This window comes from Mesorhizobium sp. M0060 (assembly GCF_040323155.1).
Lineage (GTDB): Bacteria > Pseudomonadota > Alphaproteobacteria > Rhizobiales > Rhizobiaceae > Mesorhizobium.
The window spans coordinates 1-56,790 of sequence record NZ_JAMYUP010000030.1 but is presented as its reverse complement, the minus strand read 5'-3'; the positions used below and the strand labels follow the sequence as shown (position 1 = coordinate 56,790).

Genomic DNA, 56,790 nt, shown 5'->3' with positions numbered 1-56,790 from the left:
CCGCCGCGCGACCAAAGGTGGCGTCATTGAGTAAGCGTGTCAAGGTGAACGGCGGCCAGCTGGAGTTCATTCCGCCGCAGATCCCGACTCGGGTCACGGAGCCGCCCGAAGATGAGGGATGGGTTCACGAGGTCAACCTTGACGGCTACCGAACGCAGATCATCATCGATAAAGGCGGCGTGCGTCTGTACAGCAAGAACGGCCGTAACTGGACCACGAAATACTGGCCCATCGCGCTGGCTGTCGAGCTGCCATGCCGGGCTGCCATTCTCGACGGCGAGGTCATTGTAACCGACGAGCGGGGCGCTCCCGATTTCTCTGCGCTGGAAGCCGCGATCTGGAACGAGCCGAGCCGGCTAGTATTCGTCGCGTTCGACATCCTCCATCTCGACGGTCGCAATCTTGCCCCCTTGCCCCTGCTGCAGCGCAAACAGGTGCTGTGGCAACTGGTTGAGCCTGGCGTCGGCAAGATCCAGTACAGCGAGCATTTCGAGGGCGATGCGCTAGCGATCTTCCGCGCCATCGAGAAGATAGGGCTGGAGGGCATCATCTCGAAGCGCGCCGATAGCCGCTACGGGAGCGGGCAATCGAAAACATGGCTGAAGGCCAAATATTTCGAGGAAGCCGATTCTGAGCATCGACGACAGCTTCTGTGAAGATCCTATGGGGATGGAAGGCGACCAGCGCTCTGCCAGAGTGAAGTCGCCAAACATCACCTGGAGGTCAGCATGCAAGCCAACACCACCAAAGCCCCGGCCGCTATCCGCGTCGATCTTGCCGCAATATTTGTCTCGTTAGAACTGTCTCGTTCAAAATGGCTCGTGACTTCGCGTTCGCCAGGTGGGGGCGAGAGAATGTCGAGACACCTCGTGTCGGGGCGACATTCCGGGTTTGCTCGATCACTTCGCAGAGCTGCAACGAAAGGCGGAAGTGCGGACAGGGCAGAGCTTCCGGGTCATATCAATCCAGGAAGCTGGTCTGGATGGGATTTTGGATACATCGGGTCCTCGAACGCGAAGGCATCGAGAGTTATGTCGTCGACCCGGCATCCATTGCCACATCGCGTCGCCGCCGGCGGGCCAAGACCGACAGGATTGATGGGGAAGCACTGGTTCGAGCGTTGTTGGCCTACAACCGCGGCGAGCCTCGGGTTTGCGCGATGTTGCGAGTGCCAACGCCGGAGGAGGAAGACCGTCGCCGGTTGGTGCGGGAGCGGAAGGCGCTGACGGACGAGCGGATCAGGCACGTCAACAGGATAAAGGGCCTTTTGTTCAGCCAAGGTGTGTCCGGATACGAACCGTTGAAAGGCGATCGACGCAAATGCCTCGACGCGCTCATTACCGGAGATGGCGTCCACTGCCGCCAGCGCTCATGGCGCAGATCAGCCGCGAGCTTGATCGCATCGAGTTGCTCATGGTCGGCGTCGGGATCACGCTGATTTACCGCTACGGGCCCAGCCGTGAAAGGGCAAAGTGGAAATGGGCGTCATGGGGCGCCTTCCTCGCGGCTGTGGTCTGGATCGCAGTCTCGATAGATTCTCCTATTATCTTGAAAACTTCGCCAACTACAACGCGACGTATGGAGCCCTTGGGGTAGTCATCGGCTTGATGATGTGGACCTGGATCTCCGTGGTTATCCTGGTTGTAGGTGCGGAGCTGAATTCCGAGATGGAGCATCAGACAGCGATGGACACCACCACAGGTGCGCAGCAGCCGATGGGTGCGCGAGGTGCCACGGTCGCCGACACGCTGGGCGGATCGGCCGATGCCGCCGACCAGCAGTCGCGTTTGGACGAGCGCAACGCGTAGCTCGCCGATCACTTTGCCTTTCCGCGCAACTTCGCTTGGCGCCAATGGCGGCGCTAGATGGCCGCCATCTTTCCAATAAATTCTCGAGCGATGCGAGGTCTTGTAGGGCCGCCGCCTCTAATTCGCTGCTGCACTGCCGTGCTGCCCTCGAGGACTCCACATCGACGCGTGGCCCAGCAACGGCTCAAGGCGCTGGTCGCCCGGCTTGCCCAGGTGACTGGCGATTTCACCATCCAGAAGCAATGCAAAACCGCCGTCGCCGATGCCGAAATCCTCGCCAGCCTCGACGAGGTCATGTTCTGCTCAAGCGGTTGCGGCGGATGGAGTCGGCGCGCAACCCTCTACGGCGGCGACCGTTCTCCGGGGCGCGATGCAGCGCTGCTTGACCCGACGAAAGACGCTGCGCGCGTGCGCGCCATGTATACGCATCCCAGCTTCATCCGCCGAGGCGTGGGGCGCCTAATCCTCATGCTGTGCGAGGACGCCGCCCGCCGCGAGGGCTTCACAAGTGTCGAGCTTATGGCAACGAGGGCCGGCGAACCGCTCTATCGGGCCTGCGGCTTTGTGGCGGTTGAAGAAGTCGTCGACAACAGAGGCGGAGCGGGCGTGCCACTGTTGCGGATGAGGAAGGCGTTGTGAATGATCGGCGGGCTCGCACTCATAGCCAGTAGCTGACGGTAGCTGCGAGGCAGACGGCGGCAAGGAAGTTCGTCGCCGACCGATCGTACCGAGTGGCGATGCGGCGGAAATCCTTGAGGCGCCTGAACATGCGCTCGATGGCGTTGCGCTCGCGGTAGAGGAACGGTGAGAAGCAGTTTTTCCAGCGCCGGGTGATGCTCACGCTGCCTTTCTGGCGGCTGCCCTGAACGGACGGTCGATGGTGAAGGCATCTGGACGGATGGCTGCCTCAACCTGGCTCCAGGTCACGGGATGAGCGATTGGGAAGCCAGGTCGCGCTCGTGGGGAGAAGGCGCCGACCGCCGTGTTGCCGCGCCCATTGCGGAGGTAATCAATGAAGATGCGGCCCTTTCGGGCTGCCGGCGCGGCGGACAGCAGATAACGGTCTGGATAAGCGTCAGCGAGGCGCTTGGCGAACGACCGGGCAAGGAGCCGGGCATTGTCGTGCGTGATCTTCGTCTCAAGTGGGGCCATCAGGTGAATTCCCTTGCCGCCCGTCACCTTCGGCCAGCTCTCTAGGCCTTCTGGTTCCATGATGTCGCGGAGCGCTAGCGCGGTCCGGATGACCTCATCCCACTCTACCCCCTCACCCGGGTCGAGGTCCAGAACGATGCGGTCGGCATGCTCGATGTCGTCAACGGTGGCGTTCCAGGGATGCAGCTCTACAGCATCCATCTCGACCAGCCCTAGCAGGCCGGCAAGGTCGTCCACCCACACGCGCACACCTTCGCCACCCTCGCGCTTCTGAAGGCGCAACTGATGCACTGCTGGCGGGATCTTCGGCAGCGCGCCCTTGTGGTAGAAGGTTGCGCCGAGAGCATGGCGGACCAGCTTCAGCGGTCGGTGGCCGAGATGGACGAGTGCCTGATCGGCAACCCTCTGCCAATAGCGCGCAAGCTCTTCTTTGGACGGCGAGACCGCGTCGGGCAGCAGTTGCAGGATGTTCTCGCTGGGAACGCCATGTTCCCGGGCTGGCCCACGTCGCTTTGACGGCGCAGGAGGCTTGGCCGGGATCGCCACGAGGTCTTCTCGCAGACCCTTGAACACGGCTTCACGCAGCACGCCGCGATCTGTTAGGCCGCTGAATTGCACCTCGGCCAGCACGTCTGGTCTGACCCATGTCGCCTTCGGCTTCACGATGGGCTCTGACAGGGGTGACTTGCTGATGATCAGCGGGTCAAGCCGCTCTCGAACCAGTTGCGCAGCGCTCAAGGTGTAGCCGCTGCGAGCCTTCCCGGCATAGAGCAGTCGGTCGCCCTCGCGGCGGCCGATGTAGAGCGATGCGATCCGGCGCGGGTGAGCGCCGAGCTTTTCCACGAAAGCGACAATGGGGAAGGTGTCGCTCTTGATGCACTTCACTTTGAGCCAACTCGTCTGGATACCCGAGCGGTACGTGGCATCGGTGCGCTTGGACACAATCCCCTCCAAGCCCATTCGGCAGGCATGTTCAAACACGTCCGTGCCGCTCACCTCCAGATGCTCGGCATAGGTCAGTGTCGGCGCTGAGTTCTTAAGCAGCTTCTCTAGGGCTGCCTTGCGCCTCACCAGCGGCTGCTGTCGTAGATCGCGCCCGTTGAGGTGCAGCAGGTCGAACGCATAGAAGATGAGCCTCGCCGAGTCTGGATTGCCCAACTCCCGTTCCAAGGCTTGGTAATCCGGCAGGCCGCTATCGCCGAGAACGACAGCCTCCCCGTCGATGATCGCCGCCTTCACCGGCAAGCCCGCCGCCGCTTGAACAATTCGTCGGTATCGATGCGACCAGTCGTAGCCACGACGCGTGAAGGCCCGCGCTTTACCGCCCTCAATGATCAGCTCGGTGCGGTAGCCGTCGTATTTGATCTCGTGAAGCCATTCGCCGCCCTCGGGCGCATTCTCGACCAGCGTGGGCGACTGGAACTCAATGAAAGAGAGCTGGCCATCCCCAGCTTTGGAACTCATGGCACACTCCTGACCTTCCACCCAAACCTTGCGGCCAGTGAATAGGTTCCGCAACAGGGCTGGCCGGAGGAGTAGGGCCCCGAGCCGGTTTACCCGATCCTTGCTCGAAACCGGGCGTGGTTGAGGGAACTCTTAGTTAAGCCGTCGCTTATGTACGAATGTCGCTCCATTGGTTCTCTCCGCCGGTATCCGTAAGGACCACCCGTCCTGGCATTGCTTATCAGTGCAACAATGTCGAGGGAGCCGCCGAGCAACTGTTGCAGTGGACCAAGCGTGGCCCCAAGTGGCACCGCGCAGTGCAGCTCTGCATGGATGCCATGATCGATGAGGTGAAACCCGAAGTGGTCCGCAGGGCGTTTCTCGAAGCGGCCAAGGAAGAGGGAAACCTAGTGCCTCCTTAGCATCTGCGACCGAAAGCCCTACTCTTGGTCGGGCACGAACCTAACAAAGAGCATCGTCGGCTCTGCAGCGAGGCGGCGGTCGTAGAACTGGCAAGCGAGGACCATTGACTTGCCCGACTACCGCTGCGCCTTCAGCGATAGTCAAGCTATCCGGCATTTAAGCTGACTTGCAGGGGATTTTCTCTAGCATTCTCGCTATCGATAATGACCGCTTATCGATAGCGATCAGACCAAGACTTGACCAATCTGCGGAATCGGCGCTATCGTGGCGCAGAATCGCGTTTATCGTGCATGGCTGGGCTCAGGGCGACGCGAGTCGCATAGCGCGCTACAGCACAGCAAGCTCGTACGAGGACAAAACAATGACCATCACGGTGAAAATTGGCGAGGCCAAAACCCACCTTTCGGAACTGCTCGCTAAGGTCGAGGCCGGTGAGGAGGTGATCATTTCGCGCGGCAACGATCCCATTGCCAAGCTGTCCCGCCTTCCCCAAAACCAGGATCTGGGCGCCTTGATCGAAGAGGTCCGCGCCGCGCGGGCCCGCGCGAAACCTGTCACCACCGAGGAAATTCTGGCCTGGAAGCATGAAGGCCACCGTTACTGATGCGTCTCGTCCTGGACGCGTCCATAGCCGCGGCCTGGCTGCTGCCGGAGGAGCACAGCGCGGTCGCCGAGACCCTGGTTGCCGGCCTGACGGGGCGATCGCCGGTGCCGTCGCTGTTCTGGCACGAGGCGCGCAGTGTCGTGCTGATGGCCGAGCGGCGTAGCCGCATCGCCGCAGGCGAAGCGGCCACCGCCATGGCACGGCTGCGCCGATTGCCGCTGGAGGACGCCGGCGGCGGGTCGGACGGCGCGGTGCTGGCGCTAGCGGCCGCGCACGGTCTCAGTGCCTATGACGCCGCCTACCTTGCGCTGGTAATCGAAACCGAGTTGCCGCTGGCGACCCTCGATCGCAAGCTCGCCGTTGCCGCGCGCGGCAAGGGAGTCCGCATTTTCGGACCGCTCGCCAATGGCAACTGACCTCGTCGCTCGGCCACCTGGCAATGGTGTTCGACGCGCCGAGGCGCTCGACGCATTGGATTCGGTGCTGCCCTTCGACCGCCGCGATTTTCTGTCCGATCTCCTGACCGACGACGTCGCAACGCTGCGCCATCTGGCCAAGGAAGACATTGGCGCAAACTCTCTCCGCGCGCTGGCCTCCGACCTTGGCTATCTCGAGGCATGGTCTTTTGCCGCCACTGGTTCTCCGCTGCCCTGGCCGGCGCCGGAAGCGCTTTTGATCAAATTCATCGCCCACCACCTGTGGGATTCTTCCCGGCGCGAGGCCGACCCGGCCCACGGTATGCCCGAGGAGGTGACGGCCGCGCTGAAGGCGCAAGGGCTTTTGCGCAGCGACGGACCGCACGCGGCCGCCACCGTGCGCCGGCGTCTGTCGAGCTGGTCGACGCTGACCAAATGGCGCGGTTTGCGCGGAAATTTTTCAGCCCCGGGCCTGCAGAGCGCGATAAAGCTGGCGGTGCGCGCCAGCGCCCGCCCGCGCGGCCGCAAGAGCAAAAAGGCGGTGACCGCCGATATTTTGGCCGCCCTCCTGAAAGCCTGCGCCGGCGACCGCCTCGTCGACATGCGCGATCGCGCGCTGCTCATCACCGCCTTCGCCTCGGGCGGTCGCCGCCGCAGCGAGGTTTCTGACCTCCGCGTCGAACAGCTCATCGAAGAAGAGCCGGTGCCCGCGAATCCCAAGGATTCAGAGGGGCAAAAAATTCCCTGCTTAAAGATCCGGCTCGGCCGGACCAAGGCGACACAGGCCGATGGCGACGCTTTCGTGCTGCTCGTCGGCCGGCCGGTGACGGTGCTGCGAGCGTGGCTCGAGCGCGCCGGCGTCACTGAAGGCGCCGTGTTTCGCGGCATCGACCGCTGGGGCAATCTCGAAGCGCGCGCCCTGACGCCGCAGGCCGTCAATCTGATCCTGAAGCGCCGCATCGCCGAGGCCGGGTTCGATCCGCAAGCCTTCTCCGCCCACGGCCTGCGCTCCGGCTATCTCACCGAAACTGCACGCCGCGGCATTCCGTTGCCCGAAGCCATGCAGCAGTCGCAGCATCGCTCTGTGCAGCAGGCCTCGAACTACTACAATGACGCGGAATGCACGCTCGGGCGGGCGGCGCGGATAATCGTCTAAGTCGCAGATCGATCCGACCCTTGCGGCGTCAGCTCCAGCACAGTTGGTTCCGAGGCAGCCCGACGTCCGGGATAGATCACCCTGACTTGATGCGGAAGCACCTCGCCCCAGCTCCACAGCACGAGGTTCTGATCGGATGTGTCGGCACCTGGCGCGAAGCTGGGCACGAGAATGCCGAACTTGCCTTCAGCAACGAGGCGGTCATAAATGCTCCATGACGGCGGCCGTTTGCCATCGGCGAGAAAATCCATCCAGCCACAAGCCATATCTTCGAACCGGATCCCGGCGTCGGCCTGGCCTTGCGCCGTCCTCAGATTGATAATGTCATCGCAATCGATCTCGTATGAGCAGAGCACGCACGGATCAATGCGATGTGCAAAACCCTGATTGGCCTCCTTCACGGCCGTCATGACGTCGAGCGCCAGATAAAGCGTAGGCACACCTTTCGGGTTGAATCTGGCACCCCGAATAGCCGCTCCGTCGCCTGAGATCGGCTGGAAGGACCAACGCGGATCATGGGCGCGGTAGCAAATTCCGGCAAATCTCAAGCAAAGCCACCAACGGCGACATGATCCAGGTAGTCGCGAACCGCGCTGGCCTTGCCTTCCTTAACCAGAGCTTCCGCCGTCCGCCCGCCGAATGCCGGTATCGGCTGCGCCGGGTACCAGGCCATCGCCTGCTCCTTGCCTCCAGCCCAGTCGGTCACCCTGCTGATGATCTCAAGCATTTCGCGAAGGCGACCTTGCGTCTTTGCAGCATGGCTACGCTCAACCCTATAGACGGTTTCCCGCGCAAGACCCGCCGTTTCGGCAAGCTGACCTTTGGACATACCGAATCCGTCCGCAACCTGGGCGATAGCGATCTTCCCAGCCCGATCCATATAGGACAGCACCAACGCTTCGTTCTGAACTGGAACTTTCAACGCTTGGGTCATCCTTGTCTCCAATGCCATATTCAGAAACACGTTTCTTGTGCACAAGACATGGCATTGTGCGACGGACTACAAGCCTCGGTTGCCTGACGGGACGTCGTTGAGGCCTCACCAGACGCCTTCATACGTTCGTTTTCTGGCACATTCCTTGTGTGTACAAACGCCCTAAAAACCTTCCCAAGACGACCGAATGCGCGCACAATCGCAAATCCCTGCGGCGCGGCGATCAGGATGAGGTCTCTCCCAGATCGCCGCGCTATAAATCCCCCTGATCCGCCTCATTGGCGGCCGCGTCTCGACCGAGAACCAGGCGACCGCCCAAGTCGACGAACTCAAAGGCGGCCGGCTGCCGCTTGGTCCATCAGGAGCACGGCTCCTGCGCCTCGCGGTCCCGGCCGGTGCTGGCGAAGCTGATGCGCGAGATAGCCGCATATGGGACACACCGCTATGGCGATATGGCGCCCAGAATCTCAAGAGTCGCCGCCGGCGATAGCCTGCCAAGACTGTCACCCACGCTTGCCCTGGGCACCCGTAATGGAAATGATGGCGGGCGCTAGCGTGACGAACAGGATATAAGGCTCTCTGGCAGCAAGCTGGTTGAGGAAGCCCCACCGTCATGAAGCCAATGAACGAAGAGCACCTCGCGGTCCTACGCAGGCACATGGTCGAGATGATTGCAATCCATACCGACCTTGCAAGCGAAGAACTCGGCAAGGCGGCGCTCGATGAGCGGGTGATGGCAGCGATGCGGCGAGTGCCGCGGCATCTCTTTGTGCCAGCCTCGGTTGCACCTTATGCCTACCAGGACATGCCGCTGCCGATCGGCTTCGATAAAACCGTTTCGCAGCCTTTCATCGTCGCTCTCATGACCGATCTCCTCGCGCTGCAACCGCACGAGGCGGTGCTCGAGATCGGGACCGGCCTGGGCTATCAAACCGCAATTCTCGCGGAGCTCGCCGGGCAAGTTTGGAGCGTCGAAATCATCGAGGAATTCGCAACCCATGCCGAGGCTCTGCTGCAGGGCCTCGGTCTATCCAATGTCGGCATTCGTGTCGGAGACGGGTCGCGCGGCTGGCCCGAGCACGCCCCATACGACAAGATCCTGGTCACCGTCGCGGCTGGGCGGGCGCCGCCGGCCTTGCTTGAGCAGCTCAAGCCGGGGGGACGCCTGGTTCTGCCTGTGGGACCTGAAGATGTGCAGTTGCTGACGGTCATCGACAAGGATTCGGCAGGGCAACAGAAGACTCGCAAACTCATCCGGGTTCGGTTCAGCCGGCTCGAAACGGTCTAATGAGGTGCGACAACTGGCGCGACCGCGCTTTTCCGACCGTCAATCAGATGCCAGCCTTCCGCGTTTCTTCGCCCTTGGTGAACGCGAAAAAACGGTAGAGTGGAGGTGTGGCGGGGTGGCGGTAGGTTGAACATATCTGTTTGCCGCCCCTTTCGTCTGGCGGTGCCTTACTGGTTCAACCTTGGCTCCGTTTCCACACCCGCTCATCGAACCGGACCTGCAGATCTCCCGCATCCGGCTCTCGGACAAGTACTCACGCCTTCACCCACGACACGCCACGTCCAAGTCGGGTCAGACGTACGAGCCCGAAGTGCTCGTAAAGATGCGAGTCTGGATTGGCCCGCCCTTGCATCGTCTGGTCTTGTGCTTGGAACGCAGCCACCGCCGCAACCGCACTGCAGTGTAACTGTCGAGTACCCGGTATGCCTTGCTGGTGGTTCCTACCGAGAAGTAGTTCGCCCATCCGCGCAGCATCCGGTTTACCTTCGCTACCAACAATGTGGTCTCTTGCCATGTACCCTTTCGGTCGGTCAGCCCATCGATGTTCTCCACAGCGCGCCTGATGCTCTTCTTCTATGGCCGTTGCGCCAAGCGGGCCGCTGACGATCCTTTCCGGTCGATCTTTCAGAGAATAGGTGGAAGGGGATCTCGCCGTGTGATGGCCGGTGCGGGCACTATAGCTCGGGCCAGAGTGACGCAAGCAAAAGCAGCACAATTCGAATGAATGCGACATTCCAGACGAGCGAAACGAACCAGGGGAACCCCCGCTGCGTAGGGCGAGAGATAAACCAGCCCGGCTGAGAAATAGAGACTAGCTAGCTCCCCATTCGCTGAGGCCGCTCTCACGACCGAGCGCATGGACAAGGAAGACTCCGGCCACGAACACCGGGAACGTGTCCAGGGCGGAAGCGGATTGGCAGCCAACCGCAGAGCTGGAGCCCGCTCCCGCCCCTATCCTCCCGCCGACGTTCCCGGCATCGGGATGTTCATTGTGCTTCCAGCCGTAGGGGGAAATGGCAGCCGAATGAATACGCCCCAACAAATGCCAGCGCTACCCGAATTCGAGGCCGATTCGAATCGTCACGTCCTTCATCTACGACTGCTCACAAGATTGTTAACAATCTGAAAAAGTTTTGTTGACAGATGATTGATTTGAGCCTTCACTCACAAGAGTCCGCGTATCGGTCGAGTTCTGTCGCAACAATGCGCGGCCTCCAAAGGGGAAAGAACAATGATCAACAGACGTTCAATAATCACATCCGCGGCGCGCGGCGCCATCTCCGCGCTGGCAATCATGGCCGGCAGTACAATCGCGGTGCACGCCGCCAACAAGGAACTCAAAATCGGCTTTGTCGGCGTGACGAGTGGCGCGGCCGCTGCGTGGGGCACATCCAACGTCCGCTCGATGCAGACGCGCGCCGCCTGGATCAACGAAACCGGCGGTGTGAAGATTGGTGACGAGACCTACGACATCAAAATCGTCACCTTCGACGACCAGAAGGACCCCAAGCGGGCGATCGCCGGCATGGAGAAGATGGCCCAGGAGGGCATCCACTATGTCGTCGGTCCGAATGTCGACGACGGCGCGGCGGCGGTGCGTCCCGTGGCTGAATCCAAGGGCATCATCTATTTTCCCTACGCGTTCCCGAAGGAACTCTACAGCCCGCCGGCGTCCAACGCCGTGCTCGGCATGATCGCCAACTACCAGTCGGCTCCGGCGATCTACAAATATCTCATGGAAAACAGGGGCGTGAAGAAAGTTGCCTTTGTCGCCGCCAACGAATCCGATCCGCTGAGCCAGCGGGATGGCGGTGTTGCCGCGGCAAAGGCGCTCGGGCTCGAGGTTGTGGCTGCAACGGATGTCTACCAAAACGATACCCGCGATTTCACACCGGTACTGACGCCGATCGTTCTGCAAAAACCGGACCTGCTGGTGCTTTCGGGTGTCGCGCCCGGCAATGCGCCGCTGCTGATCCGCGCCGCGCGCGAGCTCGGCTACGAAGGTCTGATCTCCACCGAAACGGCGCAGGATGCCAAGGTGCTGGAAGAGGGCGCGGGCGAGTTGGCCAACGGCTTCATCTCAGTCGGCGGCGCATCGACGCCCGAAATCGCGTCCGACACGATGAAGGAATTCGTCGACCGCTATACGAAAATGTTCGGCGAATACAATGACGAGTCCAACACCAAGGTCTACGCGCTCGAATACATCATCGAGACGCTGAAGGCGAACCCGGCCGCCATCGACAATGTCGAGGAGTTCAAGAAGACGATCGACACTTTCTCGGCGCCCAATCCCTATCTGAAGGGCGATGCCAAGCTGACCTATGTCGGAATGACGTCGTTCGGCCAGAAGCGTCAGCTTTCGGTCCCGATGGTGGTCACCGAATACCGCGACGGCAAGTTCGAGACGCTCTTCGTCGCTCAGGTCGATTGACGCAACTGCACTGAAGCGGATTGCCGCAGAGGCTCGTGCATTCGTCTTGAGCCTCTGAATGGCCGGGGAACCATCCTGATGGAACAAGTCATCGCCAACGGGCTCTATCTAGGTGCGCAATATGCCTTGATCGCGCTCGGTCTGACCCTGATCTTCGCGCTGATGAACGTGCTTAACTTTGCCCATGGGCAGATGTACGTTCTCGGCGGCTTCATCACCTACACCGTCTATGGCCAGCTCGGCATGCCTTTCGTCGTCGCGCTCGTCGCGTCCGGGATCACGCTGCTGGTCATTGGAGCGCTGGTCGAGAAATTCCTTTTCAGAACGGTGATCAAGCGAAGCGTGCGCGAGGAAAGTACGATGCTTCTCGCGGCGGCGGTCGCATTCTTCCTCGACGCCGTGATCCTCCTCCTGTTCGGTGAAAAGCAGCGCGGCGTGCCGAAGATCGTCAACGGCGTCTTCGTCTCCGACAGCCTCATAATGCCTTATGACCGGCTGCTCGTCGGGGCTCTCGCCATACTGTTCATCGCATCCTTCGTGCTTTTCATGCAGTATAGCAAGCCGGGACGCGCCATGCGAGCGCTGGCGCAGGACCGGGTCGCGGCGCAGCTTATGGGCGTCGAGGTCGACCGCTATTCGATGATCGGCTTTGCGCTTGGCGCCATGCTTGCCGGCATAGTCGGCGGGCTGCTGGTCGCCATCACCGGCGTCAATTCGGGCATCGGCGGGCCGATCTCGATCAAGGCGTTCTTGATGGTGATGATCGGTGGGGCCGGCGTCGTCAGCGGAGCGATCGCCGGCGGCTTCATCCTCGGCATGATGGAATCGGTCGGCCTGACGGTGCTACGCCACTATGGCGACGTCACCTATCTCGTCATCTTCGCCGCGCTGATGGTCTTCCTCAGCATCCGCCCGAACGGGCTCATGGGCAAGCCGTGGGGGTGATGGACATGAAGCGTACACGCAACATCTTCGCCGTCGCTGTCTTCCTGCTGGTCGTACTCATCGGCGTGCCCTGGCTGATCGAGGCGACCGGTCGGCTCGACCTCTACTATACGCTGACCTCGGTCGCGTTGCTCAGCATCGCCAGCGCCGGCGTGTGGGTGACCTTCTACATCGGCCGCATCAATATCGGCCAGGGTGCCTTCGCGCTTATGGGCGGCTATGTTTCGGCCATCCTTGTCGTCCAGTACGGTGTGTCGTTCTGGCTGACACTGCCGCTGGCCGGGCTGTTCTGCGCCGCTGCAAGCGTGCTGATCGGACTGCCCATCCTCAGGCTCCGCGGCGTTTATTTCGCCATGGTCACGCTGGTTTTGACCGAAGTAGCGCGGCTGCTGGCGCTGGCGCTGCCGATCACCAACGGCGCCAAGGGCATGGTGAGCATTCCGCTCCCCGGCGGCATTTCGATCTTCGGCCTGACCATCCTTCCCGATTTCGCGACGCTCGCCAATCCACGCCCGGCGTTCTATCTCGTCTCGGTGGTGCTGATGGTGCTGTGCTTTGCCGGGCTTTACCGCCTTGTCCATTCGCGCATCGGCAAGCTCTGCCAGTCGCTGCAGCAGAACGAGGAACTGGCCTCCTCGATCGGCGTCAACATCGCCTATCTGCGCGTCATCGCCTACGCCATCTCCTCGTTCCTCGGCGGTCTCGGCGGCGCGATGTTCGTCGCCATCTCGCAGTCGATCTATCCGTCCAGCTTCACCGTCACCGACTCGGTGAATTTCATGCTGAACTGCTTCCTCGGCGGGCTCAGCTATGTCTTCGGGCCGATGATCGGCACCTTCGTGCTCTATTTCGGCTGGGATTTCCTGTTCGAGACCGGCGAGTTCCAGTTGCTGATCTTCTCGTCGGTGCTGATCGCGCTGATGCTGTTCCTTCCCAACGGCCTGCTCAGCCTGCGGCTGTTCGGCAAGAAGCAGGGCTAGGACCATGACCGAGCTTCTCCAGATCAAGGCAGTGACCAAACGCTTCGGCGGGCTGGTCGCGGTCAACAATGTTTCCTTCGCCGTCCGCGAACGCGAAATCCTCTCCGTGATCGGTCCCAACGGCGCCGGCAAATCGACGCTGTTCAAGCTGATTTCCTCTTTCCTCAGTCCGAGCTCGGGCGAGGTGCTGTTTCGCGGACAGCGGATTTCGGGCCTGGCGCCGCATATCGTCGCCCGGAAGGGCGTCGTCCGCACATTCCAGGAGACGACGATCTTCAAGGGCATGACCGTGCGCGACAACGTCATCATCGCACATCACCTGCGTTCCAATGCCACCCTTGCCGGCTTCTATCTTGGCACGACTACAGCGCGGCGCGACGAGGCCGAATTCGGGCGATCCGCCGACGAGATCATCGACTTCCTCGATCTCGGCGCGCAACGGCATGAGATCGCGAGCACGCTGCCGCACGGGCATCTGCGCGCGCTGGGGATTGCCATCGGCCTCGCCACCAACCCGACCGTGCTCCTGCTCGATGAACCCTTTGCCGGCATGAACCACGACGAAACCGTGCGTGCGGTGAAAATGGTGCGCGGCGTCCGCAAACGCGGCGTGACCGTGCTACTCGTCGAGCACGACATGCCCGCCGTGATGAACATTTCCGACCGTATCGTCGTCCTGAACTTCGGCGTCAAAATCGCCGAGGGAACGCCGAAAGAAATTCAAGAGAACGAAAAGGTCATCGAAGCCTATCTCGGCGCCGAAGACGAGACGATCGGATTTTAGCCATGAGCGAACTGCTGAGCGTCTCCAATGTCGAACTCTACTACGACCACGTCTATGCGCTGAAGGGCGTGTCGCTGAGCGTCAACGAGGGCGAGACGGTAGCGCTGATCGGCGCGAACGGTGCGGGCAAATCGTCAATCCTGCGCGCCATCACCGGCCTGAAAAGAGTCCGCAGCGGCGAGATCCATTTCCAGGGCCGCCGCATCGACAAAACGCGGCCGGACGAGCTGGTCAGGATGGGCATCGCTATGGTGCCGGAGGGCCGGCGCGTCTTTTCCTACATGACCGTGCGCGACAATCTGATGATGGGCGCATTCACCCGCACCGACAAGGCCGACATCGCCAGGACGCTGGACATGGTGCTCGGGCGTTTTCCGCGCCTGAAGGAACGCTATTCGCAGACGGCGGGCACGATGAGCGGCGGCGAACAGCAGATGCTGGTGATCGGGCGGGCGCTGATGGCCAAGCCGAAGCTGCTCTTGCTCGACGAACCCTCGCTCGGCGTCGCACCGAAGCTCGTGCAGGACATCGCCCGCTCGATCGTCGCGATCAACCGCGACGAAAAGGTCAGCGTGCTGCTGGTCGAGCAGAATTCGCGCATGGCGCTGCGCATCTCGCAGCGCGCCTACGCACTGACGACCGGAACGATCGCGCTGGCCGGGGATTCGGCTGAGCTGCTTGCCGACGATCGGGTCAAGAAACTCTATCTCGGCGGCGAAATATGAAGGCGCAAATGGACATACTCGTCGTCAATCCCAACACCACCGCGTCCATGACCGAGAAGATTGGCGAGGCGGCACGCGGCGCGGCTTCGGCCGGCACCAGGATCATCGCGGCCAATCCGAAGGATGGGCCGCCGAGCATCGAAGGCTATTTCGACGAGGTCTTCGCCATCCCGGGAATGATCGGCGAGATCCAAAAACATCCGGCGGCGAGCGCCTGCGTCATCGCCTGCTTCGACGACACCGGCCTAGACGCGGCGCGCTGCGTCAGGGAGATGCCGGTGGTCGGCATCGGCGAAGCAGCGTTTCATATGGCGAGCCTGATTGCCGGCAGGTTCAGCGTCGTGACGACGCTGTCACGTTCGGTGCCGGCGATTGAGCACAATCTGGTGCGCTACGGCCTCGCCAGCCGCTGCGCCAGGGTGCGAGCAAGCGACGTTCCCGTTCTGGAGCTCGAAGTGCTCGGCTCCAACGCCCGCCATCGAATTTCTGAGGAGATCGACTGCGCCATCCGCGACGACCGGGCCGAAGCGATTGTGCTGGGATGCGCCGGCATGGCCGATCTCGCCGCTGCGCTCAGCCGCGAACATGGCGTTCCCGTGCTCGACGGCGTCGCCTGCGCGGTAAAACTGTGCGAGAGCCTCGTCGGCCTTGGCCTGTCGACCTCGAAGCGCGGCGGCTATCAGGTTCCACTCGAAAAATCCTTCGCCGGAATCTTTGCGTCCTTTTCGCCCTCCGGCCGTGTAGCCTGATGCGTGCAAATTTGCTGACATTCCCGCACAGGATGTTCGATGTCCGGCCTGAAACGTGGTGTTCGCGCCGCTATGCGATCCGGCCGCCAGGACAATGAGACGATGGACCTGCTTGGACCAAAGACACGGGATGACGACAAACCGGCGATGCGCTGGTTTCCGGTCTATGCCGGCCTGCGCGACGCCATCGTCAGCCACCGCCTCGCACCGGGTACAAAACTGCCCGAGGACGAACTCGCCTCGATCTATTCGGTGAGCCGCGCGGTGATACGCGCGGCGCTGCAGGCGCTGTCGCATGACCGCTTGGCCCGGCTCGAGCCGAACCGCGGTGCGTTCGTCGCCCAGCCGACCAAGCAGGAAGCGCGCGAGGTGTTCGAAGTGCGGGCGCTGATCGAGCCCAAGGTCGCGGCGCTTGCCGCCGACGTGGCAAAGCCGGCCGAGATCGCGCAACTGCGGCTTCATCTCGAAAAAGAGCACGAGGCCCTGCATGCCGGCCGCGACAGCGACGCCATCATGCTGTCGGCAAAATTCCATGTCGGCATCGCCGAAATCGCCGGCCATTCGATCCTGACCGGCTTCGTCAAAGACCTGCTGTCGCGGTCGTCGCTGATCATCGCGCTTTACTGGCGCCGCCGCGACACCACCTGCGAAAGCCAGGCCCATCACGCCCTTGTCGATGCTATCGAAAAACACGACGCAAAAGACGCGTCCGACCTGATGCGAAGCCATCTCGTCGACCTGCTGTCGGGCCTTGATCTGACGCTTGGCGAGAAGAAGCCCGAGAGCCTGTCGGACATCTTGCGCTGATCTCCGCTGTCAAACCTTTCGCCGCAGTTCGCCTTTGTCCGCGCCATGCTGGGCGTGACTGAAGGCATAGCCTCGGTCCATGACTACTCCTGCTTCTTCGTTCCTGCCGTCATAACACTAGCGGGCGTAGAGTCCCGCGGCGCTGCCCTCCGGCTGCGACTGCTCCTGCTGGGTCATAATCAGTCCTTCCCGCACAACGAGCCGGTCGGGCAACGCGCCCGATCAGAGCTTGAAGCAATCATAAAGCGCGTGTTGGTCGCTCAAGCCGACCCGGCGAAACGCGATGCGCTCGAGCGGGACATCTGCGCGCAATGGCAGCAGTTCGTGGTGGACGGCTCCATGTCGCTTCAGGTGGGCATGACGACGGCGACAGCGCGGAAAGAGACATGTGAGGTGAAAGAAGCGCTTTGGCAACGTGCGAGTCGAGGTCAGCTGGGCAAGCATCCAGCGGGACGACATTGCGAATGACAATGATGTGTGCCGATCCGGACTTTGTCTCGCTTCCTTAGGCGTCAGGTAATGGCGCAACTTCCTGGTTCAGGAACCGGAACAGCTGGTAGAGTCGAGGTGTGGCGCGGCGGCGGTAAGTTGAACATGTCTGTTTGCCGCCCCTTTCGTCTGGCGGTGCCTTACTGGTCCTCCTGAATCGATCAAAGGCCACGGAACGCTAGGCTCATGCGATCCTTCTTCGGCCCTCATAACCTGACCTGATCAACCTCCCCAGCCGCCTCCCCCGCCTCCGCCGCTTCCGCTCCCGCCGCTCCCGCCCGAAGGAGGAATGACGACAGGCGCAGGAACAGGCTCCTCCTCAACCGGTATAATCACTTTCTTGGCGGCCCTCGGTTTGGGAGCGAGCTTGACGACCTTTGGCGGAGGAACCCTGCGAAGGACCTTTGGCGGAGGCGTGGCGACCAGCGGCGACGGTTCAACTTTGGGCGTAAGGGAATTGCAGCCCATGAGGCCCGCCAGGACGCCGGATAGCGTTATTCCGATGATTGCTCGCTTCAATGTCCTTTCCACCAGTGCCTCCTCGTTGATCAAAACAAGTCCCGACGCGGATTGGCTTCTTCCCACAATCGTCTGGCCGCGTTCACCAGTTGCGTATCGAGTGAACCGGAGCCGGGAAGCTTAGATTTCAGTTCCTGGCGCAGCTGCTTCAACGCCGCTGTTTTTGGCTTCGGTCCGAACTTTGCCAGCGTTCCTTTGGCGTCCGGCAGTTCCTTGCGCACGTCGAGCGCAGCCGCAAATGCAAGGAAACGCACGGCAAGACCTTGATCGGCCTTGTCGCCCTTTTGCATTTCGAGGCCCGCGCGATCGTAAGCTGCGAACTGATCGCCCCGCGCGATCCCAATGTCGAACAATCTTTGCGCTTCGGCGAGGTTCCGTTCCACACCGACGCCGTCCCGATACATGCGTGCGAGGCTGCCCGGGGCGTAGGGCTGGCCGAGGTCGATTGCCTGCTGAAAAAGCAACAGCGCCTCCTTCGGATCCTTCTCCACGCCCTGCCCAGACAAGTAATTGCGGCCGAGCAGGTTCATCGAATACATGTCCTGCCGCTGGACGCCGGCCTCCAGGAAGGCAACGGCGCGGGCCGGATCGGCGGTCACGCCGTTGCGGCCCTCGGTGAAGATCGCGGCCAGATCGTTCATGGCATAGGTGTGCCCCATCGCCGCCGCCTTGAGCAGCAGGTCCAAACCCTTGCTGGTGTCGGGCTTGACGCCATAGCCATTGAACAAGGCGCGACCCCACGACGTCATGCCATAGGGATCCCCCTTGTCGGACGCCGCCGCGTAAAGCGCATTGGCCTGTGTGCGGTCGACGGCCATTCCGGTTCCCGTCGCATACATGTAGCCGAGCTCGAACACGGCACGGACGTGTCCCTTCTTGGCGGCTTCCTCGATGGCTGTCCTGCCCTCGTCGACCTTTCCTGCCGCAAGGAGCGCGCGCCCCAGTTCATAGCGGAAGCGCGGAACGGCGGGATAAGCCTTCACGGCGGCCTCGCAAAGCTCTACCGCGCTGGCGCCAATTTCATTTGGGAGCAGGCCGGGGACGACGCCCTGCAGGTCGAGGGGCTCGCCGGCAGCCGTATCGCACGGATCCACTGTTGGCGATAATTTCATTGTGGCGGGCTTGGATGATCTGCTGTCCGCCCGGATTTCGAAGCCGACCTCGACCGTGGCTTCAGCGCCGATCTGGGGTTCGTAGCGCAGCCGGTCGACCTCACCGGACCTCAGGCTCGAGTCGGGCGCCAGGGTTCGATCGGGCAGCGAGAGCGTTCCCGTTGCCGGATAACCCGAAACTTTCAGGCTGACCGCGGGATCATCGGTCGGAAAGTCCAGGTTCAGCGCAACCGGACCGACGCCCACGGGAACGTTGAAATTTCGGTTTTCGAGCGCCTCGGCCGCACCGGTGATATGAATGCCGCGCTCCAGCACGTTCTGCTTCTGCTCGGCTTCGAGCGAGGCCATGATCTCTTCGCCTTGCGCGCCTTCGCCGCTCTTGACCCGAAATACCACGATGCCCTGGGTTTGGCCGCCCCAGTTGTCATGCGTGGCATAGGCCAGCATGTCCACCTCTTCCTGCGTAGCGACACCCTTGGGAACATCCATCTGCAAATGGGGCAGGTCCTTGCCTTGGATCGGCACGCCCACCTCGACAGGCTTGCCGTCCAGCATCAGGCGCCCCAGGGCAGGCGGTCTTTCGATGCTCAAGGTGATCGTACCGCCGTCGACGTCGATCGGTTCGGGCAGCCCCAAGTCGACGGGTCCGACTCCCGAGAGCACGACCTTCTCCAGCACCGGCGGCAGCGAGGGGCGATTGCTGCGGCGCATCAGCACGACTTCGTCGATCAGCGACGAGTTCTCCCAGGGAACCTGGAGGCCGTTTGTGGCTTCCACCACATCGCGGCGCACCGCCGCCATTACGGTGCGGATCTCCTGGTTCGGGGCCAGCGCGCGACGGGAAAACGCCGCTGAGAACGGGCTGAGTTCGCCGACGCCGTCATAAGCCGCCGCCCCGGGCTCGGTGGCAAAGGCAATGAGGGTGTTGAGCGAGCTTCTGACCTGCGCGAGCCCGGCATTGCCGGCGGTGATGAGCTGGTCTCTTAGCCAGTAATTCTTGCGCGGGAACGGATTGTTGCGGCAGGCATCGAGGATGATCACCTGGATCTTCGATTTCGAACGCAACTGTTCCAGCACATCGTTGAGCTTGATGGCCTGGACTTCGATGTCTGCCGCCTGCTTCAAGGAGGCATCGACCGGAATCAGGAAGTTTTCGCCGCCGATCTGGAAGCCGTGACCGGAATAGTAGACCACGGCTAGGTTGGCGCCGTCGACCGCGGCCAGATAGTTGCGGAACTGCTCTTCGAACTGCAGCTTGGTCAGATCGCTTGCGACGAAGACCTCAAAACCGGCCAGTCGAAACGTTTTGGATACGTCCTCGGCATCCCTGGCCGGGTTCTTGAGAGCGGGGAATTGTCGGTAGTCCGAATTGCCGATGACAAAAGCGACCCTTCGGTCGGCGCAAGCGTCAAAGGTCGTGAAGCTCGTGAGGATGAAGGCTGCGATGAATCCGCAACGTCGGAGCATGGCAAATCCCTAACCGCTGTTACCTGGCAACCACGAGAACACAGCATGTGGTAGCAAGGTCCGTTAGAGGGCATGCAATCTGCCGAGACAGAAAGAGAGAAAAGCCGTCGCGACAGCGGGCATATTCCTCATTTATCAAGTGCAAAGTACATCAGAGGCTGAGTGTCCGCAATGATTGTCAAACGGCTTCTGAACTCGGCTATTCGGACCGTGGTCGCTTTGGTCTCTTTAACTACGCCCAACCATACGAGCCGCACCGGAGCAGCGCAGCAACCATTCCGGTCGCGCCGATGGTCCGACCGCTGGTCAGCGGTCTGCGCTTCAGCGCCGCGAAATCCGCTCGCCTACTTAGCAAGATGTGCCGGAGGGCTGGGCCTCAAGACGAAAATCGGGCTGGTATTGGGATCGACGATCGACGCGACATGGGGTTCACTGTGCCGACTTATCCCGATGATCCGACACTTGACTTGGTCCGGCGAGCGCTAGGAAGCCGGTCGCAGGCTAGCTGCTGCCGAGCAATAATCTTACTACACTTCTGCAGGCCTTGGCGTGGATCGTCTCGCCGAAGCCGGAAGACTTAACCGCCTGATGCTTGCAACCCCTTATGTCAACGCAGTCTACCTCATTCAAACAGACGAGGACAGTAGGCAATCCTGCCTCTACCGTCGGTGGTCCTTCTGTCAAACTCGTGCGGGAGCAGTTGTAGGTTGTGCGGAAATTGAAGCAACATGCAAACACTGTTGCAGTTCATACACTCGCATCCCGTAGGGGGGGCATTCTCGAAGGACGCTTGGGGTAACAACGATTTTCTCGGTGTTACCGCAAGAATTTACAAACCCCATTCGGTGATATGCCGCCAGGATGACAACAACGGTGGGATATTCATCGTAAAATCGGGTTGGGCCCTCCTTTACCGCGGACTGCTGGACGGAGAACGGCAGATCATCGACACTCCTCTGCGGGGGGACATTGTCGGTTTCCGTTCCGTGGACGGACCCCGTTTAGCGTCCCTGGCGTCCATAACCGAACTAGCTGTTTACGAAATTTCCAGCAAGAAACTGGTAGAGGCCATCTTGTCGGAAGGCCGCCTCGGCAAGACTATCGCCTGCTCCCTGGCCCGCCTGAACGCCATCCTTGCCGAACATCTCATGAATGCCGGGCGGCGGAACGCGATGAGCCGCACCGCCCATTTCCTGCTCGAGCTGGAGGAGAGGCTCTCGATCGTTGGCCTGTCGGCCCATGGAAGATATGAGTGTCCCCTTACCCAGCATGAATTGGCCGACATTCTCGGAATGACCACCGTTCACCTCAATCGGACGTTGAGGGAACTCCGCAAGGCCGATCTCGTCGCTTTCAAGGCAGGCCATGTAGAGGTGATCAACCGCAAGAAGCTGGTCAAAACAGCCGGATTCGATAGCGAGTACCTCCGGTAAAGGTTATTCCCTCTAGCTCGGGTTCAACCGTCTCTAGCGGGTCGTTCGCGACGCCCCCTGCGGCGCGGTGCTGGGCGCCAGCGCATAGGCCATCAGCAAAATTTCTGCTGGAAGACGACAGTGCGCCGTCGCTGGAGCAAGTTCCAGACGATGTTTTCCGGGCTGGTAGTGCGCGGCTTACCTGGCGGGGCCGCGGTCCACTTTGACGAGGGCAGCCGCAAAGGCCCGATTATTATGACCGACGGCAACCATGGCCTATCACATGAGGAGAACGTGCTGCCGAAACACGTGCAAGCTGTTCCATACACTACGGCAGATACAGCCGGTGTTCTCGGACCTAAAGCGCTGGGCCACGGATGCCACGACCTGCGCCCTGGTCATGCCAATATCCACCTTCAGGAATTCTCGTCTACAATCGCGAGGAACTACCGATCCTCTTTCGAATGGCTGCTGGGGTTGGGGTTGGCTAAGCGGTCCATTCCTGAGAATGGCAGCATCGCCAACCCGGTTGGTCAACCTCGTAGAGGTATCCCACTCCTTGGCATTCCTTAAGCGCTCGGGACTCGTTTCAACGGTTGGCACATGGCCAAAAGAGATTGAATCTCGCCGGACCCGCGCGTCACGATCGAACTCGCGGGAGCTTCAAGGCGGGTGACGCGGTCTCAACACGTGCCCTCTCAGGCCACCTTCGACGCGAAATTTTCTAAAAATTAACTTATGTTAGAGAACGCTTATAAATAGACGATAGGCTGCACAAGCTGTTCTCGGCTAGGGGCGAAGAACTGCTGAACACTCCCGAGCTGGGTGAGCCTCACGCTTTCACAAGGCTGGGTATTCATACACAAGCGCATTCAAACACAGGGCTGCGTATTCAAACTTTCAGATTGCGAGAGAATGAGGGGAGTTTTGGTAGCCGCAACGCGGCTTGTGTGCGAAACGACTGGGGATTGACATGGGTTCCACGGCAGGACGGCATAACTACACTTCGGCCAATCGGTCAGGAGTCCTGTCCAGCGGAACGGAAAGTGTCCATAGCCAAGGAGGCAGGGGATGCCTCCTCATCCTGGACGGAAGGGCCCTAGACCGCGAGTGTCTCGCATCGGCCCTCGCGGACCACGAATTCGGCATGGAGATCGCCGCCATGGGTTCGATCGATGAATGGCGCGTGAAGAAGGGCTCGGCCCCCCCCCTTGCAGCCATACTCTTCAACCTTGGCGGCCGGAAGGTCACCGATCATGGCATCGCAGACGAGATTAGGCATATTTCGTCCGAATTCAAATCAGTCCCTGTGGTTATCCTGGCCGACACCGAAGATCTTGCACACATACTGACCGCTCTCGAATGCGGCGCACGCGGCTACATTCCGACCTCGGTCGAAATCGATGTCTGTGTCGAGGCTATCAACCTTGCGGCAGCGGGAGGCATCTTCGTCCCTGCGAGCAGTGTCCTTGGCATGCGCCACCTGATAGGTTCGGACAGCCCCGACAAGCAGCCTTTGAAAGGCATGTTCACGCTCAGGCAGGCCGAGGTCGCCCAAGCGCTCCGGCGCGGAAAGGCGAACAAGATCATCGCCTACGAACTGAACCTGCGCGAAAGCACCGTGAAGGTCCACATCCGAAATATCATGAAGAAGCTGAAGGCGACCAACCGCACGGAAGTCGCCTACAAAGTCAACGATCTCTTGGCGGAAGGAACTCTTGCTGAAACGTATCCCAAGCAATAAGACAGCCAGCTCGGGGTGAATCCCGGCGGGCCGTCTTAGGCCAGGATCCGGACTCATAACTAGCATCAGGCGGCGGCGAAGGGCGAAGCTTCCCAGGCCATGCCTTAGGTTTTTTCCCATTATCGTGACGATCTTGTGTTAACTTCAAAGCGGTTGCACTGGACCTGCCGAAGAATGCCGAGGATCAGCCTAGACCATCGGTTGGCGACACGTGCCGATATGCCGGCGCTGGCTGTGCTGATGAATGCAGCCATCGGCGAGCTTCAGAAGCCGTTCCTCACAGAAGAGCAGATCGCTTCGAGCCGAGCAATCATGGGGCTCGATACGCAACTCGTTGATGATGGAACATATTTCATTGCGGAGCAGAATGGCGTCCTGGCCGGTTGCGGCGGATGGAGTCGGCGCGCAACCCTCTACGGCGGCGACCGTTCACCCGGGCGCGATGCAGCGCTGCTTGACCCGACGAAAGACGCTGCGCGCGTGCGTGCCATGTATACGCATCCCAGCTTCATCCGCCGAGGCGTGGGGCGTCTAATCCTCACGCTGTGCGAGGACGCGGCCCGCGGCGAGGGCTTCACAAGTGTCGAGCTTATGGCAACGAGGGCCGGCGAACCGCTGTATCGGGCCTGCGGCTTTGTGGCGGTTGAAGAAGTCGTCGACAACAGAGGCGGAGCGGGCGTGCCACTGTTGCGGATGAGGAAGGCGTTGTGAATGATCGGCGGGCTCGCACTCATAGCCAGTAGCTGACGGTAGCTGCGAGGCAGACGGCGGCAAGGAAGTTCGTCGCCGACCGATCGTACCGAGTGGCGATGCGGCGGAAATCCTTGAGGCGCCTGAACATGCGCTCGATGGCGTTGCGCTCGCGGTAGAGGAACGGTGAGAAGCAGTTTTTCCCGCGCCGGTTAGCCTTCGGCGGGATGTTCTGTAGGATCGACACTTGGGCATCTGCTCCAGGAGCAAATCCGCGGCGGTGCAATCGGCCTGGCCGCCGGTCAGAAGGAAAGCGATTGGACGGCATTGGCGATAGGTCAGGGCATGGATCTTCGTGGTTCGCCTACCGCGCGACCGGCCGATCGCCTGATTTTGCTCCCCCTTTTGCCGCCTGAAGCGCAGCGATGCGCCTTCACGGCGGAGGAGTCGATGAGCACCTGTGCCGGCGGTCCGCCAGCCGAGGCCAGGACATGGAAGATGTCGACCCAAACGCCCTTGGCGGCCCATCGGACGAAGCGGTTATAGAGCGTCTTGCGCGGGCCGTAGGTCTCCGGCGCATCGACCCAACGACCCCCGGACTTCAGGACATGCCAATGCCGCTGATGACCCGGCGATCATCAACCCGCGGCTCGCCGCGCGTATCGGTCGGCAGAAGCGCCACGAGCCGCGCGAACTGCTCCTCCGTCAGCCAGAAATGATCGCGATTCATCGTTGGTCTCCCTTTGGAGACCGTGAATCACGAAACCGCTGCCAACGGGCATCCCCCTTATGGGTCCGGACGCTAGTGAAAGTCGGCGGATCTCCGTTGCAGTGAATGGCATCCGGGAACCGCCCGAGATACAGCGGCCCCCGCCCCGGTCTGGTTCGTTGCCCCGAGCTTCCTGATAGTATGCTGTAGGGGGATTTTGGCGGGGTGCTCCGAAGCGCCCGGCTTCGTCGCGATGATCTTGTTGTGCAGTCCTCTGGAAAGGGAAATGCGCGACTTCGGCCAGCTCGGAAGCTGACCGCGATTCGGGTTAACTTCCTGCCGCAGAATCCGCCGATCCATCTGCAGTGTCAGGGAAAGTGTGTCTGGCCACCCATCTTATGGCGTCTTCGATCGTATCGAAATTCTTGTGCTGCCCGCTAAGCAGCCCGAAGCCTGTCTCGAGGAACCATTTGCCCTTCGTGGAGTAGGCTTCCTCGTCGATCTGAGTAAGGACCGCGACCAGTTGGTCCGATTTCCACACCAGAACCCCGGATTCTCCGCCCTCGACCGTTCCGATCCGGGCTTTCGTGAACGAAAATCCAGGAGCAATTTTGGTCTTGCCCACTTGGATGAATCCCTCAACTTCAAAATGGATAGTAAAAAAGGCGGTCACATCGGATGAGTGTTCTTGAGAAGGTGGTACTCCTTTTGTGCTTCAAGTAGCTCTTGCGGATGGGGAGAAGGCTGAGTTGCCGTCTTTTCCGTCCCTGACGGGCCATTGCCAGGAGCGGAAGTGAGCATACCATGGTTCATCGCCCAAACTGCAGCCTGGGTACGGTTGCCGACCCGAATCTTTCGAAGGATGGCCTTCACGTGCACCTTCACCGTCGCTTCGGCGATGTTAATCTTGCGCGCGATTGCTTTGTTAGACTCCCCTCCGATCAAGCAACGTATAATACAATCTTCCCGACTTGACAACATTGACGGTTCTCGATCAGCGTTCTCCATTGTGACAGCCACATTTGTAAACTCATGTACCGCATCATAATTCAGACCACGTCTTATGTCCTGAATAAACGTCGAAGTTTCTGCAGGTAGAACCGTCTGACCTAGCATAACCAATTCGAGAGCTTTGATGAAGGTGTCGTGAGCGGCAACTTTTGTCAAATACGCGTCAGCCCCCGCACGGAGGGCTGAAACTATATCGTGCGGTCGACAGTGATCGGCTAGCGCAACGACATGGCTGGTCGGATAAATCGCTTTAAACTCTGCAATTTGTGCGAATCCAGCATCCGCATCACGACCGTCGACATCCATGATGAGCAAGATGGACCGGTGCTTGGGTAGCGGCTTCTGCAGAAGGTCGTGAACACAAGCCGCAGAGAAAAGAATGCGAAACTTTGCTGCATCCAGAATTAGAACAAGACCCTCTCGGAGTAACTCTCTTGGGCTAACAAGCACTGCTATAAAAGATTTTGTGGTCATCAAGGATTTCGTTGTCATCGTAGCCTCCCCTGACGCATTTGAGGTACGCGCGTCTCGCACGGCGCTCCACGCATAGTTTCTTTTTTGACCAGTTACCTTACGCTAGGAAAACCCTATACAAGAACACCCTCTTTAGGCGTAGGGTAGCATCGTCGAGGGCTACCCCGGTTTCTCAAGCCTGAGGCCTTGGTGAGGGGTGCGAGCCCTGGCTTTCAGCTGCTCCGGGCGGCAGCCAGCACCATAGTGGCGCCGGATGCGCGGGCCGCGAGGGTTGCCGGGCCTTGATCTCCCGTCGGCCGTAGCCGCTGCCGCCGGTCTGGCGCGGGACGGCGCGGCGTCAGGCGGGAGAACCACGGGCCCAGGGGCCGCGCCGCGGCCCATTTTGGGATGACGGCACAGGCCAAGGAGAAGGCGATCTTGACGCGGCGCGCGCTGATCCTGACCAGCGCCCGAGCCTCAGCAGCTTGAGGAGCAACGTGCCACAGCTGGCAGTGGCGACTGAGTGTGGACCAACGCGATGCGGCGCAGCGCCCACAACAGCACGGAAGCACGGATGCCTTCCGGGCATCGAAATGGGCGATGGTCTGCCGAGCCGCTCCTTGCGTTGCACCTGCGGTGAGCAATAGAGGAGTTGCCTGGCGCGGCCCCTGGGGCGGCCCATATCGGGGCAGCACTGCCGGGGAAGTCCTTTGGCAGGGGCCGGAATTCGATCCTGGTGAGATCCGGCGAGAGAAATGAGTGAGGCGGGCCAGTTCTGCTATTGCTACCTCGGTAGGATTGCCAAGGTTGACGGCCTCGTCGAGGTCGCCTCTTCATTCATCAGGCGAGTCAAGCCGTCGATCAGGTCATCGACGTAGCAGAATGATCGGAGCCGGAGATCGTGATCGACTCGTTTCTCCAGGGCCTGGACGACGAAGTTGGAGACGGCCAGCCATTCTGCGAATGCATATTGGGGCCGCAGGGGGTTCGAGACGCTGCGTCGGACCACTATTTCCGGCTCTTCGTTGCGCTCGATCGCCTTTGTCCCGTTTGCTATCAAAGAGGTTCTCCTTCAGCGCAGCAATCTGCTCATTGGACGAGTTCGCCGGAGGGGGTGTCTATCCAGAAGGAGTGCCTACAAAGGGATAGTTGTGCCGCTAGCGGTGAAGGGTCACGATAAGGCAGAGCCTTCCTCGTTTCGACCGATGCTCGCCACTTCGGGACGGGCTGGCCACCATTGAAAGTGAAAGCCACGCGCCATGGCCATGGATGCAAAATACAATTCCGAGCCCGTCACTCCCTTATCACAGGCGGCCCGCCGCAGGGGAATGAAGGCGGTCCTGCTTGTCTTGGGGGTCTTCGGGGTCGCCGTCCTGGGAGCGGGAGCGGTTAGAAACTGGGAGCCCATCGAGGTTGTTTCCAGAGCCGTAATGGAGAAGGTCGAGGATGCCTCCGCGGCCATGATGCAGAAGGTCGAGGATGCCTCCGGAGCCGTAATGGAGAAGGTCGAAGATGCCTCCGCAGCCGTGCTGCAGAAGGTCGAAGATGCCTCCGCAGCCGTGGTGCAGAAGGTCAAGGACGCCTCCGCAGCCGTGGTGCAGAAGGTCAAGGACGCCTCCGGAACCGTGGTGCCGAGGGTCCAGGATGTCTCCGAAGCCGTGGTGCAGAGGGTCGAGGATGTCTCCGAAGCCGTGGTGCAGAGGGTCGAGGATGTCTCCGGAGCCGTGGTGCAGAAGGTGTCTGCTGCTATCGATAGCTGGCAAGAGCAGCCGGGCCACGCCACGGCCGAACCCTCCCGTGCGATCGTGTCGGGACCGGATGCGTCGGCCGCGACGTTCGTCGAACGGAGCGCCGTCCCTGCGGTCCCCACCAGTGCCGAGCCCCCCCAAACCCTCACCACGGGACCGGATGCATCGGCCGCGGCGTCGGTCGAGCGGAGCGTCGTCCCTGCCGTCCCCACCAGTGCCGAGCGCCCCAAATCCCTCAGCAAGGCGCCAGGCATGCCAACCGGAGCCCTGTTTGGCGTCGGCGACCGCCTCAAGGTCGCATTCTACGAGCGCGTCGACGTCGAGGAAGACAAGTGGGGGGGCGCGTCCTCGGCCTTGCGCGGCATCCTGCAGCGTCCGGAACTGAGCGGCGAATATATTGTCCAAGAGGACGGCACGATTTCCGTGCCCTTGCTTGGCTCCATTCCGGTCGCCAACCGGTCGACGCAACAGGTACAGGCCGACCTGGTGGAAACCTTCAATCAACTGCTGGGCCGCGAGGGACTGGTCAACATCCTGCCGCTGGAGCGCCCGCCCATTTACGTGCTGGGGCCGGTCAAGAATCCAGGCTCGTTCAAGTACGCGGCCGGCATGACGATCCTGCACGCGATCGCGCTGGCCGGCGGACTCGACCGGGCCGAGAGCGAGCCGTGGCAGAAGATCGAAGCCGTGCGTGAGACCCAGAAGCGGAGCGGGGCGATCGATGCCATGTTGAAGTTGCTCGCGCGCACGGCGGTGCTGAAGGCCGAACGCGACGGTACGGCACCCATTATCCCGCGCCAGTTGCTGGAACTGGCCGGCGCGACCGAAGCTGCCAACCTCGTCAACGAGCAGAGCGAGCGGCGCAAGGCCGTCGCCACGGCCCGCAAGGATCGCGAGCGCGCGAACCTGCGTGCGCTCGAGGCGGCTAAGCAGGATGTTGTCGCTTATGGGCGCATGAAGTCGCTCGACGAACTCGTCAAGCTGCGCCAGGAGCGCGTCAACAGCATGCGCACGCTCGTGGACCGCAAAGTTCTCAGCATGACGGTGATGGATCAGATCCAGAGTGAGTTGTCCGACGCGGAACAGCGTCGGCAGGACGCCCTTAACCAGTACGCAAGCGCCAAGCAGCGCCTCGCTTCGCTGGAGTCTGACGTGTTGCGGACCCGGGCCGACCTCAGGAACGATCTGGAGATTGAGATCGAGACCACGGAGAGCCAGATCGCGGCCAATGTGCGCGAGTTGAACGCCAGCGAAGGCGTCCTGTACACGTTGCCGATGACCCCCGTCCAGTTTGCTAAGGACGCGAACAGCGCAACCTATCAAATCGTGCGGCAATCGGCAGCCGGGCCGGTCAGCATCGAGTCCGTCGGGATGACCCTGTTGCGGCCAGGCGACCTCGTCAACATCATCGTGGGCGAAAGCGAGCCAAGAGAGCCGGCCGGTTCGCCGGTCCCGACCTCGTCGCCGACCGGCGAGAGCTGGCCGGCCGCGTCGAACCCCAACGATGTCGAGCCTTCCCGCGTGGTGAGGGAGTAGGATCGGTCCGAATTGATGCCCGGCAAGGAGATTGGTCTGCATGGCTGGCCTGCGTAGATGAACTCGTCGGGACGAAGTGGGAAGCGAAACGACCACTCGCCGTCGCCGACAGCCTGAACCGCTTTATGAACGAGCATGTCCGCCTCCGCTCAGGAGTTCGGATCACTGACAAAGGTGCAGTGAGATGACATCGAACGCGATACAGGTGCCCATCAAGCGGGATTGGTCAAAGATTTCGGAATTTTGTCACGACGCGCGCACGCCCGAGCGGATATTTGCGCACTATCAAATCGAGAAAGCTCTGGCTGCTCAGCTGCTGAATTCAGATCAAGACGCTCGGCTCAGCCTCTATGCTGAAGTGTACGGCAAGCTTTTCACTTCCCTCGAAGATCATCCCCAAAATAGGAATGAATACAGAGACGATCGTATAGTCGATCTTCAGACCGCCCTTCTAAGAACGCTTATCCAGAAAGGCGCGCGCTTCGGCGAATTGGGGGCTGGCGATTGTAAGCTTAGCCTCAGCATGTGCAATCATTGCTCATCAGTAAACGCAATCGACGTAACTGACGCGTTACTGCCGCCTGGAGAGAAGCCCGCCAATTTTCAATTCGTCAAGATCGATGGTATTCATCTACCTTTCGCCGATGATAGTCTCGATTTTATGTTCAGCGATCAGTTGATGGAGCACCTCCACCCCGATGACGCAGTAAGGCAGCTTTCTGAGGTATATCGTGTTCTTTCACCCGGCGGTGCTTACTATTGCATCACTCCAAACGCCGTCACGGGTCCTCACGACATTTCGGTATACTTTGACAACGTTGCATGTGGATTCCACCTGAAGGAATATAGCTATCGTGAGCTGTCACGCGCGTTTACGGGGATTGGCCTTCGAAAGCAGGCTGTGCTGTTCGGCCATGGGGCCGTTAATGTGCTCGTTCCTGCCAAAATTGGGATCATGCTCGAAATGGTCATGCAACGAGTTTGGCGGGGGCGATCGAGACCCACTTCGAATTCGGTTCTTCGGCACCTGATGGGGATTCGCCTGCTCGGCTATAAATGAGAGCGCGAGCCGCCGCGGTTCGAGACAATGCCTGGGAACTCCGTTCGGTGGTCGGGGCCGCTCTAAAGGGGGCCGTGTGAAGCGCTCGCTCGTACTGCTCCAGCAGGCACAGACTAGCTCTCCGTGAGTAGTCACGAATAGGGTCTTCACTTTTGGCGCCTCCCGACATGAAGTCTTCTCCAAACAGGAAAACCCCGAGTGCTCCATGGACGAACAGCAGCGCGCAGCGAGGATACTCCTGGCATTCCCGCCGCAATGCGCAAAGTATCAGGAAGATGGTTGTATATCAGGACCTCTTGATGTCTCAGCCGTCGATGTGGAACCCTATCGCGTGGCTTCAGTAGAACAAGCCATGCGCCAGGATACGGTCATCGACGTTACCGTGGAGGCGTTGCCGGACATCGCGAGACTCGAGACCGCTTGGAGGGAGCTCGAAGCGCGAGCAACTCACTCATTCTATCTGTCCTGGCTCTGGATCGGAACTTGGCTGCGGCATCTGCCGGGGGGCGCGCAACCACATGTTCTAGTCGCTCGGACGTCAAGCAGGATCGTTGGGTTGGCGATTATTTGCCGGCGGAGGGCGTGGAGTTTCGGGCGGCATGCGCGGGCGCGTTGGCTGCTCAATGAAACCGGAGATGTTCGATTCGATCGATTGTTCATCGAGTACAACGATATTCTTGCGGAGCGATCCCTGGCCGATGCCACTCGAGTGGCATGCGTCGATGCCTTGGCGCATCACTTGCGCCGCTCTGACCAACTGGTGCTCTCCGGAATTGATCCGGACTTCGAGTCGGCCGCTTGTCGCACCGCGGGCCGGGCCGGGCTCCTGACCGAGGTGAAAGCAGAAGATACGGCACGGTGGATCGATTTCGCCAAAGTCCGCCAGAAAGGCGCAAATTACCGCGCCACATTGGGCCGCAATACTCGCCAAGCGGTAAGCCGTGCCATGCGGTTATATGCGGAACGCGGCCCCATTGCGTTCCGGACTGTCGAAGTGACATCGGAGGCGCTCGCCGCGTTTGATTTGCTCGCCGAGCTTCATCAGGCGCGATGGGGACGCAGGGGAGCCTTTGCCAACCCGAGCTTCCGTCGATTTCACGAGGAGCTCATTACGCGCGGCGTTCCCACGGGGACCGTCCGCATCTCACGGACGTTGGCCGGGGACCAGACAGTTGGGGTCCTGTACAATTTCGTGTATGACGGCCGTGTTCTCAACTATCAAAGCGGCTTTCTTTATGAGCGCGATGGCCGGCTCAAGCCTGGGCTTATCAGCCATGTGCTGGCTATTGAGGACAGCATCGGACGCGGGGAGTGCGGCTACGATTTTCTGGCAGGCTTCGCCGGGCACAAGTCCCACCTGGCTAATGCGGAGCATCCCATGAAGTGGATCGCAATAGGCAGAGACAGTCCAGAGCGCCGCATCGAGGCACAGCTGCGCGGTGCCAAGCGGGTGCTAGGGACCATTGCTGCTCACATGAAGCAGGCCGCGGCTTGAAGCGTCGACCGAAAAAACGGAGCCGCCACTTTATATCAAGTATTGGGGGCAGGTTCTTGGACAATCGATCGGCGGGTTCGGCCCTTCGGCAGGCGAGGACCAAGGGGAGGTTGGATTTGTCTGCGTTATGCGATGTGACCGTCGTCGGTGCTGGCCACTTTGGACTATCGGTAGTGCCGGATAAGTACAGCGCGTATTCCGTTCAATTCGGGATCAGAGCACCAGTTCGCGCGGCGGGCTCTCTAATCTATGTTTCAGCGTGGCGGAATTGGTAGACGCACCGCACCGTTAATGCGACGCCGAAAGGCTTGTAGGTTCGACTCCTACCGCTGGAGCCATAGATTACAAGTAGCCGCGTAGCCACCATATTAAGTCGTTGAATAAGGGCCTTTCGGCCCCCTTCTGCCCTGCAGGAGTACCCTTGGTCCACCTGATCCGCCGCCGGCAGGGCGAGGTTCACCGCAGCGGCCGCGGCGCTCGTGATGCAGCAGCTGGAGCTGCGCCGCAGCGAGATCGCCCGCGGGACGATGATGGGCTTTGCCGGCGCCACGGAGCTTGCGATCCTCACCATCGACGTCCACGGCGTCATCCGGTTCGCCAACCATGCGGCCGGCGCGCTGTTTGGCTGGGACCTTGCGGAGATGATCGGGCACCGATCGACATGATCGTCCCCCGGGCGGCTGCGCAACGCCCACAATGCGGGACTGGCGCGCGTCGCCCGCGGCGGCCGAATCCAAGCTCGTCGGAAAGACGGTCGAGATCGCCGCCCGCCTCGCCCGCCTCTCTCCGCGTGCCCGCCGAGCAGGACGCCAGCCGGGACCGCTGTGGAACCAAGCCGAATCGGCGATGTTCGAACGGGACTGGCGATGCGGACCTATTGAGAACCGATCAATTACTCAAAAGAGGTAATCCGAATTGGATCTTTACGACGGCGCTATCGCGTCGTCCCCAGTAACCAAGTCTTCCATAAGGCATAAAGGCCTCGCGGACAGGCCGGGAGGCTTCCGTCGTCCAGCAGCAAAAGCCCATCGCCAGGCGGTCACTCGGCCGCACAAGCGAAGGCGCGGAGATTGCTTTGATCTGATCTAATTCCGCATCCAGGTAACTGCTCTTAGGCAAAACCCGGCGCAGCAGCCTTGCTCGTCAGAGCAGGAGATCATTGGAGCGCCAGTTCATTGTCAATCCGGCAACAAAAATTTGGCAGTTTCGCCTCCACCAGACCCCTTGCGAGCAGCAGCATGTCTGGTTCTTTTGATGTAGCCCATCCATACATCAAAATATCCACCAGGCGCTCCTTGCTTTCGTCCTTACGTGGTTGTTCCATCAGGGAAATCCGCACGAATGGCGCTGCCGTTCATTAGAAAGAATTGCACTTCTGCGCATGAGCGCTCCCAGCGATCGGAATCCACGTATGACTTCTGACTGCTGCCCTGAGTTCGACTTGATCCAATTTTCTGGCGCGGGCGGGGACGATCGCCATGGCGCATTGGGCGCGAGCTGGAATTTTCATGCTGTCTCGGGACATCGATTAATTCGACCCGTCAGATTCGGCGTCAGTCAGCCTCTTGCGGAGCCGGCACCGCCCCCTCCAAACTTTTTGGATAAAGTCGAGCTGAGACCCGGGATCATAATGCCGGTTCTCGAGAATGATGGTTTGGAGGTCCTGGCATTCATGCTCGATGCGGAGCAGAACGTCATCCGCGAGATAGGCGTTTGCCTCAACGAAGAGGAACGTCGGCGCGCCGAGGGGTTGAGACTGGAGCCGGACCGCCGCCGCTATGTCGCTAGCCGTGGGCAGCTGCGTCGGGTCCTCGCCTCCAAACTGGGAATCTCGCCGTCCGACGTCGAACTGGAATATGGACGCCTAGGCAAACCCCACCTCTCGCACCGCATGCCTGCTCGCGATTTGCGCTTCAGCGTCTCGCGATCCGGAGATGTGGCGGTCGTCGCCCTCTCGACCAGGCAGGAGGTCGGGGTGGACATCGAGGCAGTTCTCCCTGTGCCCGAAGCGGACGAGATCGCAGCGCATTGCTTTTCCGCCTCCGAGTATGGGTCCTACACCGCCCTTGGTCCGGAAGACCGGCTGGAAGGCTTCCTCCGGCGCTGGACCCGGCTGGAGGCTATCTCTAAGGCCCTGGGGTGCGGCTTAGGACAGCCCCTTTCTTGGGATGAAAGGGAATGGGCTGTCCGTAGGTTCGTACCGAAAGCTGGGTACATCGGGACCATGGTAGTCCGGAATTGAGTGGTAGTCCGGAATTGAAGTGCCCGCGATGCCATAATTCACTTACGATGCACTGCGGATAAACGAGGAGCTCAACCAATTCCATTGGACTGCACGCAAGTTCATTCGAACCGGACTTGTTTCCCACACTTCGCGGTGGGTCGCGGTTGAGAACACGGGACAGCGCTTCACTGACATGTCCCAGGCGTATGGAGAAAGAGCGGCGGTTTCATCGATGAAACCGTCGTGCTGGAGGAACTGGGACGCGGGAACCACTTCGGCTCCGTCGTGAATCAGGAAGAAAGTGATCGGAAGGCCTATGTCGGCGGAAGTGATGCAGTTCCCGGAGCTTCTCGCAGACCTCGCGGTCAAGGACATCAAGGTCTGGGTAGAGGGCGACCGGCTGCGGTGCAACGCCCCAGCTGGCGCACTGACGGCGGAGTTTCGCGACCAGTTGCGGGACCGGAAGGGCGAGATCATCGCGTTTCTGAATATGGCCACGGCGGCGGCCCGGCAACAGCCGGCAATCATTCCCCTGCAGTCTCGCGGAACACGCACGCCCATTTACGCCGTACCCGGGCATATCGGGGCGCCCTTCTCATTCTCGGACCTGTCGAAGCACCTGGGCGGCGATCAACCGTTTTACGCACTCCAACCGTCTGGCTTCGATGGGCAGAGCGAGCCGATGGACCGCGTCGAAGATATCGCCGAGTACTTCGCCCGCCAGATCGTCGAATATCAGCCCACCGGTCCGTACGTCATCGCCGGTTACTGCTCCGGCGCTGCAACCGCTTTCGAACTGGCGAAAACGCTGGGTCAACGCGGAGCGGAGGTCCCCTGCATAGCGCTGTTTGGCCCTCTTCATCCCACCACCTATAAGGAATTGCCGCGTCTGCTGTATTTCTTTGCCAGGCGGAGCGCCGATTCGTTGCTGCGAGAGATGGCGAAGCTGCCGACATTCGGCGCCCGTCTCCGATATTTCGGCAGTCGCCTCCGCAATCTCGGCGAGCGCGTCCGCGCCCTCGTGCCCCTCGTTCGCAAAAGCAAAGAGCCTGTCACGACAGATCCGGTGCTGGCGAGCAGAGCTCGACTCAAATCGACGGCGATCACGGCTTTGCGGCGGTACATTCCCACTCCGTATTCTGGTCGAGTATGCATATTTCTTCCGAACAAGGCCTGGCTGCGATCGGGTGCAGCACCGCACCGGTGGCTTCGAGTGGTGCCCCATGCCGAATTTTATTTCGGGCCCGAGGACTGCAACGGTCCCCTTATGCTGGAGGATCCGGACGCGCCTGCCATCGCAGAGCTTTATCGCCAGGCAACCCAAAAAGCTGAACGATTGACGTGATTTGATTTTTTGATTTCCGCAATGGGGAGCGTATATCTCATGAATGAAGTCCTTCCTATCGCGGCGGAGGGCGTAGCGCTTCCCCTGCTGAAAGATGCCGATCATCAGGCGCTGGTTGTCGAGTACAACGCCACGGCAGCGCCCTACCCGTCGGACAGGACGATCATCGATCTCTTCCGCGACCAGGCGACGCGTAGTCCTGACGCTGAAGCGATCCGCTTCGGCGATGCAACGCTGACGTACCAGCAGCTCAACGAACGCTCCAACCAGATGGCCACGCATCTGACGTCGACCGGCGTGGGGCCGGGTCGGATTGCCGTTGTGTTCATGGAGCACTCCATTGAAGTCGTCGTCGCGATCTTAGGCGTCCTGAAGTCCGGCGCAGCCTATGTGCCGGTGGATGCGGCAACGCCGAAGGGGCGTCTCGCAACAATCCTGAAGGACATTGCCAACGGGACCGACGGGCGGGCGCCGGTGGCGATCACTCAGGCGCGCCTGCAATCCGTCATTTCCCCGAACCTTGCCGACATTTTCGTGCTCGACGCCGATTTCGGGTCGATTTTGAATCAGCCGGACTCGACCGGACCGTCCGCTGCCACTCCGGACGGCGCCGCCTATATCATCTTCACCTCCGGCTCGACCGGCACGCCCAAGGGCGTCGTGATCGAGCACAGGAATCTGGTGAACTACATCGGGTGGGCCGCTCGGGTGTACAGTTCCGGCGAACGTCTCGGATGGCCCCTTTTTTCATCCCTCGCCTTCGACCTGACCGTCACGACGCTCTTCACGCCACTCATCACCGGCGGCCGCATCGTGGTCTATCTTGGTGATCCCGGAGTCCAGAGCATGGTCGTGCTCAAGGTCATCGACGACAATGCCGTCGATATCATGAAGCTGACGCCGGCGCATCTCGCGATGATCCGCGACCGCAATCTTGAGACCACAAGGCTGCGCAAGTTCATCGTGGGTGGCGAGGACTTCAAGACCGAGTTGGCTCGCGATATCACGAAAGCCATCCCCCATCCTATCGAGGTCTACAACGAGTACGGACCAACCGAAGCCACTGTGGGCTGCATGATTCACCGTTTCGACATCGACCGGGATCAATCCGCATCGGTGCCGATCGGCGTTCCGGCCGCCAATGCGGGCATCTACGTCCTCAACAAGGCACATCAGCCCACCGCCCCCGGCATCATCGGTGAGATGTTCATTGCCGGCGACGGTCTCGCGAGAGGCTATTTCAATCGCCCTGACCTGACCGACGAGCGTTTCCTCACGGCCATCGATCCCCGAGATGGGTTTTCGAAGCTGCGGCTGTACAAGACGGGCGATCTCGCCCGCTGGAACTCGGAAAGGCGCCTGGACTTTCTCGGCCGCGCAGATCATCAGGTGAAGGTTGGTGGCGCGCGTGTCGAGCTGGGCGAGATCGAAGCCCGGCTTCTGCAGCACCCGCACGTTCAGGAATGCGCTGTCGCTGCCATCGCCACCTCGGTGGCGAAACCAGCGGTACAAGTGCGTTATTGCGAACGGTGCGGTGTTGCGTCCGGCCTGCCCGGCACGACGTTCAATGCGGCAGGCGTCTGCAATCTATGCCGGGCCTTCGACACCTATGTCGACAAGGCGCAGACCTATTTCAAGACATCGGATGACCTCCAGGTTCTCATCGCGGAGATGCAGGCTAACCGGAGGGGACCTTACGACTGCATCGTGCTGTTGAGCGGCGGCAAAGACAGCAGTTTTATGCTGTGCAAGCTCGTCGCCATGGGGGTGAAGCCGCTTACCTTCACCCTCGACAACGGTTTCATTTCGGAAGGAGCCAAGGCCAATATCAGGCGGCTCGTGAATTCCCTCGGCGTGGATCACCACTGGGGAAGCACGCCGCATATGAACGAGATCTTCGTCGACAGCCTGAAACGCTTCGCGAACGTCTGCAACGGCTGCTTCAAGACGATCTACACCCTGGCCACGAATGTCGCCCGCGAACGAGGGATCGGGTACATCGTGACTGGGTTGTCCCGCGGCCAGTTCTTTGAGACGCGCCTGACCGAGGAGGTCTTCAAGCGGGACGACTACGATCCGGCCCGTCTGGACGCGCTCATCGCCGAGGCGCGCAAGGAGTATCACCGCCGCGAGGATGCTGTGTCGCGCTATCTCGACGTGGATGCCTTCCGGAACGACTCAGTATTCGAGGAAGTGAAGTTCATCGACTTCTACCGCTACTGGAGCGTCCCTCTGGAGGACATGCTCGACTTCCTGAAGACGCAGGCGGGATGGGATCGGCCTGCGGATACAGGACGCTCCACGAACTGCCTCATCAACGATGTCGGCATCTACGTTCATAAGAAGCAGCGGGGACATCACAACTACGCCCTTCCCTACAGCTGGGATGTGCGTCTCGGCCAGAAGACCCGCGATGAAGCCATTGACGAACTCAACGACGAGCTGGACCTACCCCGCATCAAGGAGATTATGGCCCAAATCGGCTATGTCGAACCGCCAGCGGCCGAAGACGGCATCGCACGACTTGTGGCCTACTATGTCTCGTCGAAACCCCTGACCGTGGCGGACCTGCGCACCCACCTCGCCGAAGAACTCTTGGAGTCCATGATTCCGACGCAGTATATTCGCCTCGAACGGATGCCGCTCACGTCCAACGGCAAGATCGACCGCTCTGCGCTTCCCGAGCCGACGGCGGAAAACATCCAGCCTGCACAAGAGTTCGCCGCCCCCTCGACGGAGACCGAGAAGACGCTGGCCGCGCTGTGGTGCGATCTCCTCAAGGTCGAGTCGATCGGCCGTGACGACAACTTCTTCGGCCTGGGTGGGCACTCGCTCCTGGTGATGCGGGCGGTGTCGCGCATGCGGGGGAGCTTCGGCGTCGACGTGCAGCTTCGCAACCTCTTCGAGCGCCCGACAGTGGCCGGACTGGCGGAAGTGATCGACGGAATGCTCTGGGTGGCCGATTCCAGAGCCCCTTCAGTCTCGGAAGGACCGAGAGAGGAAATCGAACTCTAGCTTACCGGAAGGCCTCCGAATGGCCTTGGGGTACCAATCCGGACGGAAGCTTTTGCGTTGGACTGCATAGCAGAGCGGATGAAGATGATGGACAAAGCTTGGGTACCGGCGCGAGGACCGGGGCTGCCTTGGGCGGCGGGGGAGTATGAGCTCTTACGCGACCAGGTGCGCCGGTTCGTCGAGGAGGAGATCAAGCCCCGTGCGGATCGCTGGGAGGAGGACGGGTTCATTCCCCGTCCGATCCTGCGCCGCATGGGTGAACTCGGCTTCTTCGGCATCCGCTACCCGGCCGAGTACGGTGGTGCCGAGATGGACGCGGTCGCATCCACCATCTTCGCCGAGGAGCTCGGGCGCTCGACCTATGGCGGCGTCGCAAGCGCGACGCTGGTCCATACCGACATGGCTTCCGTGCATGTCTTTCACGACGGGACCAAAGCCCAGCGCGCCCGCTGGATGCCGGGCATTATCAGCGGCGAGGTGATCACCGCGGTCGCCATCACGGAGCCGGATGCGGGCTCGGACGTGAAGGCCATCCGCACGCGCGCCCGCCGAGAGGGCGACTCTTACGTCCTCGACGGCACGAAGCTCTACATCACGAATGGCGTCCACGCGGATCTCTACTGCGTCGCCGCCAAGACCGATCCCTCGGCAGGAAGCCACGGGATCACGATGTTCCTCGTCGAGAAGGGCACGCCAGGCTTCAGCGTCGCCCGCGAGCTGGACAAGCACGGCTGGCGCTCCTCCGATACGGCGGAGCTCGTCTTCGACGGTTGCCGTATCCCCGCCGAGAACGTGCTCGGCGGGGAGGGACAGGGCTTCTACTCCATCATGCGCAACTTCCAGAACGAGCGCCTTGTGCTCGCCGGCATGGCGATAGGGGCGGCCGAGGCGGCGATCGATATGACCCTCGCCTGGGTGAAAGCTCGCCGCGCATTCGGGGGCGTCCTATGGGACATGCAGGCGATCCGTGAACGTCTTGCGATGCTCTCTGCGAAGGTGGAGGCAGGCCGCCAGTTTCTCTATGCCACCGCTTGGCGCATGGCGGCGGACGAAGATTGCCTGCGCGAGGTTTCGATGGTGAAGGCCATCTGCGGCGAACTCGTCAACGAGGTCACGTATACGTGCGTGCAGTTCCACGGCGCTATGGGCCTCATGCGCGAGAGCCCGATCGAGCGCCTAGCGCGTGACGCCCGCGTCCTATCCATCGGCGGCGGCGCGACGGAGGTGATGCTGGAGGTGGTCGCGTCGATGTCGTGAGCCAATGCGGCAGTGAGGACATCGCTCCGGCGTTGATTGTAGGAGGGCTGCGTGAAGGGCTCTTCGCACGGCGGGTAGGGTTGGCTGAGGGGGGTCCTTTGGCTGTTCTTTTTCCTCCACACCGCTCTCAGGCGGCGGCGCTGGAGGAAAGCATAAGCGATCATCGTCATGAGCGCGTGTCGATGCAGGCCCTGCCAGGAGCGGCTCTCTAAGTGGTCGAGGCCGAGGCGGCCCGTCGGCAATGCGGATGCGAAGCGCCGCGAATCTGGCGGTCAACGGCCTTTTTGTTCCGGTGCGCCAGCTCAGTTCCGTCCAGATGGCCGCCACATCCGCATCGCCTCCAAACGCATCATGGCCGCCATGGACGACATCTCAAGTCTGGAGCGGCGAGGGGCGCGGTTCTTCGTGCACAGGGCCGGCGGCAGAATCAAGTTTTATTGCGAAGGCCAAAGTCAGGGCCGCGCACAACCCCTCGATGCTGACGGCGAGCGTCCAGCCCAGGACCAGGCCTTGAAGTCCGCCAAGCTTCGCCCCCGCGATCGCGAGGCACAGCTCCAGAAATCCGCCCAGCGCGAACCAGCGAGATGCCTTGCGCATCCTGTCGCCCAGCCGCGCCAGCGTGCAGGCATGAAATTTGAGCGTCGATCCCAGCAGGCTGAAGCCGAGGAAGCGCAGGCTCGAACCGGCGATCTCCGGATAGGCTGGATTGAAGACCGCAAGGATCTCCTGCGAAAAGGTGAAGACAAAGGCGGCGCAGACCAGCGAGAAGAGCAATGACGCCGTCAGCGACAAAAGGATATCGTGCCTGGATTGTTTCGGGCTTGCTCTGACCACGGGGAACAGCACCGTGGCCATGGCTGCGGGTATCAACGAGGCCATGGAGACCAGCATCCACAATGCCACGAAGGCGGCATTGGTGGTCGGCGACAGCAGAACCAGCACAAGGTAGGGCATGATGACGCACGGGGCCTGCAAGGCGACATCGAGCGCGTAGTGGTCGAACGCCTTGCGTCGGAGCGTATGCAGCAGCCGGAACTCGGGGGGCCCAACGAGGCGACGCGCGCCGCCCCGGGTCAAGAGATCGACGCCGATCCAGGACGCCAGCAGGCCGACCACCCAGGTCAGAAGAATCGTGGCAGTGGAGGCGTAGCCGGCGGCCGCGGCGGCGGCGATCAGCATCAGCTTGAACGTGGAAAACAGCACTTGCCGGATCATTCTGCGGCTGCTGTGCAGAGTGCCGACGAACGCCTGATCGGCCACGATGCTGAGACCAGTCAGGCCGCAGCCGAGGACGAACGCAGCGCCCAAGAACCAACCGCCGATCGGCCCGGTCGAGCTGTTGAGGTACGCCTCCCCGAAGACAAACAACAAGGCCAGGCCGACCGCAAGCGCCACCCCGACGGACGCTGCTGCGGCCGCGAGGCCGGGCTCCTTGCCGGGATGCCGGACGATCTCGCCCATCAGCAAGGTCCCGAGCCCGGCCTCCCCCAGCACACCGACGAGGGCCATCACGGATACGAGGGCGGAGGCCTTGCCGATCACCTCCGGCGGAAACAGCCGGGCGGCGAGCCACCAATAGACAAACCCAAGACCGGCCGTTGCCACCGTTCCGATCGCCAGAGCTCCGGAATTCATGACGAGCGTGGCGCTCTTTCGAAGCGCCCGGCGCACGCGCATAATGGCCGTCCCGGCGAGGTCTACCGGCACGATCGCCCTCCCGAACCTTGGTGCGCCGGCACCGCGGACCTGCTGGCGGCTGGGCGCAGGACGTCCCGGTAGACCTGCTCGATCCGGGTCACGACCGCTCCGGCCTTGAGGCGTCCAACCCTGGCGAGGCTTGTCGCCTCCAGGCGGGCCAGCAAGGCGCGGTCCTCCAGAAGTGTCTGCATTGCGTGAGCGAGGGCGTGTGCGTCACCGGGCGGCACGAGAAGCCCTGTCTGGCCATGATCGACGAGATCCGACATGCCGCCGACGTCGGTTGCGACGACTGCCTTCCCGGACGCCATCGCTTCCATGATGACCGTCGCGCAGGCTTCGGGCCCGACCGACGGCAGCACGCCGAACAGTGAGCGCCGCCAGGCATGCATGATGGCGGAATGCGGCCACGTACCGAAGACTCGGACGTTCGGCGGAAATTCGGTTGGCGTATCGGCGACCCGGCGCCCGACCAGGACCAGCTGCGGCGCCCGCTCCAGACCGGCATAGGCTTGCAGGAGAACGTCAATGCCCTTGAGACGCATCATGTCACCGACGAACAGGATGAATCCATGCCCGGGTAGCTCCCGCAGGCAGGGATCTTCCGGGCCAAGCACCCCGACATCGTCGGGCACGAAGTTGGGGATGACCTCGTAGGGGGCGCGGCCTTGGGTGAGGCCGGTGTGACGGGCCACCGCGTGGCTCACCGCGATGAAGCGGTCCACAACGCGCCGAGCGGCGAAGCTCGACGCCCAGTTGCCCAAGGTGGTCGCGGCTGCCTTCACGGCCCCGTAATGCCCTGTGGCGCAGGGCAGGCACTTGCCCGGCGCCGGGCCACTGCAGAGATGGGTGCCCAAGTGCATGAAGTTCTTCTTGGCGCAAACAAGGCCGTAGTCGTGGAGCGTAACCACGAGGCGTGCCCCACTCAGACCTTTGAGCGGCAGGAAGGAGGCGTAGATCCAGTTATGGGCGTGGACGATGTCCGGTTCCTCCCGGGCGACCAGCCGCTTCAGGGCAAGCACAAGTTCGGGATCCGGAAAGGGCGGTGCATGGCGGCGCTCGGGATCGGTGTGGAGGCCCGACAGACGCTGGAGCGTCCCGCGCAGGCGATGCACGCGGACCGCGCCGTCCAGCTCGGTTTCGGGCGATCCGGGATGCATCAAGGTGCCGACGCTGACATGATGGCCCCGCTGCGCCAGCGCCGCGCCGAGATTGCGGACGTGCCGCTCCTCTCCCCCGATCACCGGAGGATAGAACTGCGATAGCAGCAGGATGCGCATGGTCCAGCCTCGTTTTAGATGCGCGGCACCAGCGTCGAAACGCTGCGATAGAGCCGGTTGTCTTCCGGTCGATAGAGCCGCGCCTCGGCCGTCTGGCGAGTTGCCAAGACGGGCACCGGGATTTCCCGCGCCCAGGTGTCGCCCGGCGCGACGGCGATCGATCGGAAGACGGCGAACGGTTGCCCATCGAGGGTGATTTCCAGGTCGAATCGCTGGGGTTGAGTCTCGGCGCTCCTGATGCCGACGGTGATCCGGCCGGACCCGCCACCGGCCGACGGCAACAACCAGAACGCGGTGTATTTGAATTCCCGGTAGGCCGCTTCGTCCCGGACGGCCAGCGCATAGGCTCCGGTCGCTACAAGCAGCGCTAGCATGAGCGCGGCCCCCTGCCAGAGCCGGACCCGCGCGGGAGCCGGCCAAGCTGGCAGATCGGGAGTGTCGCGGCGGCCGGCGGCCACCAGTGCTGCGGCGGCCGTCACGGCCCAGAACCACACCGCCCAGCCGAGGGGCGTAAGGAAGCCTGCGGCGTTCAGGGCAAAGCCCCCGGCGATGCCGGCGGCGAGGCTTGCTCCGACCGCGTAGACGAAGTGTTCCAACGCGGAGGTTGTCCTGACGCCAATGGCCCGCAGCACCGTGTGGCCCGAGACGAGGAACACCATGGGCGCGCCCAGGGCAGTACGGAGGAGCAAGCTGTCGCTGACCGCAACGGCCGCAACCGTGGCCCCCGCCCACAGGCACGCGGCCAGAAGGTCCCGCTTGCTACAAACTCTCATGCAATCCCCTCACGTCATAGATGACGATCCAGCCGTTGTCGTAGATGCGGGTGACGCCCTTGACGTCATTGAACTTGAGCAGCGCTGCGCCCGAGAGCGGCGCTCCCTGCTGCGCTTCCCACGGCTGGAAGTAAAAGCCGAGCACCGGCGGAGCCGTGGTCAGGCGCAGGTCAACCAGCAGGAAATCGATGTCGCTTCGCGCCAAGGGCCAAAACTCGTCGGGCCCCAATGTCTCGGCCTCGAATATGCGCGCGGGATCGATGCCTTCGACGATGGTGACCCTGACGTCCTGCCGGCCGTAGCCCGCAAGCAGAAGGCGGTTGATGCGGTCAGTGGTGAAGCGGTTGCCGGCACCGAGCCATTCCTTGGCCCAGCGTGCCGTTTCGATCCCCATCGGCTCGATCGATTCCTGATCTGCGGCCACCCTGTAGCGCCCATGGATCGGATTAATCGAAGAGCTTGTGACGCCGCCCAGGACGATGATCACCAGAGCAACGGCCGGTGCGATGCGGCGCCACCCGCGTGGCGTGCGGCCCTGCCAGAAGTGGACGATGCTCACCGCGACGACCAGCCCGACGGCGATGAACACGAACGTTCCCATGCGGTTGCCGATTTCCCATCCAGCGATGGTCAGTCGGAAGGCGACCGAGACTGGGAGCCCGAAGGCCAGCAAGCTGAGGAGCACGAGGCGGCTGTCGCGCCAGCGGCGTTTGACAATGTCCTGGATCGGACGCCAACCGGAGCGCGGACCACTCGGCGCTGCCATGGCCAGCGACCGAAAGAATCCCGTTGCCAGTCCGACTGCCACCAGCAGGAGCGCCAGCAAGGTGGTCAGCCGCATGTAGAGGGCCTTGTCCGGCGCTCCGAGGTGCTCCGACCGCGGGGTGGGCGCGCCCAGGATCTTCCCGAGCAATGTGTCGAAACCGGACTCGATCACCGGGCCGAGATAGCCTGTGAGAGGGATGCCACGGGCTTGCACCCACAGGGACGGCAGGGCTATGGCGAGGATCGCCGCGAGGCCCACGGCAATGCTGGTCTTGATCCGCAGGGGGTCGTGCCGGCGCAAGGCCTCGAGGGCCGCCAGCGCTCCGAAATAGATGGCGGCGAAGGCGGCCGAGAGGTGATGTGTGACCGCGAGGCTTGCCAACAGCAGGGCTATCAGCCCGAGCGCCTTCAGCCTCGGTCGCCCGACGAGATCCTTGGACGCTGCTTCGACCGCGAAGGTCAGCACGCACAGCACGATGCCGAGGCTCTCGTAGGAGAACATCGAATCGAACAGGAAGAAGGTTGAGCAGCCCATATAGGCCAGACAGGCGATGGCCGAGATACGCGGCGATCCGGCGATGCTCTCGAGGAACAGAAACAGGGCACCGATGAACGTGCCCTTGAGGATGACCAACAAGAGCGTCCCCGACACGAACAAGGGCAGTCCCGTCAGATCGACGATCGCCGTTATCAGGATTTCCAGGGCGGGATACGTTGGCCCGATCGGGAAAAGCGGGTTGGACAGGAACAGCCGGCGGGCCGTGATGAGATCCTCGGCCGCAATCCAATGCAAGACCTCGTCGTAACCGCTGAAGCTCGTCGGGGAATAGACCATCTTGCAGTAGAACAGGGCTTCGGCAAGCAGGAAGAGCAGGAACAGGCGCTCACCTCGGGCCGTTGTCGGCCAAGCGATGCGAAGGCCGGTCGGAGCGACCAGGAGAACGACACCGGACCAGAAGAGCGGCGGCGCCACGTCATAGCCCCGGCGCCCGGCCGCGTGCCCGGCAACGACCAGGAGTAGAGCCGCGGCGATCGTCAGGCATAGAACCGCGATCCATCCGGAATTGGCGCGTTGCGATGGGGCATCGGCGCTGCCGTCGCGAAGGTCGGGACCGACAACGCCCGAGACGAATCGAATACCGGCCTGGAGCGGGTTGATCCTGGTTCCCGCGCTGAAATGAGCCGGCATCATCAGCATCATGCCCTCGTCGCAGGAGGCCACGATGTCACGCCGCCGGGGGCCAAGCGGAGCATGGATCGGCTGCCGAGGACATCATAATAAACGTGGCTCAGCGCATGCGCGCAGGCATCCCAGTCCGGCAGGGCCAAATCCGGGACCTGCCGAGGGGCCTTCAGTTCTTCGGCCATGGCGGCGGCCAGCTCTCCAGGACCGGCGTTGGGCGGAATCGCCCGGCACAGGCCATTAGCGGCCAGTTCCTGCAGACCGGACGTGTCGCTAACGAGGACCGGACGGCGCAGCGACAGAGCTTCCATCACAGCGATCGGATGGGCTTCGTATTCGCTGAACAGCACGAATAACGCGGCGCTCGCCAGGAGGTCAGCCATGTTCTGCCGGTCGGATCCGGGGATGCTCGCGATAGTGACCCGCCTCTCGAGGCCGAGTGTCGCTACGAGGCGCCGCAATTCTCCCTCGTACGGGCCTGTTCCGACGATGTGCAATCGCACGTCCGGTACCCGGCGGATCAGTTCGGGCAAGGCCGCGATCGCCCGCTGATGGCCCTTGTAGCGCTCCAGCCTGCCGCCCGAGACGATCAGGTGCGGATCGACCTTGATGCCGGGGCTCGGAGCCGGCATCGCGGCGCCGTTCGGGATGACGACAAACCGTTCGCGCGGCACGCGCATCCTGGCGCTGAAGAAGCTGGCCTCGAATTCGGAGACGCCGATCAGCCGCGCGGCCCGGGCAACCAGCGGTCGAAGCAGCGCGTGCTGTGTGCCGCGCACGGCATTGCGCAGCCGGGAGGAATGCCCGCCGCTGTGGAAGGTCAGGATGAACGGCAGGTCCCCGCGAAGGGTCGCGAGCAGCCCGATCGGCGCCACGAAGCTGCTGTAACCTTGGAAATGGATCAGATCCCATGCCCCGCGCCGGATCACGGTATAAACGCCGGGCGCAACATAGAGGTCCCGTCCCCTCGGCCAGGCCGGCACGCGCTGCACGCGCATGCCGCGCACCTCCTCCTCATCCGGCAACTCCCCCGAGGGATCGGTAGTGAGCACGTCGACGACGTGGCCACGCGCCACCAAGCGGGGACCGACTTCCTGGATGTGAGTTTCGATGCCGCCTATGAGGGGGTAGCAGCGAGCGGCAACCATCAGGATTCGCATCAGGTCTGTCCACCGACAACACAGGCTGTCGCACTCCGCCTGCGCTGTTGGTGCACCCTCTCGCGCAGGATGGTTTTCAGGACGCGCCAGCCGTCCGGCATGGCGCGCAGATGGCTCACACCGCTGATGCGCGGAGCCTCGAAACTCGCCACCTCGACGATATTGAGGTGGTTCTTCAAGGCCCGCACGTTGATGAGGGTCTCGATCTCGAACCCATCGCAATCGCAGTCCAGCGTGGCGACGTGCTTGGTCCAGAAGGCTATGTATCCGTAGCATAGATCGGAGAACCAACCGCCATAGAGCAGCCGCACGAACAGGGTCAGCCCCTTATTGCCGAACATCCGGAACAGCGACATGTCGTCGGTGCCGGCGCCCTGGATAAAGCGTGAACCCTTGACGAGATCCGCGCCGGCCATCAGCGCACTGACAAAGACGATCGCCTCCTCCGGTACCATGGAGCCGTCGGCGTCCAGCATGACGATGATGTCGCCTGTGGCGGCCAGGAATCCCGCTTGCAGTGCAGCGCCCTTGCCCCGCCGGGGTTCCATCACAACCTTCACGTCCTCTCGCAGGCGGCGCGCGACCGCGACCGTGTCGTCAGTCGAACGACCATCCACGATAATGATCTCATGCGCCCAGTTGGGGATGCGCGGCAGAAGCCAAGGGAGGTTCTCGGCTTCATTGAGCGTCGGGACGACGAAGCTGACTCGGGGCAGAGTCAGTGATCGCCGTAGCGCGACATTTACCGGGTCAGGCGGCGATGTGGCACCGACGGGGGCGAGAATGCTGGAGAGAAGGGCATTCATGGCAGCGCTTTGAGGTCGTACGATGGGACCCATCCGGGGGGCATATTGTGCTTCCATGACCCCATGAGCTCCCCGAAAATCCGGTGCTCCACATCGCGCGCACGCAAATGCGCGGCCAGCGACAAGCCGCAGCGGCCAGCTCCAATGACCGCCACATCCACGGATGTGCTTGATCCAACCATATGCGGACTCCCGGCCCTTATGAAATGAAGATGAAATGAAAGAAGATTGCTAAGCTTATGGCCCCCTATTCTTGGTTTGTTATGCGACGATTACTGATGCAGATCTGAAATGGAAGGACGATAGATGGTTAGGAAAAGCAAATAGATGATTAGCTCTTTTGGGGTATCCCTTCAGGTTATTTCCAGCCATACGACCACCGCGGATAGTACGGCAGCGGCACCGATCACCTTCAGCAGCTTTGTTGGCAGCGTTGCCAAACCCGTTTAGACCTCTGGGTCCACCTTCAACCCCAGCGAGGACATTCATCGACCCGCGGCTGGGACCAGCTCACAAGCGACAATTTCTACCGAGCGAGCCGTGCAGAAGGCGCGAAGGTCGCCGGCGTGAAGAAATGAACGTCCAGCGCAACGCTGACTTGCCACTGGCCAGAAGCTGCGAAGTGCAGGTGGGCTCGCGCCTCCACTCGGCCGTGATTTCCGAGCTTATTCTGTGCCCGAGAAGGGTCGAGCGCGCCCGGCCCTTCGCAGGCGGGGCACCTTGCGCTCGACCGCCTGGCTACGGGTAGCTAAACCCGGCGAAACCGGCCAAGAGAGGGACTGCCCACGCGGTCCCGAGACCCCGCGCGGTCCCGAGACCGGCGCGTCGGGTATCAGCAAACGATACGAGGTCGTGACCTCTCGCAAACCCCGGATATGCCCGAACAGGTCGATCACCTCCAAGCCAGACCGGCGGTTGTAGGTGTGACACCCCAACGCTCCGGACCAAATGCGACCGACCGGGGTCTGGGCAAACTCCGACGCGCCGAGCGCATCGATCTGGCAGAACGTCACCGCGCCGCCATAACCGCGCGCGCAGTCTTGGACCGGGCGTAGCGTGCGTCCGCCGTGTCGGATGACGGCGCCTGCGGGCCGGCTGAGCCTTGCATCGAGCAGGACGGGGTTGGCGGCATGGGGCGTCCAAGACCCGGTCAGGCTCTCGGCACGGTAGAGGCTGAGGAGATCCCAGGATGTGGACCTCCAAAGCCTTGGGCTGACGAAAAACCAAAAGCCGCCCTCATGGCAGAGCGGCGTGGTATCGTAGCCCTCAATGCCTTCCATGAGACAGGCCTCCCGCGTCCACCGGTAAGGGAATTCCACTGCCCTGTAGAGGCTGACACTCCTGGCCGCCCCCGATTCGGGGATCATCCAGATCTGCCCATCCTGCTCGAACACGAACGGGTACGAGAGGTGATGCGGTTCCTCTACGACGATCCGGGATGCGCCGGCTGTCCCGTCCCGGTTCACTGGCACGACCGCAATGCACCCCCGGTTCTTCGAGTAGAGGTACTGTTCGACAAAGATGAAATCCTGCCCCTGGTGCCGGAACGGGAACGGGTCGGCAAGGTAGCTGTCGGCATTTCCGGTGAGCACCCGGAAGGCTGCTTCGCCTTTGTCGAGCAGGCTCGCCGATTCATCGAAGCGCCAGCCAATCCCCCACATCCTGCCGCCCCTCGCCAGGACGTCCAAAAGCCCGATCGTCTTCGATGCAACCGTGCCGGTCGCCCTTGCAAGCGCCGAAAGCGCCCCAAACGAAGGCACTGCCGTGCGTGGACCGCGGATACCGGACGCAGCTGAACCGGTTTCCTCGCACAGGGCTTTGAGGATCAGCGGCACAGCGCAGGAAAGGGCGCTGTCGAGCCTCGCTGCCAACACTTCACGGTCTCCACTGGCCGGACGCGCCGTCCACGGCCGCAACGGGCGCGCCGTGTCATGCAGGTCGACGAGAAGATCCTGATGATTCACCCAGGCCGCCACGACTCCGATCTCGCCGGGTGCGCCGTTAAAGACCGGGGTGAGCACGCGCCGCCCCGCCGGGAGCGATTCTGCCCCGCTCAAATCGATCACCACATCCACTTGGTCGGCCGGAGGCGGCGGCAGGCACCGCAGCGCCGCCTCGACGGGGTCGATGGCGCCGTTCCCACGAAAGCCATAGACCAGTTGTTCGAGTTCGAGCAGCAGACGGCAGATTAACGGCAGCGGGCAGCGACCGGCCGCCAACGCGCAGGAGACTTCGTTGCCGGGCACTTCAGCGAGCGCTTCTGCCAGCCAGAGGTGCCATCGCAGTAGCCGGGACGGATCGAGACTCAGGCAAATGCGCATTGTTGTTCCCACGGCGGATTTCAAAAGGACGCCAGCTTACAGCTTCCACGAGAACCACCTCAGGCGATCCGCCTACCCTGGACTCCGCCGCGGGCCCGCGAGCCAAGGGCGGCAGATGGAAAGCCGCAGCGCGAGGATGGTTTCCACCTACTGTGGTTGCGGGGACTCGCCATGTGGGGAGCCGAACACTTGATTGAAAGATGCCTGACAGCACGGGTCCATACTCGAGCGGCTGGAAGCGGCTAAGCACCACTATGCCCGAACGACGCCGGGCTGTGTGAGGTCAGAGGAGGTAATCCTTAGGGGCCATTGCACCCTGTGGCCGGCGAGAGCCAAATGCCAGGATGATCATCGACTGGCAACGAGTGAGGAACGCCGGACTGCGGGTGCTGGTGTCCGCGTTGCTGTCCGTTCCGGCAGTCGTGAGCGCCGCGGACGATCCGTCGGCAACGTCCTGCATCAAGACTTCCGGAACGAACTTTGCGTTGGACGGCAGGCCGTTCTTCGTGACCGGCGTAAACAACCACTATCTGACCTACGGGTCGCAGGAGGAGGTCACCCGCGTTCTCGACGACGCGGTGGCGATGGGCGCCAATGTGGTCCGCACCTTCCTCCAGCCGGTGATCGGGTCGCTCGACGGAAGCAAGCCTACGATGGCGCAAACCTCGGCCCTGGTTGGTGACTTTTTATGCTGAAAACCGGCTTCCGGGTAGGCCGAATCCCGCGTGGAAGCCTGGCGTTTCAAAAACCAAGACCATCGCACCGTCTATCGAAGAGTTTGGACAGACATTGGCAGCTCAAGTCGGGAGAATTCCTAGATGCGTATTCTGATGCTTGCGCAATCCTATTCGCCGATTGGCGTTGGCCAGCGGGGCCACGTCCGGAACCTAAGTATCGGTCTCGCCCGCCGCGGTCATGACGTTGCCGTTGCCACAACCGGTCAGCCTGGATCCAAAACCGGGCAGCCCGAGGATGGCGTCAGCAGCGAACGCCGGCAGGTCCCGCCCCCCCCTACGATCTCAGTGATTATCTGTGCCTACTCCGAGGACAGATGGGAGCTGTTGCTTCAGTCGGTGGCCTCGGTTCAGGAGCAGACCTTGCAACCCTGCGAGATCATCCTATCTGTCGACCAGCCCCTGTTCCACCGTTGTGCCGCGTACTGGGCTGACTTCGCAGCATCGACCCCTCCGATACGGGTGATCCAGAACAAGGATGACGGGCATCTGGGGGCGGCCCGAAACACGGCAGCCGAGACAGCCGCTGGAGAGATCCTGGCGTTCCTGGATGACGATGCGGCGGCCGACAAGGACTGGCTCGAGATTCTCATCGAACCGTACCGGGATAAGCGCATCGGCGCCGTCGGCGGGCGCCCCATACCGGTTTTCGAGACGAGTCGCCCGGCCTGGTTTCCTGTGCAGTTCGACTGGGTGTTCGGATGCGCTTATGACGGCCTTCCGACCAGCCGAGGTCCTTTGGCTCACCTCATAGGAGCCAACATGTCGGTGCGGCGGACCCTCCTCGAGCAGGTGGGAGGGTTCCACTCCGACCGTCACGACGACATGGACATGTGTCACCGCGTGGCGCACCTCAGGGGCAGTGAGGCGGTCATCTACGAACCGGCGGCGACCGTCCGCCACTTCGTGCCCGCCTCACGGCCGACCTGGAGGTACTTCTGGCGCCGCTGCCTGTTCGTCAACAAGGGGAAGGTCGAGGCCTTTGCCCAGATGGGCGACGCCGCCACACTGGGTGCAGAGACCCGCTTCGTCTGGCACGCGCTGACCAAGGGCGTACCGCGGGAGATTTTGCAAGTGGCCAAGGGTGACGCCCATGGGCTGGCCCGGTCCGCGGCGATAATCGCTGGCGTGGGGCTGGCCGCGGCAGGCCACGTCGCCGGCCGGATCGAGCTGGTGCGGCGCTTGCGCCGGCGGCGCCAACAGGCAACCAAGCAGATACTGGACACAGCCGCGCAAGGCGGTGGGCGCGGGAAGTAGATGCCGGCTTCGATAATCATTGGTTCGGGTCCGGCTGCAGCCGCCGCCGTGTTGGCGCTGTCCGAGAAACCGGACGAGAAGATAACCGTGTTCGATCCGGGCACCGTGCTTGACGCGGAGACGCAGGAGGTAATCTCCAGGCTGTCCAAGCTGCGTGTCGACAACTGGGATGAGGAGGACGTCCGCGGGGTCAGCCTGCAACCCAAGCGGGTCCAGTCCGATTCGCTGCCTGAAAAGAGAAGCTACGGATCCGATTTCCCGTTTGTCAACAAGGGCCAGCTCGACGGCGTCCACTCCGAGGGAAGAGTCAACTCAGCTGTCATATCAAGCGCCTACGGGGGGTTCAGCAATGTCTGGGGGGCCCAGATCATGCCCTTCAGCGCCGCCACGTTCAAGGGATGGCCGTTCGACTTCTCGGATATGGAAGAGCACTATCGGACGATCCTGGGTCACATTCCTTTCGCTGGAGAGTCCGACGATCTCGAGGAGTGGTTCCCGCTCATCGGATCCGCGGACCCGCTTCCGCCGCTGGCGCCGCGGACGCAGATGGTCCTGGCCAACTACGCCCGGCACCGCGATCGAGTGCGCTCCACGGGAATAACGATAGGCCGCGCCCGCCTCGCCTTCTCAGCGCCCGAATGCCAGCCCTGCGGCCTGTGCATGACTGGGTGCCCGCGGTCGCTGGTCTATTCGGCCTCGCACAGCTTCGATCGCTTCAGGCGCAGCGGGAGGATCGACTACCACAGCGGGCTGCTCGCGGTGCGAGTCGACCAGGAGGGCGACACGGCCGTCGTGCAGGCCCGGGAGCTGTCCAGCGGCCGGATCCAGCGATTCACAGCCGACCGGGTCTTCGTGGGCTGCGGAGCAATCGGGACCACCCGGCTGATCCTGGGCTCGCTCGGATCGGACCAGCCGGTACATCTTTCGGAATCGGCTCAATTCGTTCTTCCAATGATGTCCATGAAGCCGACCCCCGACCCACGTACAAGGCGCGAGTTCACACTCAACCAGTTCAACATGGTCATCGTCCGGGACGACGAGGGCTTCGATGTCTCACAGATTCACTTCTATCCGTTCAACCCGGCATACTACGATGCGCTTCCCGGCTTCCTCCAACACCGCGCCGCCGCCTTCGTGACGGATCGGCTCCTGAGCCGGTTGACGGTAGGCCTGGGCTACTTGCCGTCCTGGGCATCACCCAAGGTCCGGGTCACCGCCCAGGTGTCCGCAGCTCCTGATGAGCTACCCCAGATCACCCTCACTTCGGAGGGCTTCAGCGAGGCCAGGGTCAGGGGCAAAGACGTGCCTCCGATGCTGCCTGACGTAATAAAGCGGATCCGCAGCGCGGCACCTTACCTTGACTTGTGGCCAGTCACGCCGCGGATGCTGTGGTCGGGCGGGGCCAAGAGCTACCACTTTGGCGGCAGCTTTCCCCACGCCAGTGAGCCGCATACCGGGAGTGCGACGACAGACCGCCTCGGGCGGCTGGCGCGCTGGGACCGTATCCATCTCATCGACGGGTCGGTTTTCCCAAATGTGCCAGCTACTACCTTTACTCTGACTGTGATGGCCAATTCACATCGCATCGCCTGCGAAGCGATGCAGCTGACGGGTTGAGCGTTCAATGCGGGTCGGTATCACCGGAGCCAATGGATATGTCGGGACCATCCTGCGTGCCGCCTTCGCCGAAGAAGGGCATGAGGTCATCGCGTTCGCCCGTTTGAACCGGGTGACCTCCGACTCTGCCGCCGCAATGGTTGGCGTCGCCGAGTGGCGCCCATACGAGATCAAGCGCCCGCCGTCGGGGGCCGCATTGAGCGACCTAGATGTGCTCATCCACGGTGCATGGGACCTGACTCTCGTCAGCGCCGGCGATGTGTGGGGTGTCAATGTGTCCGGCTCGCAGCACCTCCTGCGCAATGCCGCCGACGCAGGGGTTCGCCGGGTCATTTTTATCTCCTCGATGTCCGCCTGTAAGGGAACCCGACAGTTGTACGGTCAGGCGAAGCTGGCCTGCGAGCTCACCGCCAGCAGTCTGGGAGGTGTCTCCACCCGCCTCGGACTGGTGTACGGCCCCGGTTGGGGCGGGATGGCAGGCGCGCTCCGCAAGCTCACCAACCTGCCGGTCACACCTCTCATCGGAGCGCGCTCCCATCAGTTCACCGTGCATGAGGCGGACATGGCAGCCGCCATGGTGCGTATTGCCGAGTCTGACATGCCCCTGCCGGAGCCGGTAGGGCTGGCCAACCCCGAACCGGTACCGTTCCGACGACTCATGAAAGAGATCGCCGCATCACAAGGCAGAACACTGCGCGCCGTCGCCGTGCCCTGGCAGCTTGTCAGTGGCGTCCTCAAGGCAGGTGAGGCCCTGCATGTCCCCCTACCCTTCCGATCCGACTCCATCCTTGGGCTCGTGCACCCGGCGGCAGAGGTTCCCGGTGTAGAGCGGCTCAAGCAACTCGGAATCGAGTTTCGGAGCTTCTCGCTGGACGGCGATCGACCCTAGCCGAGGGGGCACAGGGACACAGGAGACCTAAACAGAGGATCGTAGCACCCCCTCCTCCCTGGCAGCCGCCTCGAAGGCCTTACGAGCCTCCTCGGGGGTCGCCCGATCCTCGACGGCTTCGATGCATAGTTGCACAGCCTTCCGCCACTTGGGCCCCATCTTGGTCCACTTCAGGAGTTCCTCGGCGGCACCCTCGACATTGTTGCACCCGTAGGTGACCCCAGGTCGGTCAGTCTTGACGTACACCGGAGGGGAGAACAAATGGGTTGCCACAACACCTCCTACTCAGGGGAGAGATACATCTTGGCTTCCTTGGCGGCAGCCTCAAAGGCCTTTCGGACCACCTGAGGGTCAATCGGATCGTCCTCCAAGGCTGACAGGCACAGCGTCACCGCCTTATGCCAGCGAGGTCCTCTTCGGGTCCACGTCTTGAGCTGCTCAAGGGCTGCCCTCGCATTGTTGCACCCATGCCTGACGCCGGTTTCACTCTTCACGAACACCGGAGGGACGAACCAATGGGTTGCCATGATACCTCCTACTCAGGGGAGAGATACACGTCGGCCTCCTTGGCAGCCGCCTCAAAGGCATCACGGACCTGCCCTCGAACGCATCGACGCAGGATTGGACCGCCTTGGTCCACTTCGGGCCCTTTGTGTCCCACGCCATGAGTTCCTCGGCGGCTCCCTCGACGTGGCTGACCCCATTGCGAATGCCCGGACGTTTCGTCTTCACGTAGACCGGAGGGTTGAACCAGAGGGGAGCCATGAGGGGCGACTTAGAGCGGGAAGAGCCCGCTGACCAACCCCGCTTTAGCCGCAGCTAAGGAAACGATGTAGGCCCTCGCGGGTTTAGAGCTTGCATCGGTCGATCTTCGTGGATGTGCAGCCGCTGTGGGGGTCCGTCGCCTCTCATCTCCTTACTGGCGGCGGGCTCCTTTCGCGAAGGCGGTTTTGGTCATAGACACATAGACCTTATACCGTTCCAATTTAGCTGGTTGTCATTGGGGGGAGAAATGTCCCCTCCTCTTTTGCAGCAGCCAGGAATGCCTTGCGGGCCTCCTCAGGTTCCATCTCGTCGAAGATCACGGCCATGCAAACGCGCACCGCAAGGTCCCACCAAGGGCCACGCTTGGTCCACTTCATCAGCTCCTCGCCCGCTGCCTCGGCGTTGTCGACGTTGCGGATGATCCCGAAATGCTCGGTCTTGACGGGGACCGGAGGGTTGAACCAGTGGAGAGCCATGCGGTCACTCTTTGTCGACCTTATCAAGTTCCTCCAGCAAATACCTTTGCTCAGCCCGCAGTTCCCGTTCTACAGGCAGATTTAGCAGGTTGCGAAGGTAATTGCGGATTACCTCTGACTAGTGAAAATGGCGCAGGACGGCGCGCTTCCGTTGCGATGCCACAGTGACTGAAGTTGGCTGACAGCTACTCCCGGGCGTCGACGCCACGCAGAGGCCCATGGCAGTTGCTGCCTCGACGATTGCCTCGGTTAGTTCTTCGTCGGAGGCCACCAAATAAGGCGCAGTCTCCCGAGCTTCGCGTAGCTGCCGCTTTGATCGAGACCGTGTCGCGACGGTCCGCCCTGTTGAGGAGTACAGTAATTGCTTGTTCTAGAAACGGACCGACCCTTCGCGCGACGCTCATCCAGGGACACGCCGAAGGGTACTCTACTCCCTACCTGAGCGGCATTGCCATGTACAAATTGTACAAATTGGTACGGCGCTGGGCCGCGACAGTCAGGAATATTTGGTAGAATTTCTGTGGTGGGGATCGGACACTGGCTCGCGAAGACCCCCATGCTCCTCCTCGATCCTATTGACGCGCCTCGATCCGCCTTTCTCCCCACAATCCCAGGTCGGTCGGTCCGGACAGGGCCCGGAGGGCCATGCGGCTATTCGCGAATGTCGAACGCAACGAACATGCCAAAGGCTGGGCAAGATCGACAATAAACTCCACCAGCTCGCAGTCACTTTCCACCAGATGTGACCCGTCTCGGCGTACCGCTGCGATAGTCTCTTTGACAGAGATGATGATGATTTGGCCGTGCCGGCTTGTAAAATCAACTCTTCAACAAGCTCATTGGCAGTCACTTTGATGGGTCGGCAGTTCATCCAAACGTTTATACCAGGCCTCCCACCTCAGCGAGAACCCAAGGGGAACATTCATGACCCTCTGTCGGGAAAAATCAAGAAGAAATGTTTGGTAAAAATTCTGAGCGGGAATTAGTACGGAGCGAGCCTCTGTACTCTTTCGCTTTGACGCTCAGCCAGCCCGCTAGTCCCTATGATTGCTGGGCCTGAGGGCGGCCCGTCATCCGATATGCAACGGTACGAGGGTTAAGCCGGCTGGCCGGCGCAGAGCCTCATGCATAGGAG

General features: G+C 61.8%; 47 protein-coding genes, 1 tRNA gene and 7 pseudogenes (1 of these 55 only partly in view). 34 read left to right on the top strand and 21 right to left on the bottom strand.

Annotation, left to right across the window (positions count from 1 at the left end; translation table 11 throughout):
• The 4 genes and pseudogenes from NKJ94_RS24245 to NKJ94_RS24230 form a co-directional block, all read left to right on the top strand.
• On the top strand, positions 1 to 656 hold the 3' portion of the coding sequence (locus NKJ94_RS24245; protein ID WP_352528547.1) for an ATP-dependent DNA ligase. The gene continues 178 nt to the left of window position 1, outside the view; 656 of the gene's 834 nt are visible here — the last part of the coding sequence; its start codon lies off the left edge, out of view; its stop codon occupies positions 654 to 656.
• Positions 657 to 728: 72 nt separating this feature from the next.
• A pseudogene (locus NKJ94_RS24240) lies at positions 729 to 1,596 on the top strand (IS110 family transposase).
• Entirely contained in the window at positions 1,479 to 1,808 is a 330-nt protein-coding gene (locus tag NKJ94_RS24235) for a YihY/virulence factor BrkB family protein (RefSeq protein WP_352528545.1), read from the top strand. The pseudogene NKJ94_RS24240 and the gene NKJ94_RS24235 overlap by 118 nt, the downstream one beginning before the upstream one ends.
• Positions 1,809 to 1,976: 168 nt before the next feature.
• Positions 1,977 to 2,447: a GNAT family N-acetyltransferase gene (locus NKJ94_RS24230; RefSeq protein ID WP_352528543.1), complete on the top strand. Its 471-nt coding sequence runs from the start codon at positions 1,977 to 1,979 to the stop codon at positions 2,445 to 2,447.
• A gap of 19 nt (positions 2,448 to 2,466) precedes the next feature.
• On the opposite strand, the pseudogene NKJ94_RS24225 reads toward NKJ94_RS24230, so the two are convergent.
• Positions 2,467 to 2,637 (bottom strand): annotated as a pseudogene (locus tag NKJ94_RS24225) (transposase); the annotation flags it as partial.
• 8 nt (positions 2,638 to 2,645) lie between these two features.
• Positions 2,646 to 4,424: a DNA ligase D gene (ligD, locus tag NKJ94_RS24220; protein WP_352528541.1), complete on the bottom strand. Its 1,779-nt coding sequence runs from the start codon at positions 4,422 to 4,424 to the stop codon at positions 2,646 to 2,648.
• Between the two features lie 158 nt (positions 4,425 to 4,582).
• On the opposite strand from ligD, the gene NKJ94_RS24215 reads away from it, so the two are divergent.
• The 4 genes from NKJ94_RS24215 (at position 4,583) to NKJ94_RS24200 (ending at position 7,002) form a co-directional block, all read left to right on the top strand.
• On the top strand, positions 4,583 to 4,825 hold the full coding sequence (locus NKJ94_RS24215) for a DUF982 domain-containing protein (protein ID WP_352528539.1): 243 nt from the start codon (positions 4,583 to 4,585) through the stop codon (positions 4,823 to 4,825).
• Positions 4,826 to 5,187: 362 nt separating this feature from the next.
• On the top strand, positions 5,188 to 5,430 hold the full coding sequence (locus tag NKJ94_RS24210) for a type II toxin-antitoxin system Phd/YefM family antitoxin (RefSeq protein WP_352528537.1): 243 nt from the start codon (positions 5,188 to 5,190) through the stop codon (positions 5,428 to 5,430).
• A complete protein-coding gene (locus NKJ94_RS24205) occupies positions 5,430 to 5,846 on the top strand; it encodes a type II toxin-antitoxin system VapC family toxin (protein WP_352528535.1) in 417 nt (138 codons plus the stop codon). Before NKJ94_RS24210 ends, NKJ94_RS24205 begins: the two co-directional genes overlap by 1 nt.
• Positions 5,836 to 7,002: a tyrosine-type recombinase/integrase gene (locus NKJ94_RS24200; RefSeq protein WP_352528533.1), complete on the top strand. Its 1,167-nt coding sequence runs from the start codon at positions 5,836 to 5,838 to the stop codon at positions 7,000 to 7,002. The genes NKJ94_RS24205 and NKJ94_RS24200 overlap by 11 nt, the downstream gene beginning before the upstream one ends.
• A 28-nt stretch (positions 7,003 to 7,030) precedes the next feature.
• On the opposite strand, the pseudogene NKJ94_RS24195 reads toward NKJ94_RS24200, so the two are convergent.
• Positions 7,031 to 7,550 (bottom strand): annotated as a pseudogene (locus NKJ94_RS24195) (RES family NAD+ phosphorylase).
• The gene (locus tag NKJ94_RS24190) at positions 7,547 to 7,936 is read right to left on the bottom strand and encodes an MbcA/ParS/Xre antitoxin family protein (RefSeq protein WP_352528530.1); all 390 of its coding nucleotides are present in this window, start codon (positions 7,934 to 7,936) and stop codon (positions 7,547 to 7,549) included. Before NKJ94_RS24190 ends, NKJ94_RS24195 begins: the two are co-directional and overlap by 4 nt.
• Positions 7,937 to 8,195: 259 nt before the next feature.
• On the opposite strand from NKJ94_RS24190, the pseudogene NKJ94_RS24185 reads away from it, so the two are divergent.
• Positions 8,196 to 8,364: pseudogene (locus NKJ94_RS24185) on the top strand (recombinase family protein); the annotation flags it as partial.
• A 185-nt stretch (positions 8,365 to 8,549) separates the two neighbouring features.
• The gene (locus tag NKJ94_RS24180; RefSeq protein WP_352528528.1) at positions 8,550 to 9,224 is read left to right on the top strand and encodes a protein-L-isoaspartate(D-aspartate) O-methyltransferase; all 675 of its coding nucleotides are present in this window, start codon (positions 8,550 to 8,552) and stop codon (positions 9,222 to 9,224) included.
• A 291-nt stretch (positions 9,225 to 9,515) separates the two neighbouring features.
• Here NKJ94_RS24180 and NKJ94_RS24175 read toward each other — a convergent pair whose 3' ends face one another.
• Positions 9,516 to 9,776 carry a group II intron maturase-specific domain-containing protein gene (locus tag NKJ94_RS24175; RefSeq protein ID WP_352528526.1) on the bottom strand — a complete coding sequence of 87 codons (261 nt, stop codon included), beginning with the start codon at positions 9,774 to 9,776 and terminating at the stop codon, positions 9,516 to 9,518.
• A 679-nt stretch (positions 9,777 to 10,455) separates the two neighbouring features.
• On the opposite strand from NKJ94_RS24175, the gene NKJ94_RS24170 reads away from it, so the two are divergent.
• From NKJ94_RS24170 to NKJ94_RS24135, 8 genes are all read left to right on the top strand, one after another.
• On the top strand, positions 10,456 to 11,658 hold the full coding sequence (locus tag NKJ94_RS24170; protein WP_352528524.1) for an ABC transporter substrate-binding protein: 1,203 nt from the start codon (positions 10,456 to 10,458) through the stop codon (positions 11,656 to 11,658).
• A gap of 78 nt (positions 11,659 to 11,736) precedes the next feature.
• Positions 11,737 to 12,603 carry a branched-chain amino acid ABC transporter permease gene (locus tag NKJ94_RS24165; RefSeq protein WP_352458638.1) on the top strand — a complete coding sequence of 289 codons (867 nt, stop codon included), beginning with the start codon at positions 11,737 to 11,739 and terminating at the stop codon, positions 12,601 to 12,603.
• Between the two features lie 5 nt (positions 12,604 to 12,608).
• The gene (locus NKJ94_RS24160) at positions 12,609 to 13,583 is read left to right on the top strand and encodes a branched-chain amino acid ABC transporter permease (RefSeq protein ID WP_352528522.1); all 975 of its coding nucleotides are present in this window, start codon (positions 12,609 to 12,611) and stop codon (positions 13,581 to 13,583) included.
• A gap of 4 nt (positions 13,584 to 13,587) precedes the next feature.
• The gene (locus NKJ94_RS24155; RefSeq protein ID WP_352528520.1) at positions 13,588 to 14,367 is read left to right on the top strand and encodes an ABC transporter ATP-binding protein; all 780 of its coding nucleotides are present in this window, start codon (positions 13,588 to 13,590) and stop codon (positions 14,365 to 14,367) included.
• 2 nt (positions 14,368 to 14,369) lie between these two features.
• Positions 14,370 to 15,092, top strand: coding sequence for an ABC transporter ATP-binding protein (locus tag NKJ94_RS24150; protein ID WP_352528518.1), 723 nt, complete (start codon positions 14,370 to 14,372; stop codon positions 15,090 to 15,092).
• Positions 15,093 to 15,100: 8 nt separating this feature from the next.
• Entirely contained in the window at positions 15,101 to 15,841 is a 741-nt protein-coding gene (locus tag NKJ94_RS24145) for an aspartate/glutamate racemase family protein (protein ID WP_352528516.1), read from the top strand.
• Positions 15,842 to 15,943: 102 nt separating this feature from the next.
• The gene (locus NKJ94_RS24140) at positions 15,944 to 16,648 is read left to right on the top strand and encodes a GntR family transcriptional regulator (RefSeq protein ID WP_352528567.1); all 705 of its coding nucleotides are present in this window, start codon (positions 15,944 to 15,946) and stop codon (positions 16,646 to 16,648) included.
• 45 nt (positions 16,649 to 16,693) lie between these two features.
• The gene (locus NKJ94_RS24135; RefSeq protein WP_352528514.1) at positions 16,694 to 17,116 is read left to right on the top strand and encodes a hypothetical protein; all 423 of its coding nucleotides are present in this window, start codon (positions 16,694 to 16,696) and stop codon (positions 17,114 to 17,116) included.
• A 569-nt stretch (positions 17,117 to 17,685) separates the two neighbouring features.
• On the opposite strand, the gene NKJ94_RS24130 is transcribed toward NKJ94_RS24135, so the two are convergent.
• Entirely contained in the window at positions 17,686 to 20,235 is a 2,550-nt protein-coding gene (locus tag NKJ94_RS24130) for a caspase family protein (protein ID WP_352528512.1), read from the bottom strand.
• A 728-nt stretch (positions 20,236 to 20,963) separates the two neighbouring features.
• Between NKJ94_RS24130 and NKJ94_RS24125 the strand changes: the two genes are divergently transcribed.
• From NKJ94_RS24125 to NKJ94_RS24115, 3 genes are all read left to right on the top strand, one after another.
• Entirely contained in the window at positions 20,964 to 21,668 is a 705-nt protein-coding gene (locus NKJ94_RS24125) for a Crp/Fnr family transcriptional regulator (protein WP_352528510.1), read from the top strand.
• A 952-nt stretch (positions 21,669 to 22,620) separates the two neighbouring features.
• Positions 22,621 to 23,391 (top strand): response regulator transcription factor, encoded by a 771-nt coding sequence (locus NKJ94_RS24120; protein WP_352528508.1) that lies wholly within the window; start codon positions 22,621 to 22,623, stop codon positions 23,389 to 23,391.
• A 201-nt stretch (positions 23,392 to 23,592) separates the two neighbouring features.
• Entirely contained in the window at positions 23,593 to 24,102 is a 510-nt protein-coding gene (locus NKJ94_RS24115) for a GNAT family N-acetyltransferase (RefSeq protein ID WP_352528506.1), read from the top strand.
• 19 nt (positions 24,103 to 24,121) lie between these two features.
• On the opposite strand, the pseudogene NKJ94_RS24110 reads toward NKJ94_RS24115, so the two are convergent.
• The 3 genes and pseudogenes from NKJ94_RS24110 to NKJ94_RS24100 form a co-directional block, all read right to left on the bottom strand.
• Positions 24,122 to 24,811, bottom strand: a pseudogene (locus NKJ94_RS24110) (IS5 family transposase).
• Positions 24,812 to 25,118: 307 nt separating this feature from the next.
• The gene (locus tag NKJ94_RS24105) at positions 25,119 to 25,415 is read right to left on the bottom strand and encodes a hypothetical protein (protein ID WP_352528504.1); all 297 of its coding nucleotides are present in this window, start codon (positions 25,413 to 25,415) and stop codon (positions 25,119 to 25,121) included.
• 44 nt (positions 25,416 to 25,459) lie between these two features.
• Positions 25,460 to 26,293 (bottom strand): LuxR C-terminal-related transcriptional regulator, encoded by an 834-nt coding sequence (locus NKJ94_RS24100; protein WP_352528502.1) that lies wholly within the window; start codon positions 26,291 to 26,293, stop codon positions 25,460 to 25,462.
• Positions 26,294 to 27,684: 1,391 nt separating this feature from the next.
• On the opposite strand from NKJ94_RS24100, the gene NKJ94_RS24095 reads away from it, so the two are divergent.
• The 5 genes from NKJ94_RS24095 (at position 27,685) to NKJ94_RS24075 (ending at position 32,758) form a co-directional block, all read left to right on the top strand.
• Positions 27,685 to 29,538, top strand: a complete 1,854-nt coding sequence (locus NKJ94_RS24095) for a polysaccharide biosynthesis/export family protein (RefSeq protein WP_352528500.1) — start codon at positions 27,685 to 27,687, stop codon at positions 29,536 to 29,538.
• Between the two features lie 184 nt (positions 29,539 to 29,722).
• On the top strand, positions 29,723 to 30,598 hold the full coding sequence (locus tag NKJ94_RS24090; protein ID WP_352528498.1) for a class I SAM-dependent methyltransferase: 876 nt from the start codon (positions 29,723 to 29,725) through the stop codon (positions 30,596 to 30,598).
• 205 nt (positions 30,599 to 30,803) lie between these two features.
• Positions 30,804 to 32,093, top strand: coding sequence for a GNAT family N-acetyltransferase (locus NKJ94_RS24085; protein ID WP_352528496.1), 1,290 nt, complete (start codon positions 30,804 to 30,806; stop codon positions 32,091 to 32,093).
• A gap of 253 nt (positions 32,094 to 32,346) precedes the next feature.
• Positions 32,347 to 32,431 (top strand) — tRNA-Asn (locus NKJ94_RS24080).
• A gap of 144 nt (positions 32,432 to 32,575) precedes the next feature.
• A complete protein-coding gene (locus tag NKJ94_RS24075) occupies positions 32,576 to 32,758 on the top strand; it encodes a PAS domain-containing protein (RefSeq protein ID WP_352528494.1) in 183 nt (60 codons plus the stop codon).
• Between the two features lie 491 nt (positions 32,759 to 33,249).
• On the opposite strand, the gene NKJ94_RS24070 is transcribed toward NKJ94_RS24075, so the two are convergent.
• Positions 33,250 to 33,417 (bottom strand): hypothetical protein, encoded by a 168-nt coding sequence (locus NKJ94_RS24070; RefSeq protein ID WP_352528492.1) that lies wholly within the window; start codon positions 33,415 to 33,417, stop codon positions 33,250 to 33,252.
• Positions 33,418 to 33,723: 306 nt separating this feature from the next.
• On the opposite strand from NKJ94_RS24070, the gene NKJ94_RS24065 reads away from it, so the two are divergent.
• The 4 genes from NKJ94_RS24065 (at position 33,724) to NKJ94_RS24050 (ending at position 39,934) form a co-directional block, all read left to right on the top strand.
• Positions 33,724 to 34,335, top strand: a complete 612-nt coding sequence (locus NKJ94_RS24065) for a 4'-phosphopantetheinyl transferase family protein (protein WP_352528490.1) — start codon at positions 33,724 to 33,726, stop codon at positions 34,333 to 34,335.
• Between the two features lie 298 nt (positions 34,336 to 34,633).
• Entirely contained in the window at positions 34,634 to 35,662 is a 1,029-nt protein-coding gene (locus tag NKJ94_RS24060) for a TubC N-terminal docking domain-related protein (protein ID WP_352528488.1), read from the top strand.
• Between the two features lie 39 nt (positions 35,663 to 35,701).
• A complete protein-coding gene (locus NKJ94_RS24055; RefSeq protein ID WP_352528486.1) occupies positions 35,702 to 38,677 on the top strand; it encodes an amino acid adenylation domain-containing protein in 2,976 nt (991 codons plus the stop codon).
• Positions 38,678 to 38,755: 78 nt separating this feature from the next.
• Positions 38,756 to 39,934 (top strand): acyl-CoA dehydrogenase family protein, encoded by a 1,179-nt coding sequence (locus NKJ94_RS24050; RefSeq protein WP_352528484.1) that lies wholly within the window; start codon positions 38,756 to 38,758, stop codon positions 39,932 to 39,934.
• 7 nt (positions 39,935 to 39,941) lie between these two features.
• On the opposite strand, the pseudogene NKJ94_RS24045 reads toward NKJ94_RS24050, so the two are convergent.
• The 8 genes and pseudogenes from NKJ94_RS24045 to NKJ94_RS24010 form a co-directional block, all read right to left on the bottom strand.
• Positions 39,942 to 40,255: pseudogene (locus NKJ94_RS24045) on the bottom strand (hypothetical protein); the annotation flags it as partial.
• A 51-nt stretch (positions 40,256 to 40,306) separates the two neighbouring features.
• Positions 40,307 to 41,539, bottom strand: a complete 1,233-nt coding sequence (locus tag NKJ94_RS24040) for a lipopolysaccharide biosynthesis protein (protein ID WP_352528482.1) — start codon at positions 41,537 to 41,539, stop codon at positions 40,307 to 40,309.
• 92 nt (positions 41,540 to 41,631) lie between these two features.
• The gene (locus NKJ94_RS24035; RefSeq protein ID WP_352528480.1) at positions 41,632 to 42,909 is read right to left on the bottom strand and encodes a glycosyltransferase family 4 protein; all 1,278 of its coding nucleotides are present in this window, start codon (positions 42,907 to 42,909) and stop codon (positions 41,632 to 41,634) included.
• A 14-nt stretch (positions 42,910 to 42,923) separates the two neighbouring features.
• A complete protein-coding gene (locus tag NKJ94_RS24030) occupies positions 42,924 to 43,568 on the bottom strand; it encodes a hypothetical protein (RefSeq protein WP_352528478.1) in 645 nt (214 codons plus the stop codon).
• Positions 43,569 to 43,668: 100 nt separating this feature from the next.
• Positions 43,669 to 45,669, bottom strand: coding sequence for a putative glycosyltransferase family protein (locus tag NKJ94_RS24025; RefSeq protein ID WP_352528476.1), 2,001 nt, complete (start codon positions 45,667 to 45,669; stop codon positions 43,669 to 43,671).
• Positions 45,645 to 46,790, bottom strand: a complete 1,146-nt coding sequence (locus NKJ94_RS24020; protein WP_352528474.1) for a glycosyltransferase family 4 protein — start codon at positions 46,788 to 46,790, stop codon at positions 45,645 to 45,647. Before NKJ94_RS24020 ends, NKJ94_RS24025 begins: the two co-directional genes overlap by 25 nt.
• Positions 46,790 to 47,596 carry a glycosyltransferase family 2 protein gene (locus tag NKJ94_RS24015; protein WP_352528472.1) on the bottom strand — a complete coding sequence of 269 codons (807 nt, stop codon included), beginning with the start codon at positions 47,594 to 47,596 and terminating at the stop codon, positions 46,790 to 46,792. Before NKJ94_RS24015 ends, NKJ94_RS24020 begins: the two co-directional genes overlap by 1 nt.
• A gap of 665 nt (positions 47,597 to 48,261) precedes the next feature.
• Entirely contained in the window at positions 48,262 to 49,941 is a 1,680-nt protein-coding gene (locus NKJ94_RS24010; protein WP_352528470.1) for a glucosamine inositolphosphorylceramide transferase family protein, read from the bottom strand.
• Positions 49,942 to 50,261: 320 nt separating this feature from the next.
• On the opposite strand from NKJ94_RS24010, the pseudogene NKJ94_RS37615 reads away from it, so the two are divergent.
• The 4 genes and pseudogenes from NKJ94_RS37615 to NKJ94_RS23990 all read left to right on the top strand — a co-directional run.
• Positions 50,262 to 50,573 (top strand): annotated as a pseudogene (locus NKJ94_RS37615) (beta-mannosidase); the annotation flags it as partial.
• A gap of 162 nt (positions 50,574 to 50,735) precedes the next feature.
• The gene (locus tag NKJ94_RS24000; protein ID WP_352528468.1) at positions 50,736 to 51,908 is read left to right on the top strand and encodes a glycosyltransferase family 2 protein; all 1,173 of its coding nucleotides are present in this window, start codon (positions 50,736 to 50,738) and stop codon (positions 51,906 to 51,908) included.
• Positions 51,909 to 53,525, top strand: coding sequence for a Rossmann-fold NAD(P)-binding domain-containing protein (locus tag NKJ94_RS23995; RefSeq protein WP_352528466.1), 1,617 nt, complete (start codon positions 51,909 to 51,911; stop codon positions 53,523 to 53,525). It begins immediately after the preceding gene.
• A 7-nt stretch (positions 53,526 to 53,532) separates the two neighbouring features.
• Positions 53,533 to 54,414 (top strand): NAD-dependent epimerase/dehydratase family protein, encoded by an 882-nt coding sequence (locus NKJ94_RS23990; RefSeq protein WP_352528464.1) that lies wholly within the window; start codon positions 53,533 to 53,535, stop codon positions 54,412 to 54,414.
• A gap of 27 nt (positions 54,415 to 54,441) precedes the next feature.
• Here NKJ94_RS23990 and NKJ94_RS23985 read toward each other — a convergent pair whose 3' ends face one another.
• The 3 genes from NKJ94_RS23985 to NKJ94_RS23975 form a co-directional block, all read right to left on the bottom strand.
• Positions 54,442 to 54,687 carry a DUF982 domain-containing protein gene (locus NKJ94_RS23985; RefSeq protein ID WP_352528462.1) on the bottom strand — a complete coding sequence of 82 codons (246 nt, stop codon included), beginning with the start codon at positions 54,685 to 54,687 and terminating at the stop codon, positions 54,442 to 54,444.
• Positions 54,688 to 54,695: 8 nt separating this feature from the next.
• A complete protein-coding gene (locus NKJ94_RS23980; RefSeq protein ID WP_352528460.1) occupies positions 54,696 to 54,941 on the bottom strand; it encodes a DUF982 domain-containing protein in 246 nt (81 codons plus the stop codon).
• Positions 54,942 to 55,400: 459 nt separating this feature from the next.
• The gene (locus tag NKJ94_RS23975; RefSeq protein ID WP_352528458.1) at positions 55,401 to 55,655 is read right to left on the bottom strand and encodes a DUF982 domain-containing protein; all 255 of its coding nucleotides are present in this window, start codon (positions 55,653 to 55,655) and stop codon (positions 55,401 to 55,403) included.
• Between the last annotated feature and the right edge of the window lie 1,135 nt (positions 55,656 to 56,790).

What these genes read in the sequence shown, in the direction of transcription:
- NKJ94_RS24035 (WP_352528480.1), bottom strand. Translation starts at nt 42,909, where the DNA reads ATGCGCATCCTGCTGCTATCGCAGTTCTATCCTCCGGTGATCGGGGGA.
- NKJ94_RS24050 (WP_352528484.1), top strand. Translation starts at nt 38,756, where the DNA reads ATGAAGATGATGGACAAAGCTTGGGTACCGGCGCGAGGACCGGGGCTG.
- NKJ94_RS24030 (WP_352528478.1), bottom strand. Translation starts at nt 43,568, where the DNA reads ATGGTGTTCCTCGTCTCGGGCCACACGGTGCTGCGGGCCATTGGCGTC.
- NKJ94_RS24205 (WP_352528535.1), top strand. Translation starts at nt 5,430, where the DNA reads ATGCGTCTCGTCCTGGACGCGTCCATAGCCGCGGCCTGGCTGCTGCCG.
- NKJ94_RS24140 (WP_352528567.1), top strand. Translation starts at nt 15,944, where the DNA reads ATGGACCTGCTTGGACCAAAGACACGGGATGACGACAAACCGGCGATG.
- NKJ94_RS24015 (WP_352528472.1), bottom strand. Translation starts at nt 47,596, where the DNA reads ATGAATGCCCTTCTCTCCAGCATTCTCGCCCCCGTCGGTGCCACATCG.
- NKJ94_RS24190 (WP_352528530.1), bottom strand. Translation starts at nt 7,936, where the DNA reads ATGACCCAAGCGTTGAAAGTTCCAGTTCAGAACGAAGCGTTGGTGCTG.
- NKJ94_RS24150 (WP_352528518.1), top strand. Translation starts at nt 14,370, where the DNA reads ATGAGCGAACTGCTGAGCGTCTCCAATGTCGAACTCTACTACGACCAC.
- NKJ94_RS24130 (WP_352528512.1), bottom strand. Translation starts at nt 20,235, where the DNA reads ATGCTCCGACGTTGCGGATTCATCGCAGCCTTCATCCTCACGAGCTTC.
- NKJ94_RS24235 (WP_352528545.1), top strand. Translation starts at nt 1,479, where the DNA reads ATGGGCGTCATGGGGCGCCTTCCTCGCGGCTGTGGTCTGGATCGCAGT.
- NKJ94_RS24020 (WP_352528474.1), bottom strand. Translation starts at nt 46,790, where the DNA reads ATGCGAATCCTGATGGTTGCCGCTCGCTGCTACCCCCTCATAGGCGGC.
- NKJ94_RS24160 (WP_352528522.1), top strand. Translation starts at nt 12,609, where the DNA reads ATGAAGCGTACACGCAACATCTTCGCCGTCGCTGTCTTCCTGCTGGTC.
- NKJ94_RS24060 (WP_352528488.1), top strand. Translation starts at nt 34,634, where the DNA reads ATGTCGGCGGAAGTGATGCAGTTCCCGGAGCTTCTCGCAGACCTCGCG.
- NKJ94_RS24165 (WP_352458638.1), top strand. Translation starts at nt 11,737, where the DNA reads ATGGAACAAGTCATCGCCAACGGGCTCTATCTAGGTGCGCAATATGCC.
- NKJ94_RS24070 (WP_352528492.1), bottom strand. Translation starts at nt 33,417, where the DNA reads ATGGAACAACCACGTAAGGACGAAAGCAAGGAGCGCCTGGTGGATATT.
- NKJ94_RS24100 (WP_352528502.1), bottom strand. Translation starts at nt 26,293, where the DNA reads ATGACAACGAAATCCTTGATGACCACAAAATCTTTTATAGCAGTGCTT.
- NKJ94_RS24180 (WP_352528528.1), top strand. Translation starts at nt 8,550, where the DNA reads ATGAAGCCAATGAACGAAGAGCACCTCGCGGTCCTACGCAGGCACATG.
- NKJ94_RS24170 (WP_352528524.1), top strand. Translation starts at nt 10,456, where the DNA reads ATGATCAACAGACGTTCAATAATCACATCCGCGGCGCGCGGCGCCATC.
- NKJ94_RS24085 (WP_352528496.1), top strand. Translation starts at nt 30,804, where the DNA reads ATGGACGAACAGCAGCGCGCAGCGAGGATACTCCTGGCATTCCCGCCG.
- NKJ94_RS24215 (WP_352528539.1), top strand. Translation starts at nt 4,583, where the DNA reads ATGTCGCTCCATTGGTTCTCTCCGCCGGTATCCGTAAGGACCACCCGT.
- ligD (WP_352528541.1), bottom strand. Translation starts at nt 4,424, where the DNA reads ATGAGTTCCAAAGCTGGGGATGGCCAGCTCTCTTTCATTGAGTTCCAG.
- NKJ94_RS24155 (WP_352528520.1), top strand. Translation starts at nt 13,588, where the DNA reads ATGACCGAGCTTCTCCAGATCAAGGCAGTGACCAAACGCTTCGGCGGG.
- NKJ94_RS24135 (WP_352528514.1), top strand. Translation starts at nt 16,694, where the DNA reads ATGCTGGGCGTGACTGAAGGCATAGCCTCGGTCCATGACTACTCCTGC.
- NKJ94_RS24095 (WP_352528500.1), top strand. Translation starts at nt 27,685, where the DNA reads ATGGAGAAGGTCGAGGATGCCTCCGCGGCCATGATGCAGAAGGTCGAG.
- NKJ94_RS24210 (WP_352528537.1), top strand. Translation starts at nt 5,188, where the DNA reads ATGACCATCACGGTGAAAATTGGCGAGGCCAAAACCCACCTTTCGGAA.
- NKJ94_RS24075 (WP_352528494.1), top strand. Translation starts at nt 32,576, where the DNA reads ATGCAGCAGCTGGAGCTGCGCCGCAGCGAGATCGCCCGCGGGACGATG.
- NKJ94_RS24145 (WP_352528516.1), top strand. Translation starts at nt 15,101, where the DNA reads ATGGACATACTCGTCGTCAATCCCAACACCACCGCGTCCATGACCGAG.
- NKJ94_RS24065 (WP_352528490.1), top strand. Translation starts at nt 33,724, where the DNA reads ATGCCGGTTCTCGAGAATGATGGTTTGGAGGTCCTGGCATTCATGCTC.
- NKJ94_RS24000 (WP_352528468.1), top strand. Translation starts at nt 50,736, where the DNA reads ATGCGTATTCTGATGCTTGCGCAATCCTATTCGCCGATTGGCGTTGGC.
- NKJ94_RS23975 (WP_352528458.1), bottom strand. Translation starts at nt 55,655, where the DNA reads ATGGCTCTCCACTGGTTCAACCCTCCGGTCCCCGTCAAGACCGAGCAT.
- NKJ94_RS23980 (WP_352528460.1), bottom strand. Translation starts at nt 54,941, where the DNA reads ATGGCAACCCATTGGTTCGTCCCTCCGGTGTTCGTGAAGAGTGAAACC.
- NKJ94_RS23990 (WP_352528464.1), top strand. Translation starts at nt 53,533, where the DNA reads ATGCGGGTCGGTATCACCGGAGCCAATGGATATGTCGGGACCATCCTG.
- NKJ94_RS24200 (WP_352528533.1), top strand. Translation starts at nt 5,836, where the DNA reads ATGGCAACTGACCTCGTCGCTCGGCCACCTGGCAATGGTGTTCGACGC.
- NKJ94_RS24055 (WP_352528486.1), top strand. Translation starts at nt 35,702, where the DNA reads ATGAATGAAGTCCTTCCTATCGCGGCGGAGGGCGTAGCGCTTCCCCTG.
- NKJ94_RS23995 (WP_352528466.1), top strand. Translation starts at nt 51,909, where the DNA reads ATGCCGGCTTCGATAATCATTGGTTCGGGTCCGGCTGCAGCCGCCGCC.
- NKJ94_RS24090 (WP_352528498.1), top strand. Translation starts at nt 29,723, where the DNA reads ATGACATCGAACGCGATACAGGTGCCCATCAAGCGGGATTGGTCAAAG.
- NKJ94_RS24120 (WP_352528508.1), top strand. Translation starts at nt 22,621, where the DNA reads ATGGGTTCCACGGCAGGACGGCATAACTACACTTCGGCCAATCGGTCA.
- NKJ94_RS24125 (WP_352528510.1), top strand. Translation starts at nt 20,964, where the DNA reads ATGCAAACACTGTTGCAGTTCATACACTCGCATCCCGTAGGGGGGGCA.